51 protein-coding genes and 1 pseudogene (2 of these 52 cut by a window edge) are annotated in these 57,671 nt (G+C 36.9%); 10 read left to right on the top strand and 42 right to left on the bottom strand.

Annotation, left to right across the window (positions count from 1 at the left end; translation table 11 throughout):
* Positions 1 to 21, bottom strand: partial view of a M20/M25/M40 family metallo-hydrolase gene (locus LOK41_RS14605; protein WP_241817171.1) — the 5' portion only. 2,301 nt of this gene lie to the left of the window's left edge; the window shows 21 of its 2,322 coding nt (coding positions 1–21); its start codon is at positions 19 to 21; its stop codon lies off the left edge, out of view.
* Between the two features lie 490 nt (positions 22 to 511).
* On the opposite strand from LOK41_RS14605, the gene LOK41_RS14600 reads away from it, so the two are divergent.
* The gene (locus tag LOK41_RS14600; RefSeq protein ID WP_174103157.1) at positions 512 to 973 is read left to right on the top strand and encodes a GNAT family N-acetyltransferase; all 462 of its coding nucleotides are present in this window, start codon (positions 512 to 514) and stop codon (positions 971 to 973) included.
* 249 nt (positions 974 to 1,222) lie between these two features.
* Entirely contained in the window at positions 1,223 to 2,029 is an 807-nt protein-coding gene (locus tag LOK41_RS14595) for an SDR family oxidoreductase (RefSeq protein ID WP_241817170.1), read from the top strand.
* Between the two features lie 312 nt (positions 2,030 to 2,341).
* Here LOK41_RS14595 and LOK41_RS14590 read toward each other — a convergent pair whose 3' ends face one another.
* The 5 genes from LOK41_RS14590 to LOK41_RS14570 form a co-directional block, all read right to left on the bottom strand.
* On the bottom strand, positions 2,342 to 3,778 hold the full coding sequence (locus LOK41_RS14590; RefSeq protein WP_241817169.1) for a GntP family permease: 1,437 nt from the start codon (positions 3,776 to 3,778) through the stop codon (positions 2,342 to 2,344).
* A 76-nt stretch (positions 3,779 to 3,854) separates the two neighbouring features.
* The gene (locus tag LOK41_RS14585) at positions 3,855 to 4,646 is read right to left on the bottom strand and encodes an enoyl-CoA hydratase (RefSeq protein WP_241817168.1); all 792 of its coding nucleotides are present in this window, start codon (positions 4,644 to 4,646) and stop codon (positions 3,855 to 3,857) included.
* A 35-nt stretch (positions 4,647 to 4,681) separates the two neighbouring features.
* Positions 4,682 to 6,286: an ATP-dependent acyl-CoA ligase gene (locus LOK41_RS14580; RefSeq protein WP_241817167.1), complete on the bottom strand. Its 1,605-nt coding sequence runs from the start codon at positions 6,284 to 6,286 to the stop codon at positions 4,682 to 4,684.
* A gap of 227 nt (positions 6,287 to 6,513) precedes the next feature.
* Positions 6,514 to 8,241, bottom strand: coding sequence for a sigma 54-interacting transcriptional regulator (locus LOK41_RS14575; protein ID WP_241817166.1), 1,728 nt, complete (start codon positions 8,239 to 8,241; stop codon positions 6,514 to 6,516).
* Between the two features lie 119 nt (positions 8,242 to 8,360).
* Positions 8,361 to 8,687, bottom strand: a complete 327-nt coding sequence (locus LOK41_RS14570) for a nucleoside triphosphate pyrophosphohydrolase (protein WP_241817165.1) — start codon at positions 8,685 to 8,687, stop codon at positions 8,361 to 8,363.
* 405 nt (positions 8,688 to 9,092) lie between these two features.
* On the opposite strand from LOK41_RS14570, the gene LOK41_RS14565 reads away from it, so the two are divergent.
* The gene (locus LOK41_RS14565; RefSeq protein ID WP_241817164.1) at positions 9,093 to 9,353 is read left to right on the top strand and encodes a DUF6241 domain-containing protein; all 261 of its coding nucleotides are present in this window, start codon (positions 9,093 to 9,095) and stop codon (positions 9,351 to 9,353) included.
* A gap of 144 nt (positions 9,354 to 9,497) precedes the next feature.
* On the opposite strand, the gene LOK41_RS14560 is transcribed toward LOK41_RS14565, so the two are convergent.
* The 8 genes and pseudogenes from LOK41_RS14560 to LOK41_RS14530 all read right to left on the bottom strand — a co-directional run bounded on the left by LOK41_RS14560 (position 9,498) and on the right by LOK41_RS14530 (position 19,868).
* Positions 9,498 to 10,397 carry a hypothetical protein gene (locus tag LOK41_RS14560; RefSeq protein ID WP_241817163.1) on the bottom strand — a complete coding sequence of 300 codons (900 nt, stop codon included), beginning with the start codon at positions 10,395 to 10,397 and terminating at the stop codon, positions 9,498 to 9,500.
* Positions 10,398 to 10,876: 479 nt separating this feature from the next.
* Positions 10,877 to 11,260 carry a YgjP-like metallopeptidase domain-containing protein gene (locus LOK41_RS14555; protein ID WP_277818634.1) on the bottom strand — a complete coding sequence of 128 codons (384 nt, stop codon included), beginning with the start codon at positions 11,258 to 11,260 and terminating at the stop codon, positions 10,877 to 10,879.
* Positions 11,175 to 11,420: a YgjP-like metallopeptidase domain-containing protein gene (locus tag LOK41_RS28985; protein WP_347269305.1), complete on the bottom strand. Its 246-nt coding sequence runs from the start codon at positions 11,418 to 11,420 to the stop codon at positions 11,175 to 11,177. The genes LOK41_RS14555 and LOK41_RS28985 overlap by 86 nt, the downstream gene beginning before the upstream one ends.
* Positions 11,380 to 13,915: pseudogene (locus LOK41_RS14550) on the bottom strand (DUF2357 domain-containing protein). The gene LOK41_RS28985 and the pseudogene LOK41_RS14550 overlap by 41 nt, the downstream one beginning before the upstream one ends.
* Complete coding sequence (locus LOK41_RS14545; RefSeq protein WP_241817162.1) at positions 13,890 to 16,427, bottom strand: McrB family protein; 2,538 nt, start codon at positions 16,425 to 16,427, stop codon at positions 13,890 to 13,892. The pseudogene LOK41_RS14550 and the gene LOK41_RS14545 overlap by 26 nt, the downstream one beginning before the upstream one ends.
* A gap of 132 nt (positions 16,428 to 16,559) precedes the next feature.
* Complete coding sequence (locus tag LOK41_RS14540; RefSeq protein ID WP_241817161.1) at positions 16,560 to 17,540, bottom strand: tripartite tricarboxylate transporter substrate binding protein; 981 nt, start codon at positions 17,538 to 17,540, stop codon at positions 16,560 to 16,562.
* A 29-nt stretch (positions 17,541 to 17,569) separates the two neighbouring features.
* Positions 17,570 to 18,244 (bottom strand): response regulator, encoded by a 675-nt coding sequence (locus LOK41_RS14535; protein ID WP_241817160.1) that lies wholly within the window; start codon positions 18,242 to 18,244, stop codon positions 17,570 to 17,572.
* Positions 18,245 to 18,263: 19 nt separating this feature from the next.
* Entirely contained in the window at positions 18,264 to 19,868 is a 1,605-nt protein-coding gene (locus LOK41_RS14530) for an ATP-binding protein (protein ID WP_241817159.1), read from the bottom strand.
* Between the two features lie 403 nt (positions 19,869 to 20,271).
* On the opposite strand from LOK41_RS14530, the gene LOK41_RS14525 reads away from it, so the two are divergent.
* On the top strand, positions 20,272 to 21,618 hold the full coding sequence (locus tag LOK41_RS14525) for an MFS transporter (RefSeq protein WP_241817158.1): 1,347 nt from the start codon (positions 20,272 to 20,274) through the stop codon (positions 21,616 to 21,618).
* Between the two features lie 150 nt (positions 21,619 to 21,768).
* Here the strand turns inward: LOK41_RS14525 and LOK41_RS14520 are convergent, their stop codons facing one another.
* From LOK41_RS14520 to LOK41_RS14490, 8 genes are all read right to left on the bottom strand, one after another.
* On the bottom strand, positions 21,769 to 22,530 hold the full coding sequence (locus LOK41_RS14520) for an ATP-binding cassette domain-containing protein (protein WP_241817157.1): 762 nt from the start codon (positions 22,528 to 22,530) through the stop codon (positions 21,769 to 21,771).
* 10 nt (positions 22,531 to 22,540) lie between these two features.
* Positions 22,541 to 23,311 carry an ABC transporter permease subunit gene (locus LOK41_RS14515; protein ID WP_241817156.1) on the bottom strand — a complete coding sequence of 257 codons (771 nt, stop codon included), beginning with the start codon at positions 23,309 to 23,311 and terminating at the stop codon, positions 22,541 to 22,543.
* A 12-nt stretch (positions 23,312 to 23,323) separates the two neighbouring features.
* Positions 23,324 to 24,331, bottom strand: a complete 1,008-nt coding sequence (locus tag LOK41_RS14510; RefSeq protein ID WP_241817155.1) for an aliphatic sulfonate ABC transporter substrate-binding protein — start codon at positions 24,329 to 24,331, stop codon at positions 23,324 to 23,326.
* A 271-nt stretch (positions 24,332 to 24,602) separates the two neighbouring features.
* Complete coding sequence (locus LOK41_RS28980) at positions 24,603 to 24,734, bottom strand: hypothetical protein (RefSeq protein WP_262386279.1); 132 nt, start codon at positions 24,732 to 24,734, stop codon at positions 24,603 to 24,605.
* A gap of 98 nt (positions 24,735 to 24,832) precedes the next feature.
* Entirely contained in the window at positions 24,833 to 25,561 is a 729-nt protein-coding gene (locus LOK41_RS14505; protein WP_241817154.1) for a plasmid pRiA4b ORF-3 family protein, read from the bottom strand.
* A gap of 224 nt (positions 25,562 to 25,785) precedes the next feature.
* Positions 25,786 to 25,914 (bottom strand): hypothetical protein, encoded by a 129-nt coding sequence (locus tag LOK41_RS28975; protein ID WP_262386280.1) that lies wholly within the window; start codon positions 25,912 to 25,914, stop codon positions 25,786 to 25,788.
* Positions 25,915 to 26,094: 180 nt separating this feature from the next.
* Positions 26,095 to 26,586 (bottom strand): hypothetical protein, encoded by a 492-nt coding sequence (locus LOK41_RS14495; RefSeq protein WP_174103172.1) that lies wholly within the window; start codon positions 26,584 to 26,586, stop codon positions 26,095 to 26,097.
* 363 nt (positions 26,587 to 26,949) lie between these two features.
* Positions 26,950 to 27,132, bottom strand: a complete 183-nt coding sequence (locus LOK41_RS14490) for a hypothetical protein (RefSeq protein ID WP_241817153.1) — start codon at positions 27,130 to 27,132, stop codon at positions 26,950 to 26,952.
* Positions 27,133 to 27,311: 179 nt separating this feature from the next.
* Between LOK41_RS14490 and LOK41_RS14485 the strand changes: the two genes are divergently transcribed.
* Positions 27,312 to 28,745 (top strand): alanine/glycine:cation symporter family protein, encoded by a 1,434-nt coding sequence (locus LOK41_RS14485; RefSeq protein WP_241817152.1) that lies wholly within the window; start codon positions 27,312 to 27,314, stop codon positions 28,743 to 28,745.
* Between the two features lie 165 nt (positions 28,746 to 28,910).
* Here LOK41_RS14485 and LOK41_RS14480 read toward each other — a convergent pair whose 3' ends face one another.
* The 9 genes from LOK41_RS14480 to LOK41_RS14440 all read right to left on the bottom strand — a co-directional run bounded on the left by LOK41_RS14480 (position 28,911) and on the right by LOK41_RS14440 (position 38,458).
* Positions 28,911 to 30,362, bottom strand: a complete 1,452-nt coding sequence (locus LOK41_RS14480; RefSeq protein ID WP_347269304.1) for an MFS transporter — start codon at positions 30,360 to 30,362, stop codon at positions 28,911 to 28,913.
* Positions 30,363 to 30,719: 357 nt separating this feature from the next.
* The gene (lhgO, locus tag LOK41_RS14475; RefSeq protein WP_241817150.1) at positions 30,720 to 31,943 is read right to left on the bottom strand and encodes an L-2-hydroxyglutarate oxidase; all 1,224 of its coding nucleotides are present in this window, start codon (positions 31,941 to 31,943) and stop codon (positions 30,720 to 30,722) included.
* A gap of 72 nt (positions 31,944 to 32,015) precedes the next feature.
* Entirely contained in the window at positions 32,016 to 32,954 is a 939-nt protein-coding gene (glaH, locus tag LOK41_RS14470) for a glutarate dioxygenase GlaH (protein WP_241817149.1), read from the bottom strand.
* Between the two features lie 303 nt (positions 32,955 to 33,257).
* Complete coding sequence (locus LOK41_RS14465) at positions 33,258 to 33,515, bottom strand: hypothetical protein (RefSeq protein ID WP_241817148.1); 258 nt, start codon at positions 33,513 to 33,515, stop codon at positions 33,258 to 33,260.
* A 70-nt stretch (positions 33,516 to 33,585) separates the two neighbouring features.
* Complete coding sequence (locus LOK41_RS14460; RefSeq protein ID WP_241817147.1) at positions 33,586 to 33,726, bottom strand: hypothetical protein; 141 nt, start codon at positions 33,724 to 33,726, stop codon at positions 33,586 to 33,588.
* A gap of 131 nt (positions 33,727 to 33,857) precedes the next feature.
* Positions 33,858 to 34,211 (bottom strand): DUF3870 domain-containing protein, encoded by a 354-nt coding sequence (locus LOK41_RS14455; RefSeq protein ID WP_174102005.1) that lies wholly within the window; start codon positions 34,209 to 34,211, stop codon positions 33,858 to 33,860.
* A gap of 20 nt (positions 34,212 to 34,231) precedes the next feature.
* Positions 34,232 to 35,674, bottom strand: coding sequence for an aldehyde dehydrogenase family protein (locus LOK41_RS14450; protein WP_241817146.1), 1,443 nt, complete (start codon positions 35,672 to 35,674; stop codon positions 34,232 to 34,234).
* A 23-nt stretch (positions 35,675 to 35,697) separates the two neighbouring features.
* Entirely contained in the window at positions 35,698 to 37,026 is a 1,329-nt protein-coding gene (gabT, locus tag LOK41_RS14445; RefSeq protein ID WP_241817145.1) for a 4-aminobutyrate--2-oxoglutarate transaminase, read from the bottom strand.
* A gap of 16 nt (positions 37,027 to 37,042) precedes the next feature.
* Positions 37,043 to 38,458, bottom strand: a complete 1,416-nt coding sequence (locus LOK41_RS14440) for an amino acid permease (protein ID WP_277818632.1) — start codon at positions 38,456 to 38,458, stop codon at positions 37,043 to 37,045.
* Between the two features lie 464 nt (positions 38,459 to 38,922).
* On the opposite strand from LOK41_RS14440, the gene LOK41_RS14435 reads away from it, so the two are divergent.
* Positions 38,923 to 39,069, top strand: coding sequence for a YflJ family protein (locus LOK41_RS14435; RefSeq protein WP_174102002.1), 147 nt, complete (start codon positions 38,923 to 38,925; stop codon positions 39,067 to 39,069).
* 185 nt (positions 39,070 to 39,254) lie between these two features.
* On the opposite strand, the gene LOK41_RS14430 is transcribed toward LOK41_RS14435, so the two are convergent.
* From LOK41_RS14430 to LOK41_RS14420, 3 genes are all read right to left on the bottom strand, one after another.
* The gene (locus LOK41_RS14430) at positions 39,255 to 40,832 is read right to left on the bottom strand and encodes an N-acetylmuramoyl-L-alanine amidase (protein ID WP_241817144.1); all 1,578 of its coding nucleotides are present in this window, start codon (positions 40,830 to 40,832) and stop codon (positions 39,255 to 39,257) included.
* A gap of 326 nt (positions 40,833 to 41,158) precedes the next feature.
* Positions 41,159 to 41,890, bottom strand: coding sequence for a hypothetical protein (locus tag LOK41_RS14425; protein WP_241817143.1), 732 nt, complete (start codon positions 41,888 to 41,890; stop codon positions 41,159 to 41,161).
* A 165-nt stretch (positions 41,891 to 42,055) separates the two neighbouring features.
* Positions 42,056 to 43,105, bottom strand: a complete 1,050-nt coding sequence (locus LOK41_RS14420; RefSeq protein WP_241817142.1) for a M42 family metallopeptidase — start codon at positions 43,103 to 43,105, stop codon at positions 42,056 to 42,058.
* Between the two features lie 162 nt (positions 43,106 to 43,267).
* Here LOK41_RS14420 and LOK41_RS14415 point away from each other — a divergent pair, with 162 nt between their 5' ends.
* Positions 43,268 to 43,435, top strand: coding sequence for a hypothetical protein (locus LOK41_RS14415; protein ID WP_241817141.1), 168 nt, complete (start codon positions 43,268 to 43,270; stop codon positions 43,433 to 43,435).
* A gap of 221 nt (positions 43,436 to 43,656) precedes the next feature.
* Here the strand turns inward: LOK41_RS14415 and LOK41_RS14410 are convergent, their stop codons facing one another.
* The 4 genes from LOK41_RS14410 to LOK41_RS14395 all read right to left on the bottom strand — a co-directional run bounded on the left by LOK41_RS14410 (position 43,657) and on the right by LOK41_RS14395 (position 45,410).
* Positions 43,657 to 43,842: a hypothetical protein gene (locus LOK41_RS14410; RefSeq protein ID WP_098359332.1), complete on the bottom strand. Its 186-nt coding sequence runs from the start codon at positions 43,840 to 43,842 to the stop codon at positions 43,657 to 43,659.
* A gap of 40 nt (positions 43,843 to 43,882) precedes the next feature.
* Positions 43,883 to 44,209: a nucleoside triphosphate pyrophosphohydrolase gene (locus LOK41_RS14405; RefSeq protein WP_174101998.1), complete on the bottom strand. Its 327-nt coding sequence runs from the start codon at positions 44,207 to 44,209 to the stop codon at positions 43,883 to 43,885.
* A 26-nt stretch (positions 44,210 to 44,235) separates the two neighbouring features.
* The gene (locus LOK41_RS14400) at positions 44,236 to 44,556 is read right to left on the bottom strand and encodes a hypothetical protein (RefSeq protein WP_241817140.1); all 321 of its coding nucleotides are present in this window, start codon (positions 44,554 to 44,556) and stop codon (positions 44,236 to 44,238) included.
* A 65-nt stretch (positions 44,557 to 44,621) separates the two neighbouring features.
* On the bottom strand, positions 44,622 to 45,410 hold the full coding sequence (locus LOK41_RS14395; RefSeq protein ID WP_241817139.1) for an enoyl-CoA hydratase: 789 nt from the start codon (positions 45,408 to 45,410) through the stop codon (positions 44,622 to 44,624).
* A 254-nt stretch (positions 45,411 to 45,664) separates the two neighbouring features.
* Here LOK41_RS14395 and LOK41_RS14390 point away from each other — a divergent pair, with 254 nt between their 5' ends.
* A complete protein-coding gene (locus LOK41_RS14390) occupies positions 45,665 to 47,065 on the top strand; it encodes an O-antigen ligase family protein (RefSeq protein ID WP_241817138.1) in 1,401 nt (466 codons plus the stop codon).
* A 33-nt stretch (positions 47,066 to 47,098) separates the two neighbouring features.
* Here the strand turns inward: LOK41_RS14390 and LOK41_RS14385 are convergent, their stop codons facing one another.
* Complete coding sequence (locus LOK41_RS14385; RefSeq protein ID WP_241817137.1) at positions 47,099 to 48,133, bottom strand: hypothetical protein; 1,035 nt, start codon at positions 48,131 to 48,133, stop codon at positions 47,099 to 47,101.
* Positions 48,134 to 48,142: 9 nt separating this feature from the next.
* Positions 48,143 to 49,600 carry an MBOAT family O-acyltransferase gene (locus LOK41_RS14380; protein ID WP_241817136.1) on the bottom strand — a complete coding sequence of 486 codons (1,458 nt, stop codon included), beginning with the start codon at positions 49,598 to 49,600 and terminating at the stop codon, positions 48,143 to 48,145.
* A 622-nt stretch (positions 49,601 to 50,222) separates the two neighbouring features.
* Between LOK41_RS14380 and LOK41_RS14375 the strand changes: the two genes are divergently transcribed.
* Positions 50,223 to 51,638 (top strand): MBOAT family O-acyltransferase, encoded by a 1,416-nt coding sequence (locus LOK41_RS14375; RefSeq protein ID WP_241817135.1) that lies wholly within the window; start codon positions 50,223 to 50,225, stop codon positions 51,636 to 51,638.
* Positions 51,639 to 51,662: 24 nt separating this feature from the next.
* Positions 51,663 to 52,853: a secondary cell wall polysaccharide O-acetyltransferase PatB1 gene (patB1, locus tag LOK41_RS14370; protein ID WP_241817134.1), complete on the top strand. Its 1,191-nt coding sequence runs from the start codon at positions 51,663 to 51,665 to the stop codon at positions 52,851 to 52,853.
* Positions 52,854 to 52,961: 108 nt separating this feature from the next.
* On the opposite strand, the gene LOK41_RS14365 is transcribed toward patB1, so the two are convergent.
* Both LOK41_RS14365 and LOK41_RS14360 read right to left on the bottom strand, forming a co-directional pair.
* Entirely contained in the window at positions 52,962 to 55,547 is a 2,586-nt protein-coding gene (locus LOK41_RS14365; RefSeq protein ID WP_241817133.1) for an S-layer homology domain-containing protein, read from the bottom strand.
* A gap of 527 nt (positions 55,548 to 56,074) precedes the next feature.
* Positions 56,075 to 57,671: the 3' portion of an S-layer homology domain-containing protein gene (locus LOK41_RS14360; protein WP_481748813.1), read on the bottom strand. It continues 254 nt past the right edge of the window; only the last 1,597 of its 1,851 coding nucleotides appear in the window; its start codon lies off the right edge, out of view; its stop codon occupies positions 56,075 to 56,077.

Below are 57,671 nucleotides of genomic sequence, written 5' to 3'. Positions count from 1 at the left end.
GGTAGATGGTACTGATTCCAATTAAATTTCCTCCTTAAATTTCTAGCGAAGTATAAAGTGTAAACAATCAACCAGGGACGATTTTAGATAAAGCAAGCAAATTCAAGTTTTGGCAGCTTTCTTTTTTCATGACTGCCGTATTTCCGTTATTATTCTTGGTAGTATAAGATTGAATTTTGTTCTTTTGGAATAAGCGTGGAGGTTTGTTCTGTTCTTTGCCTTGCTCTTGGTTTGTTGATACCTGCAGTATATAGTCTCTATATTTATAATGAGATGATGAAATAAAATATACCTAGTTAAGTATCATATTTAAGTAATCGGGGGCAATTCTCTAATATGAATTGTGCCTTATCTTTTGGTATAGGGTCATTTAATGGAGTAAAGTTTTGAGGGAATCTTTGTGGATTGAAGTAATTTTTATTAAGCTGCTGTTACAGGTTAGTTTAAAAAGATTTACATCATTGGTTTGATATAATTACAGTAGAATTAAAAAAGTTTAGGGGGATTTGAAATGAGAATATGGATCAATAAAGACTTTTCGATTTCTACTAATAAAGAGTATTTGGATGTGGATTTAATACATAATTTTTTGAGTCAAGAAGCTTACTGGTCAAAGGGGATACCCAAGGAAACAGTAAAAAAGTCAATTGAAAATACTCCCTTATGTTTTGGTGTTTATAAAGGTGAAAATGGTAATGAAGTTATTGAACAAGTTGGTTTTGCAAGGGTAATAACAGATTCAGCAACATTTGCGTATCTTTGTGATGTGTTTATATTACCGGACTATCGTAAATTAGGATTATCAAAATGGTTAATGGACATTATCACCAAACATCACGAACTACAAGGAGTTCGTAGGTTTATGTTAGCTACTAATGATGCACATTCATTATATAACCAATATGGTTTTGAACAGATTGATAATCCAGAACTATTTATGCAAAAAATCCGTAAATCCCCTTATCAACAATAATGTTACTTCAATAAATGGGCCATTTTGTGGAATAACAAATCAACATAGAAAGCGACGTTTAAACGTGAGCATTAATTGTTCAATAAAATACTAATACAATTTTTATAATTGAAAAGGATAATTTTTCATCAAAGTTGAAATTTATCCTTACGTCATTTTATATCGTCCATTTACATAACAATTAACAGAAATTCTTTCTTATGCCGATTGAAGGTAACACTTTAAAACTAATGAAAGTTAGGTGCTTATATGCCAAAAGATAAAGGGCGTGTTTCCGGAAAGGTTGCATTAATAACTGGTGCGACCAGTGGTATTGGTCAAGCAGCTTCTCGAATGTTAATTAAAGAAGGTGCAAGAGTAGTTTTAACTGATATGAATGAAGAGAATGGTTTTAAATTGGCTGACGAATTAGGTAAAGATGCATACTTCATACGATTAGATGTTAGATTTGAATCTGAATGGAGAGACGTAATAGAGGAAATCATACACCGTTTTAAACGACTAGATATACTGATTAATAATGCTGGAATTACAGGTTTTCAAGAAAAAAGTGGGGAGCTTCAAGACCCGGAAAATGCCAGTATAGAAAGCTGGCATACTGTCCATGCCGTTAATTTAGATGGAACATTTTTAGGGTGTAAATATGGTATTCGTGCTATGAAGGAAACAGGAGGTTCAATTATAAACATTTCTTCCCATTCTGGAATAGTTGGTGTGGCACATGCGGCTGCCTATGCATCCAGTAAAGCTGCCATTCGTAACCACACCAAAACGGTTGCTCTTTATTGTGCAGAAAAAAATTACAATATTCGATGTAACTCCATCCATCCGGGGGCGATTTTGACTCTAATATGGGAACCGGTTATTGGAGTAGGGGAAATTCGTGAGAAGAACATAAAGACTTTTACCAAAAATGTTCCATTAAAGCGATTTGGAACAGTTGAAGAAGTGGCTTATAGTATTGTTTACCTGGGTTCTGATGAATCTGCATACACTACGGGAATCGAATTGGTTATTGATGGAGGAATGTTGGCTGGGGCATTTAGTGCAGAATAAAATCAATCCAAGCTGAAATTTTTAACGGCATTAAGTTTACAAACAGAATGGAATACATCTAACGGGTGATAATGCTCAATAAATGTCTACCGGTTTTTACAGTCTTTGATCTTCCCCTATACCGGCTAATAAAAGCATATTAGTTATTCAAGAAAAGGGCACGATTATGGAGTAACACAGGGAGAAAATGATCAAACTTTATTCCAAAGCAACACTAAAGGATATCATTGAGAACATACAAACAAGCCATCCATTCATAGAATGATGGCTTGTTTACAATTATACATAACTTGATGGCTATGGTATTCTCGCCTATACAATAGAAAACATCAAATACACACCAACAACGAAGAAAACAGCAGCCGTCTTAATTAAAGTAATACCGAAAATCTCTTTATACGCTTCCCGGTGCGTTAATCCTGTTACTGCAAGTAAAGTGATAACTGCTCCGTTATGAGGAAGGGTATCCATCCCTCCCGCTGCCATTGCGATAACGCGATGCAGTACCTCTAACGGAATCCCAAAATTCGCTGCTGCTTCAATATATTTGTCTGCCATCAACCCTAATGTAATACTCATTCCGCCCGAGCCTGATCCTGTTAGCCCGCACAATATATTCGTCATAACCGCTCCGTTGATTAAAGGATTGGAAAATGTCCCAGTCAAATAATTTTGGATCATAACAAAGCCAGGTAAAGCTGCGATAACAGCACCGAACCCATACTCAGCTGCCGTGTTCATCGCAGCTAAGATTGAGCCACTTACACCCACGCTTGTAATCGATTGAAAATGTTCTTTTACCGCTTGGAAGTTTAATACTATAGCACTCAGTATACCGATAAGAAGTGCGATTTCCACTGACCAAATACCGACAACTTGTGCCATATCAATTGTTCCGTATTCCTTCAAACCGATAGATGCAAAATCAAATCCTTTCGTATACCAAACGGGGATAAATTCTGTAAAAACTTTATTCATCACTCCAACTAGTACAAGCGGTAGAAAAGCCAACCAGTAACGAGCTGGAATCGCATCACTTGAAACAATCGGCGTTGGTGCCACTTGTGCGTTAGCCGTCGCAGCCATTTCAGAAGCCGCATCACCTTTTCCAAAATAACCTTCGCCGTTGGCCGCCGCCTTCTTCCTACACCTTTCCAAATACAGCATGCCGCATGTAAAAATGAATAACGCTCCAATGATTCCTAATGTCGGCGCTGCATAAATATCTGTTTTAAAGAACGTAGTTGGAATAACATTTTGAATTTGAGGCGATCCAGGAAGCGAATCCATCGAAAACGTAAATGCACTGAATGCGATTGTCGCTGGAATGAGACGTTTCGGAATATCTGCTTCGCGAAATAATTGTGCCGCAAATGGATAAATCGCAAACACTGCGACAAATAAACTGACGCCGCTGTATGTAAGAATCGCTCCCATTAACACGATGGAAAGAATGGCTCTTTTCACACCTATGAAACGGATAATAATTTTCGCGATTTTTTCTGCGATTCCAGTGATTTCAACCACTTTACCGAATATCGCCCCAAGCAAAAACACAGAAAAATATAATTTTATAAATCCGACCATCTTCGCCATGAAGACATTAGAGAAGAACGGTAAAACGAGCGCTGGATCAGTCAAAAACACAGCTAACAAAGCACATAATGGAGCGAATAAAATGACTGAGAATCCCCGGTAAGCAACGAATATAAGCAAGCCAAGCGATAACAGTACAATCAATAAATCCATAACCTCTAGTCCCCCTCAATTCTCCCCAATTTTTTTTATATTACGATGCCTACCAAAGGCAGACATCGTATTCTTTTTATTTATGCTGAAAAAGCGGTACTCTCTTTTCTATAAAAGCACCCACTCCTTCTTTTACATCACTCGTTTGAAAGACATGCCCAAAATTTTCAGCCTCTATTTTTAGCCCTTCCTCAAGAGAATAAGATAATCCTTTATTGATAGATTGCTTCATCAACGATAAAGCAGGAAGAGAAAATCGAGCCATCTTCGCAGCCAATTCCTTCGCCTTATTTAGCGCTTCGCCGCGTGGAACAACATGATTCACCAAACCAACTTGCAGGGCCTCTTCAGCACCGAGCGGTTCACCAGTAAACATCATTTCTTTTGCCCTCGCAGTTCCGATTAAGCGAGGCAAACGCTGCGTTCCTCCCGCACCTGGAAACAAACCTAGCGTCACTTCCGGAAGCCCAATTTTGGTATGCTCTTCTATAATCCGTAAATCACATGATAAAGCTAACTCACACCCGCCCCCAAGCGCTAATCCATTAATCGCAGCGATGACCGGCTTCGGCAGGCTTTCTATTTTATTTAATGGGTTCTGGAGCCACAATGCTTTTTCTTCTGCATATTCACTTCCTTTTCCAATCCATTCCGGAAATGACTTAATGTCCCCTCCGGCAACGAAAGCTTTTTCTCCAGCACCAGTTAGAAGCACAACAATGATTTCATCATCCCGTTCAATTTCATCAACAGCCGTCGTCAATTGCTCAATCACCGCATAGCTCAGTACATTCACAGGAGGGTTATCAATGATAATAGTGGCGATTCCTTTTTCTTTGGACCATGAAACAACTCGCTTATTTTCCAATGCAATCCCTTCTTTCTCATATGTAATAAGGCAGCTCAACTCGTTCTTTTAATAACGTATCCCACCTGCTCGCGATCCCAAGCAGCACCGATTCCTTCTTCCTGCAACCTAAACTTCTGAATCCGTTCCGTCGCAGTTTTTGGGAAAGACTCTTTGAACTGAACGTATCGCGGCACCATAAAATAAGCCATTCGTTCTTGACACCAATCGATAATCTCTTCATGGGACAGCATTTCCCCTTGCTTTACAATCACATATAATTTAACATCCTCCTCCCCCACCTCTGACGAGACACCAATAGCTGCTGATTCAAGCACTTTCGGATGATTATTCACGACCTTTTCAATTTCCCAAGAAGAGATATTTTCTCCGCGTCTTCTAATACACTGTTTGATTCGATCGCAAAAATATAAGTAACCTTCCTCGTCCTGATAACCACGATCTCCTGTATGGAACCATCCTCCTTCCATCGCTTCCTCTGTTTTATCAGGCATTTTATAGTAACCTTCCATGAACGTTTGTCCTTGTAAAGCACGAATGAAAATCTCTCCGGTTTCACCAGTCCGTACTTCATTTCCATCCTCATTTACAACCTTTGTCTCGACGTAAGAATACGGTTTTCCAATAGAAGGCGGTTTATTCGCGTTCAATGGATTCGTTACACAAAACCCTGTCGTTTCCGTTAATCCGTAACCTTCTACAATCCGAACGCCAATCCTTTCCTCAAACGGCTTCCAAAATTCCTTAGGCGTAGCGGCACAAGCTGTCACCCTTGCTGGATTTTCATAATCGGTTTCCTTTTCCGGTTGCTTACAGAGAATCGGAATCATAGATCCTAAAGAATTGAAAATCGTTGCGCCATGACTGCGAATTTCATCCCAAAAACGTGAAGCACTAAACCTCTTTCCAAGAGCAACCGTCGCATTAGAAGAAATAGCACCGAGCACTGTATGAGCTTGAGCGTTAATATGAAATAGCGGCAGCGCTGTAAATAAAATATCTTGCGAATTCGCGCCAACCATATAAGTAGCGAATGACTTTGCAGAATTAACATAAGCAGAATGACTTAACATGACCCCTTTCGGTAATCCAGTCGTTCCAGAGGTGTAAAGGATACTGTTGATAGAAGAGGAGGAAACAGATTCATTTGGAAGATATTGATAATTTGTATGCAGTACATCTTTCAATCCGATTACCGGTCGTTCTTTACCATTACCCATGGTGATTACGTTTTCATTATTATCGTGAACGACAATCCCAATTTCCCTTTTTATAAACGGTAAACAAGAAGCAATTTGAGGAACAAATTCTTTATCAACGATCATGAGCTTACAATCAGAGTGGGATACAATATACTGCAAACCTTCTCCCTTTAAATGCACATTAAGAGGCACCGCAATTGCTCCCATAAAAGATAAAGCAAACCATACATCCAGATATTCAGGGTTGTTATGAAGCATAATACAAACCTTGTCACCTTTTTGAATACCAAGTTCACTAAATCCCGCTGCGGCCCTTGTAATTCGGTGATAAAGCTCCTCATACGTAACCCTTTGTTCTTCAAATTGTAAATACACCTTATTAGGTGACTTATCGATACTTTGCATAAGAAAATGTGGCAAACTCTGATTCTCCAGCACTAGATTCCATCCCCTTCCTATTAAAATTCTTTTTATTTACCTAGCAAGAGTTATGCCAAAAATCGACTCATTCCCCATTTCCTTATTCCTTCAAGGACAAGCCTCCAATCACCCTTGCATGCCCACCTTCACATGTCGCATTTATGCTACAAATAATAACAACCATGTCGCATATATAAGAAAACGTCGCAAAAACGCGACAAATAAAAAAAGGGCTCTTTCGCCCTTTAGATTCCGTATCTTTCTATTTTTCGATATAAGCTAGCCCGATGGATCCCCAAAAGCTCAGCTGCCTCTTTTCTATTTCCATCTGTTTTTTCCAAAGCTCTCGCAATCATCCTTTTCTCAGCGGATTCCACTTCCGCCTGCAGGGAATAACTCTGCTCATTCTCCTCTTGATCTCCCTCATGATATAACTCTTCTGCCACATCTTTTTGCCGCAAATAAACAGGAAGGTGATGCACATGAATAACCGTTCCTTCCACAACATTCATCGCTCTCTCCAGCACATTCTCTAGCTCCCGAATATTCCCTGGCCAATCATACTCCATGAATATGTCCCTTACCCTCGCGTCTAATGAAAGAACACGACTACCAAACTCCTCATTCAATTTCCGAATTAAAAATTCCGTTAAATGTACCATATCTTCCTTTCGTTCTCTTAGCGGAGGAATATCAATCGCAAACACATGTAACCTATAATATAAATCCTCTCTAAACTCCCCACTTTGCACCATTTCACGGAGATTTCGATGCGTTGCCGCAATAAAACGGACATCAATCTTTTGCGTTTTTGTCCCGCCGATTCTTTCAATTTCTTTCTCTTGCAGCACCCGAAGCAACTTCACCTGCATGTCCAAAGACATATCGCCAATCTCATCTAAAAACAACGTTCCCTTATGAGCCAGCTCAATCTTTCCAGGTTTACCGCCCTTTTTCGCTCCGGTAAAAGCACCCTCTTCATACCCGAACAATTCAGCCTCTAAAAGATCCCTCGGAATCGCAGCACAATTCAACCGAATAAACGCACCATCAGCACGCGGACTCGCATAATGAACCGCATTAGCAAAAAGCTCCTTCCCCGTTCCGCTCTCTCCTCTTATCAAAACCGTAGACCGACTTTTTGAAACCTTCAAAGCCATCATTTTCACTTCTTCCATTTTCGCACTCTCACCTACAATACTTTGAAACGAAAACCTACCTTCTTGTAGTCGCTTTAACTCAGTTTGATAATATGATAACTTCGATTCCATTTCGCTAATCTGATCCGCCAAAGCTTTAAACTGCTGGATATCATGAAACATGATTTTACCAATCGCACCAATAACCTTCCCTTCCTTCATAACAGGAATACGATTTGCAATAACATTCTGACTATTAACACGCTGAATATGCCCAATTTCCACCTGTCCCGTCTTCACAATAATATGCATCCGCGTATTCTCAACAACCTCCGTACAATGCTTCCCAATCGCTTCCTTCGGATCATCAATCCCTAAAAATTGCGCATAAGCACCACTAAAAAAATTGATGATTCCTTTCTCATTCACCCCTATAATACATTCAGACAGTAAATTCAAAGCATTTTCATACCGGCTAATAGCACTTTCCAAAGACGATATGCTTTTCCCCTTATTTTCTAGAATGACAATCGATCCGTCTTCTTTCCCGCTCTTATATACAGGAGATTCATTCACAGTGAACACTTGGTTACCAATCTTGCACTCGTACTGGTGCAAACTATCATTTTGATTTACTACTAGATTTTTACGATTAGGGATAATCGTCGATATGTGTTTACCTATTATTTCATTCTCTGTTTTGTTGAACATGCTGCAGAATGATGGATTGCTGAATGTGATTGTTCCATCATGGCTTGTAACAGCGATTCCGTTATTCATTATCTGAAGAACCTGGCTGGTTAATTGTAAATTTCCTCCTTTATCCATGTGCATTTGGAAGCCTCCCTATTGAATCTTGCTCTTTCTCGTATGTAATATATCCATTTTACAACACCTTGTGAAATAGTTGGGCGATTTCAAGCCAATATATGCTTTAGAGGTTAAGCTGAGCTTTAGTCATCATGTACCTCAACTAAAAAGATTCGCTCCTGAAAACCACCGCGTTTTTCTGCTTTTTGTTTCCGTACTTTTTCCACATCTTTAAGCGTTACACCTTCATACTGTGCTAGTGCGTTTATGAGTTCTAATAAGTCTGCTAGTTCTTCTACTTTATGCTCCTTACTTTCTGCTTCTAAATACTCCGTTAACTCTTCTCCTATTTTCTTGCCTATTTCTTCTATGTATTCTTTTTCATTTAGTATTCTTGTTATTGGTGTTTTTCCGTTATGTTTGATTATTTCTGGGATGTGGTCGCGGATTAGTTTGTTGTGGGTTGGCATTTGAATTCCTCCGATGTTTTTTGATTTATTATTATCTTACATGAAAATCAGCTATTAAAAGATAAGGAATTCTTAAAATCTACTGAGAAGAGAAATCGAATGTTTGCTATAAAACGCAGATATTCATCTATATTATAAAATGTTATGGATCGGTTTCTGAATGAGGAGGCTTCAAGACATGAAGAAGTGATCAGAGCCCCTCATAATCACAATTTTTCTTATGCTATTGGGTGTATTTGCATGGGCGCATAATGGATAATTTTTTGAAATCTAAAAGTGACAACAAGCTATCACGAAAGGTAGAAAACCTAATGATATAACTAGCGCTGAAGGAGTTATTATCGACCCTATGTACAAAATGACTCACCAAAAGTAATGGCCAACTAGAAAAATGGTTTTATCGCTATGTCTTCTGATAATATAAAAAAGCTTCGCCAACTACTAGTAAATGACAGTGATATGCTAGCAGACAAAGAAAAGTACAGCGGAATTTTAGATCGTTGGGAAAAAGACGATTTCTCACAAGCTGTCGAGGAGCATAGTGATATATGGAAACGAGCAGTTGGAAACACGCATGGGAAGGCGTATCGTTTAGCTACTTCAGAAGAAGAGAAATCGTATCTTGAGGAACAGAGTACAAAAGAGCAAAGGAAAGAAAAGAATTAAAGTAGCTATCTACGCTCTCTCAAATTAAAAAGGCATTCTAACAAATTGAGGATACATTTTTATCCTTATATATTCTTCATTGCCACCTTCAAATATTGCTCTTCTTCCTTTGTTAGCAACGCAGGGAATTCGGCTAATGAGATTTCACTCTATAAAACCATCACTATCAAAATGATTATCAAAACTAGAGGCTATCCTATGGGCATTCCCTTTTGAATTGTGTTCAAGACTTATTTTTTTGCCTACATAGCTAGTTTGAAAATTTCGATCTAATATTTTTATATAATTAATAACAGGATCGCCTTCAACTACAAAATTCTTACATAAAGATTTATATTTATTAATTTCTGAGCAACTTATCATTCCTTCCTCTGGTTCATCAACTACTGTTAGTATTCCCGATGAGCTAAACGTAACACCTGAAACTTCAATATTATCACGTTGTAAAGCTAATAATATAACTTTTTGGACTAACGCTCCTGCTTTTGAATGTCCAGTTAAACTAATTTCAATATTTCGAGAAAATTTTTGGTGCATTAATTGAAAAAATACAGATGCCCAATCGCTTTGCTTTAAGTCTTCCGTAAAAAAATCATTATTAGTTGTTTTGCCGTTCTCTTTCAAATCTTTTAATAATTGATTAACTTTTTTCAAATTAGTACCTCTATATGCTATAACCATATCAGTTTTAAATCCTGTACCAGGTTGGATGCTATTTTTAATGAATGCAAATGCATCTAACTCAGGATTTTTATAATTGGATTTTTTTAGAGCTTTTTCTCCTTCCGAGGATTTCAACAAACTTTGTACTGAATGGAGTACTGACCAATTTTTTAAAATATTTTTATAATCAATTCCTGAACTTATAAGATTAGAGTAAAATTCAATAAGTTCTCTGTCTAACCTTTCCAAAGTTCTAGTGAATTTATGTAATTCAATAGGAAGAATATGTTGATCTCTTAATGAATTCAATTCCTCAGTAATTTCATCAAAATATGCTAGCTGACTTAACAAACGATACTCTAGATCTGTAACTTCAGGCATCTCACGAACCTCTCTTCTTGAATTTTACATTTAATTTTAGATTAATAGAATAGTTCCGATATTGGTAACTATAATATTATTCTATCAAACGCTTTTTCATTGTTATCACAACATAGTATAAAATTTCTTTATACTATTATATACTTTGATAATGTTAAGTTAACATCTTTCCCTTCTAAAATGATAGACTTAGATAGATACGAAAGTAACACGATTTTCAAGAAGTACCCTTGTATCATTAATAATAAAGTTTAAAACAATCGTTCCTTTACTTTCACCATACTTGTTTAGGTAAATTGAAAAACATTCATATCTCTATTTTCATATTCTTTCGCTTTTATTGTGTCATAAAGTGAAGACGATTATTAAAAAACCTCCTCATCCCAAACCAGATGTACAAAAAGGACAGTCCTGCATTAGAAATATACATGTAAGAACTGCCCTTTACTGTGCCTATCTAGTTATAATATCTCTGTTGTTTACAACTCTCTCTCAATTTCCTCGTCCAAAATCGCCTTACGTTTTTCCCAATCAGGCATCATTGCATGAAGCATGTTATAGAATTTATCACTGTGATCATTGTATTTAAAGTGAATCATTTCATGTAAAATAACATATTCAATGCAATATTTCGGCGCTTTAATCAGCTCTGAGTTAAGTAAGCTAGTATTTGCACCAACTAAAGCAGATCCCCAACGTGCTTTCATAACTCGCATCTCAATTCTTGGTTTTTCAATGTCATACTTTTTCATGAGTGGGTACAGCTTGTCCAATAATTCATCGAAAGTCTTTTTCGCTTTGTTTCGATACCATTCTTCCATTAACTTGGCTTTCTGACGATAATCTTGTATATCTCTTGCCAATAAATAAATAAATAAAACCTCGAAAATATTTCACCACTTCTTCATCTTTCGTTTCCTGCACTCGTAAACGATACTGCTTGCCAAGATACTTAAAAGATTCACCACTGACATATTCCCTCTCACTTTGCTTGTAAGGTTGAACAGTTTCCAACTGTTTCACATGTTTGATAATCCAAGCTCCCTATCTCCTCCAAAACCACCTTAAACAACACCGAAGAATTCCTCACAACCAAATCCAAAGGCAACTCTTTAAACTCTTCTCCTTTTCCAACCATCACATTCCCCTGCTCATAATCAATCCTGATTTGAACATCTTGAACAGAATAACTCTTAATAGAAGACGCCTCATCCAAATTAAAGTGATCTAGTTCGACTTTCACTTGTTTCGCAAATCGACGCAGTGTTTTCCAAAGAGCTCGTTCTTCTTTCGACTTCATAAATAATTCTGGAAGCTCTTGTACTTCTTTTAACAGTGACATACTTGTTAGCATATATATCTGAATTCCATACCCCACTGGACGAATGAGATGTTCAAGCTTTTTCCATGGCTCTAGTTCGAAATAAACATACTCATTTTCTTTTTTGCTAGACAGCTCATTCATTTGATTCTCTCTGTTTATATGGATATCTTTAATTTTTGCCACATATTGAATCCCACCGTTTTCTCCATACCATTTTTTTGGTACATATAAGGCTATGTATTTCGTTTCTTGCCAACTAGGTTTTAATTCTGAAACAGGAATTTGATAGAAACCTTCTTTCATATATGCTTCATAATCTTTTTCGTTTTTCACACTACCGACTAATACCTTTTCGTCTAAAGAGGATTGCCATTCTTCTTTTGTTCCTCTTGGAAGGATTCCTTCTCTTATAATCTCTTCTGGGCTTTTTTCGATGAGGTGATTGAGAAATTGTTCTACTAGTGTTGTTGCGTTTGGTAAGAATGGGAATCCACCAATGTTTACTTTTTCAATGCTTTTATAAAAAGGATGGTGCTCATATTCTTCCTCTTGATTCCATGGGAATAATACATAAGCTCCGTAGGCTGTTCGCTCAAACGGTCCACCTTGGTCTACTACTAATGCATCTCGATATCGGTGCATTGTATTAATGTCTTCTTCCATAGGTCCAGGCGTTCCATACTGTCTTTCATAATGGGAATCACTTTTGGCAAAATCAATTCGATATTTAGCATCAAAAATGTATTGATATTGATAGTTCTTCCCCTTCTTCTCAATAGCGAGCATCGTATCCGGCTTTTGCGTGACCGTTGGCAATGCTTTGTTTCTTTTTTGAAAATAAAGTTCAATCACTTCATCTGTTTCTGGGTGCCGAAATACTCTTTTTGCTGTTTTACTTTCATCAAGCGTTACATATAATCCATCTTGCCGAACTTTAATAATATCTTGATCCACTGTTTCATATTTTTTAGATAGAATTTGTCCAAGCTTTAAATACGTCCAATACTCATATAATCTCGCGACGTCTTTGACAGACATTTTAAAGATTTGTCCTCTTAGTGTTAAGCCTCTCGATAACATTAGAAAAATTTGATACGCATCTCTATAACCAGATGCCATTTGAATAACAAGAGAAAAGACGGAGCGATCTAATTTTCCGATCCTATTCCAAAATGGATCATTCAATTCATTTTTCATTCGAGATTTCATTTTTCTTACGTTTTGATTCAACTCATCGTCAATTGGTAAACTCTTAAATCCATTATCCTTTTCCAACGATTTCAGTAGATCATCGATTTTATGTACGACTCTCTGAACCATCCACTTAACAAACCTATTTTCCAATGTATCGTACGTTACTTCCTTATAAGCTGTAATGCCTTTTGATGGAACCATGTTTTTCCCTACTTCTTGAAACAAGTGAGGTCTTTTTCGTAAGTAATTCATTCCAACAGAATCTAGCCTACGAATCTTCTCTCCTTGTACGAGCTGATGTCGAGTAGTAAGTGTATGGTGCGGTTGCCTTTTAATATGAGAAATTGCCTTCATAAATCTATGAAACGAGTCGTTTAAAATTCGATAAAACTCACTTTTAGATGGATTCGTCGCATAGATTGTTGATGCTCCTAAGTAAGTTCTTTTCAATAAATGAAATGCCAAATTATAAAATCTCATCGTTCACTTCTTCCAATAGCGCTCGATAGTCATCTTTGTAATCGAGCTTTGATGGAAAAATCTCTAATGTAACTGTTAGTAGAGTTTTTTTATCATCCCGGACTTCAAATGTTGTATATCCTACTTCATTTGGAAATGAGAGATTCCCCATTAATAGTTTCAATGAACCCATTTGATTAGAGCTGATTGCCTTTCGAAGAGATGGATGCTCATGATAAAAAGATAACTCCCTATCATTTTTAGGGACGATAACGAGTTGATAACTCCTATTCTCGAAAAAGATAGGAGGGTGCTCGCCTAGTTCGCTAAGTTTTTGCAACCGAGCATTATATACCAAAGTTGATTCTACTTCTTCAGACACATGAAAATGCATCATTTCATCTGAAGCAATTGATTGGTGTTTTTTTAAGCTCTCATATTTTTCATGATAGGGATTCCCTTTGATAGTCAATGACAAATCCGCTGTTTCAATCTTAACTAGTTCTATATCACTATTAGATCCAGAAAGAGGTGAAGCCATCGTACTCGAACCTCCTTAACATATGAGACAGCTTTTTAGCAGAACGAGGATACTTCGCATAAGACATCACATCTTCATTATCAAACTCTTGATTTGTACATAGCGTATACAATTTCTTTAATGCCTCTTCTGTTCTCCCATCACTTCCTGCAATACGTGGTAAGATCTTTTGATATATTTGATAGTCTAACGCCTCATCAAACGATAATAGTTCACTTTTTTCATTGTAAGCCATGTAAAAACAAATTTCGTCACGTATCCGGTACCCAACTTGTGTTCCAATCAATTCAAGAATCTCATTCATTTCAATTAAAATATGAGATACTTTCTTCACGAGATCTTTATTAAGCTGAAAACATTCTTTTAAATGAAGAAACTTGGCTGCCAAGGAACTATTAGAAACACACATTTCCTGTACTTCTTCTACATCCATTAAAAACTCAAAAGAATCTAACTTCACTTGATTAAATTCAATTGTATTTGCACGATCCAACACCTTTTTACTTAATGGATATGTCGTTTCATCCATATTGATCGTTCCAACGACGTACACATTTGATGGAATCGTAATTCGTTCCCCAACAATTGATTCTGGAAGAACAGCCGATGTAACACATACTCCCTTCTCCCATCTACGACTTTCAATGACACTTAGAAAATCACTAAAATAGTACTCTATGCGAGCTAAATTCATCTCATCGAGTACAACAAAATAAGGCTTGTCCGGATTCTCTGTTGCTTTTTTCAGAACTTGAATTAACGGCCTTTCCTGAAATTCACCTTGAATATTCACGTAACCAAGTAAGTCAGAACTATCGCTCCAGTCAGGGCGCACGGGAATAAGCGTGAACTGTCCATTTTCCTCAGTTGCACCTAAACTTTCAGCAAACCACTGGACAATTTTGGTTTTCCCTGTCCCTGAAATACCAGATAAAATAACAAAGGGTTTCGTCTTTAAGGAAAAGACAAAGTTAATAATATCTTGTCTATCGTAATAGAAACCTTTGCTTTTCATATAAGAAGAGACATGATCTACCATTTCTTTCTCGTTCAAATCTATTTCTTTTCTCTCGGAAACCATCGCAGGCTCAGCCCCTTTCTCTCTAAAAGCAATATATCGCTCATAATAGCTAAGCATCTCTTTTAAATCTTCTACTAGTTCTGCCTCACTTGGCATTTCGTCAACATCATATGGAATGTATGCCGCTGTAGAATGTGCATAGCCCTTCGCTTTTGGACTTGTACCAAGGAAAATATCATCATCTTTTTTTATTTTTTTAGACATATGTATATATTGACGGATCCCAGACTTAATCTTTTCCATTTCCTTTTTAGCAGTTTTAGTTACTCCTTGGGCTATCGTTAAATACAACTGCTTCATATTTTCACTAAATAAATAAACGATATAATACCCATTCTGCGTCGATGTCGTAATATCTTTATTCATAATAGCGATCCATGGAACAGCTGCCCAAAGTCCTTTTCCAACAGAACCTGTTACACTGTACTGGTTATCATCTATAAAAGATAAACGAGTAAATTCTTTGGGCATGTCATCTCTGACAAATGAAGCTAGTTTATTCCCTCCTGAACTCTCTCTTTTAGCACCTAAATACTCTTGCATTATTTTTAAAAAGCCTTCACGTAAATTACTACTCATACTACCGCCCTTTTCACTATTCTCTGTTAAATATTGTTCAACCAGAATCCACTCATCATTAATTAATCCTACTTTTTCAAGCCACATTAACAAATTATGAGTGCGTTCCTTGGCTACTGATTCAACCATTAAATTATCTCCTCGTGAATTTCGGACGATCGTCATTCCTAAATTCACTAAAGCCTCTTTCTTCTCAGGATTTGAATAACTACGTAAGAGATCAAGTATAAATAGGGCAATTTGAAAATATTCCTGTTTTAAAATCAAATTGCGAATAAAGGCATCCTTATTTTTCGATTCAATATATTCATTTAATAGCGGGGTATGAATCTCATGATCATCATTCAAAAAACCTAACAATCTCAAATCTTGACGTCCTTTAGACTTAATCCTATATAAATTCCCTGTAGTTTGGTGACTTAAATTTTTCGGATCATATGTATTATCTATTACCTCTTCTAAAAAAGTGATCACTTTATGATATTGCTCACATGGCAGATCATCTGTTTGAAATTCTGTAAGTGTACTAGATTTTGAGTTAGTCACATTCACAAAAGGAAGTTGTGAAAAGAAAACCATCAAAAAGGCATTGTGCTTACTTGTTTGTCCTAAATCTTCACTCGTTACCGCACGTATATTTATGAACTTTTGCCAAGCTTGCTGAAGAGTCTCAATAGTTACCATAAAATATGGCTGTGATTCTTCTCCTCTTTCGTACTTCTCACGTAAAAGTTCTGTTTCAACGTATAGTCCTTCATCATCTGTCTTTATAATCAAATAAGATTTACTATTGTTTATATCATTAACATGATTGATTACTTTAGCAAATTCAATTATGAGTTGATCTAACATTTTTACCCCCATAGTTACAATTAATTACAATTACTACTATTTTAACAAACAACTATCTACAAAAGAAAAATCATACGCTACCCCGTATGATTGAATAACTTCTTGCACCTCATTATTTAAAGTACCCGTTCATCATTCCCCGACTCCCGAACCATACACTACCCCCTCATACACCTCACTCTTCTGCTCCAAAAAACGTTTCGTCTCCCCACTATTCTTATAAAAAGAACTCCAACCCTTCTCTTTCAAAATACTTTTCCATGTATCCGTTTTAACCATTTTGCTGATGGCTTCATCCCAATAAGCAACCTCCTCTTCCGCCATATCAGGAGGCCCCATAACCCCTTTCCAGTGTTGAAACACGACATCAATGCCTTGTTCTTTCCAAGTTGGAACGTCTGGCAGTTCTTTCAACCTTTCGGGAGAGGATACAGCTAAAATCTTCACTTTTCCTGCTTTATATTGTTTTTCTGCTTCTGATAAGGTCAAAGTCGCCACATCAATTTGCTTATCAATTACAGCGTTTATCACGTTCTCTTTATCTTCATAGACGAAAAAATTAAGCTCTGCTGGGTTGATTCCAGATGCTTTACTTACTTGTACAAATGATAAGTGATCGTCATTACCTAAGCCGGGGGCAACGCCGATTTTCATCCTATTTTTGTCTTTCTTCAGTCTTTCCATTAACTCTTTTGCGTTGTTTATACTAGTCTCTTTTGATACAACAACGACTTCCCATTCAGCCGCTAAAGTAGCAATCGGTGTGAAATCTTTATATGTTAGCTTACTGTGACCTAATAGATGATTCGTTATGAGTAAGCTCGAATTGATCGCAAGTACATGACCGCCTTTTTTCTTTGTATATTTCCATCCTACGTCACCGCTGCCGCCTACTTTGTTCGTTACAGCAATTGGTTTTGTGAAAATGTTCTCCTCTTGCAACGTTTTTTGCATCGCCCGGGCAGTTAAGTCCCACCCTGCACCTGCAACATTAGGCGCAATGAATTCCACTTGATCTATGTCTATTTTGTTAGTAGCTTGGGGCTTTTCTAAAGAACATCCCGCTGTTGCCCCGGCAAGTAGCCATATGAATGCTAACAATCTTTTTTTCATGATTCCTATCCCCCGTTGCTTATACCTTTTCATACAAGGCGATACTTTCGTTCTGGACGCCCGATAATGCCATATGTATACTCTACTGTGCATTCATTCGTCGCAACTAAATACTCCAAATATCTTCTTGCGGTTGTTCTTGAGGCTCCCATCTGTTCCCCCATTTCTTCTATTGTAATGCCATCTTCTAAATCCCGTATGATCGTTTTTACCTTTTGTAACGTTAGCGGATCAACACCTGTAGGTAAGTTTTTCTGAGTAGTATCGTTTGTTTGTGCAGTGCCAAAAAACATGTCAACTAACGGCTGATTGACTTCACTCTGGCTATTTAATAGTTGCTTCTTTTTCTTATAATCTTCAATAGTACGAACAAATTTTTCGAGCGTAACAGGTTTAATCAAATAATTACATACTCCGTTTCGAATCGCCTTTTCTAACATACTTTTTTCATTAGCTGCGGTAACCATAATCACATCAACGTATGGAAACTTTACGTGAATCTTCGGCAACAAGTCTGTACCATTTCCATCTGGTAAATAAATATCTAATAAAAGCAAATCAACTTCTTCTTTTTCTAACAGTTCCATTGCTTCTTTTGTATTTAACGCTTTCCCGACAACTCTTATATCTTTTATTGTTGATAAAAAGCCTTCCTGAATTTGTGCTACTCGGAAGTCGTCTTCTACAATTGCAACCTTCAACATATGTACATCCCCTTCTATTCTATCTATTCTCATCTAATTTTTTAGGAAGATAGATTGTAAAAATAGCTCCCCCGTTTTTTGAGTTAGTGATTTCAATCGTTCCTTGCAGAGAATCCACCATTTCCTTCACATTCGCTAATCCGTAACCGCGATTGTTTCCTTTCGTGGAAAAACCTTTTTCAAAGATCGTATCTATTTTTTCGCTTGGCACTCCTATCCCATTGTCTATCACTTCAAAGACAACATCATTACCAATATCAGTAACAAAAAAAGAGACATACTTTTCAGGTTGGTTGCTTACCGCATCAAATGCATTGTCAATAATGTTTCCAATGATGGTGATAAGATGTGAGATTTCAATATGATCTGGCAATGGATTAAGCGTGCTATCGCTTTCAATATTGAACTGAATTTTCTTCTCAGACGCTGTCCCCAGTTTCCCGAGTAGAATAGCCTGCATCTTCGTATCAAGAATTTGATGAAATAAAATATGATTCTGACTTTGGTGAATACTGGATTCTTGTTGGATAAATTCAAATGCTTCCGCATAATGGCCTAATTGAAGTAAACCAGATAACACAAAAAGCTTATTTGTGAATTCATGCGTTTGAGCACGTAAATCTTCTGAGTATTTCCTCACCTCAGAGATTGTATCAATTAATTTTTGTAACTCTGTTTTATCTCGGAAGCTGCATACAACGCCAACAGTTTGGATATTTTCCACTATAGGTGTCATATTTAAGATAAACACTTTATCTTTAAACCGGATTTCTTGATTGTTTTCCATAATACCCATCTCAAGAACCCTTATCATATGAGAATCCGGAAAAACTTCCGTAATATGTCGGTGCAGATAATCATTATCTACATCCAACATATCCTTCGCAGAAGTATTCATCATCGTAATGAGCCCTTTTTGGTCGATGGCAATGATCCCTTCTTTTATAGATAACAGTATCGCATTACGCTCTCGGTACAACGAAGCAATTTCATTCGGCTCAAGACCTAGCGTATCTTTCCGAATGCTTCGTGCTAAAAGCACCCCTCCAACTATTCCAACTAGCAAAACAGCTAACGAGAAGAGAATAATCTCTTTCGTTCGGTTCAATATATTGGACTGGATCCCTTTTTTCAGAAACTCTACTGTAACGACTCCTACTACTTGATCATAGTCCCCATAATCCACAATGATTGGTGCTTTTGCCATTAATGCAGGACCAGTTGTTCCGGTTCCTTCTAGCGTATAGTATCCTCCAAAACTGAGTGCTTGATCGTTATATAGATTGGATCTTTTTCTACCTATCCAATTGGGGTCGGAGTGTGAATAAATAACTCCATGACGATCTTCTACGATTACATTATCTGCGCCCGCTTGTTCACGAACTTGTTCAGCAATTGGCTGGATGTGAATGTTAGAATTTCCAGTGCGAAATACTTCTTTTATCTCCGGCATAAAAGAAATAGATTTTGCTGTCTGCAGGGCTAGCTGTTCAACTTGGCGTTTCGTATCAACAGACTGGATGTAAACAAATATTCCTGACAAAAGAAAAACAACAAATAAAATGAGCGTAATAATTAAAGTGAGTATCTTCGTTTGCAATGAAACTTTAAGCGATTTATTCATGTTTGCACCCTTTAACCAAAAATGATCTACACAATTGGACATTTAAAAGAATATTCTAAAATATTAATCTCCTGTTTAATTATTATGATAAAATCCACCATTAATCAACCTTTTTATAACACGAATCTTATTTGGATATAATTGGATTTATTTTTAATCAAAGGAACGTGAATAACGGTATCTAACACAAACTAGATACCTAGAAAAGCAAAGATTCCTCATCTTTTCGAAAATAGAAACGTTCGTGTACACAAAGTACAAAAAGAACAAAATTTTCATTATATTGCGATTAATTTGACAGAATATTATAATTCTTTTTATATTGAATCCGCTTTCATTTTTATTTCATGATGATGTTTTTCAAATGTAGAAAAAGAAATTTGTTCAACGGGAGGTTTTAATCATGTCTCAATCTATTGAGCGCGCAAATACAAGGCGCATCACAGGAAATATCTTTAAAGGTTCAATTGGAAACCTGATTGAATGGTACGACTGGTATGTCTATTCTGCTTTCGCCGTGTATTTCTCAGCAGAGTTCTTCCCTAAGGGAGATCCGACTAGTCAACTGCTTAACACCGCAGCTATCTTTGCCGTCGGCTTCTTGATGCGCCCACTAGGAAGCTTATTGATGGGGCGTTATGCTGATCGTTATGGTCGGCGTGCTGCATTGACACTTTCTATCACTATTATGGCTGGTGGTTCTCTCATTATTGCCTGTACGCCAGGTTATAGCACGATTGGTATAATGGCCCCTATTATTCTCGTTCTTGCACGTCTACTTCAAGGATTATCATTAGGTGGAGAGTACGGAACCTCCGCTACATATCTATCCGAAATGGCTAGTAGCGGTCGCCGTGGTTTCTACTCGAGCTTTCAATACGTAACACTTGTTGCAGGACAGCTGGTCGCACTTGGTGTTCAGATCGTTCTCCAGCAAATACTAAGCGAGCCGGATATGACATCTTGGGGCTGGCGTATTCCCTTCATTATCGGAGCAATGGGAGCAGTAGCTGTATTGTGGCTGCGCCGTACGATGGATGAGTCAGAGCAGTTCTCAAAAATGGATTCTGAAAGTCGCGCGAGCGCTGGAACCATTCGGGCTCTGATGAAACACCCTAAGGCAGTATTGACAGTAGTCGGGCTAACGCTCGGTGGAACTGTTGCCTTCTATACTTACACGACGTATTTACAGAAATTCATGGTGAATACTGTAGGCCTTCCTAAGGAAGTTGTCAGCTGGATTAACTTTATCGCCCTATTGGTATTCGTCGTACTTCAACCACTCGCTGGTATGTTATCCGATCGAGTTGGACGACGCCCGCTACTAATTGGTTTCGGCATCCTCGGGACTTTACTGACGGTGCCATTGTTCCTAATTATGGAGCAAACGACATATCCTATTGTCGCTTTCTTGCTTATGATGGTCGGTCTTATTATTGTTACTGGTTATACTTCCATCAATGCAATCGTGAAAGCCGAACTCTTCCCAACTGAAATCCGTGCCCTTGGCGTGGGATTCCCTTACGCAATTACTGTCGCGGTATTCGGCGGAACGGCGGAGTTCATCGCGTTATGGCTGAAGAGCATTGGACACGAATCGCTTTTCTACTTCTATGTAGCTGGTTGTATTGCAATAAGCTTCATCACCTATTGGCGTATGGGCGAGTCTTCGAAAACCTCTCACATCGAGGCTGAACTGGATGATGAAAATACATTAGCTGCTCGCAAGTCTGGTTCTAGGCACTCTTAAATAGCATAAATGTCTAAAACAAAGATTCACTCTAAAAAGCCCCTTGATAAATAAACTGCCCCTGATTGTTAATTATGTGTGACAATCAGGGGCAATTAGAATGAGGGCTCTTTTGCTATATCAATCAAAAATCCGAACCATTTTTTCTTTCTAAGCTTCCCCAACAATTTTCTCAAGCACTTTATTTTCTAATGTACCAAGCAAAGTATCTGATAGTTTTCTAGGACATGGTGCATGATTTACAATATTCATAGAGATATAACCATCTTCAATTAATATAATTCGATCTGCTAATCGTACTGCTTCTCTCACATCATGTGTCACCAAAATGGTTGTAAATTTATTCTTTAGCCATATTGTTTCAATTAAATTTTGCATTTCAAGTCTCGTCAGTGCATCTAAAGCACTAAGCGGTTCATCTAATAGTAATAGAGTTGGTTCATGAACAAGTGCTCTCGCTAATGCAACACGTTGTTTTTGACCACCTGATAACGTGGCAGGCCATTCTTTTTTTAAAGAAAGTAGGCCAACAGCTTCTAATGCTTCCTCTGCCTTTCGTTCCCAATCATCTTTTATTCCTAACGCAACGTTATTTATAACTTTCTCCCAAGGTAACAACCTAGAATCTTGATACATCATTGTCACTTTTACTTTTGAATCTTTTACTGAAACATTATTAAATAATAATTCTCCCGAAGTTTGCGTTTCTACTCCTGCAATTAGTCGTAGTAGTGTACTTTTTCCACTTCCACTTTTCCCGACTACTGCAACAAATTCTCCTGAATGAATGTTTAAATTGATTCCTTTTAATACCTCTGTTTGTTCAAATCTTTTCTCTACATGTTTTAAACTAATTTGAACACCACTTTCTATTCCTTCCGAAACTTCAAGTTCAGTCGCTGCCTTTGACATATACTCCCTCCTATTGTTTCCTGTAATTCGGATGCCATCTAAGCGCTTTTCTTTCCCCCCAGTACGCTAATAAATCTGCCGTTTTTCCAAATAGGGCATATAGTACAATACTAATAATGATAATATCCGCCTGCATGAATTCCCTTGCATTTGTAGCTAAATAACCGATTCCTCTTTGCGTAGCTAATGTTTCTGCAACGATAAGAGTTAACCACATCACACCAAGCGCATAGCGCACTCCTAAAAAAATAGATGGTAACGCTCCTGGTAATAATATTTTTGTAAACTGCTGCCATCTATTTAATCCATACATTTTCCCCATCTCAATAAACCCTGGGTCAACTGTACGAATGCCATGATACGTATTAATATAAACTGGAAACATAACACCAAGTGCAACTAAAAAGATTTTCGCGCCTTCATCTACTCCCATCCATATAATTACTAACGGTACTAGAGCAAGATGCGGCACATTTCGAATCATTTGAATTGTCGTATCTGAAATACGGTGCGAAACCTTAGATACCCCATTTGACACACCAAGCAAAAATCCGATCGTCCCGCCAATAATTGTCCCGATTAACGCCCGGCCTAAGCTCGCTTCCAAATGGTACAATAATTGTCCACTCGTTATTAATGCCCAAGCAGACTGCACTACCGTGAGTGGCGATGGAAATAAATTTGTCGATACAACTTCAAATGTAGAGATCAGCTGCCAAAGAATAAGCAAAATAACAGGGAGAATCCAAGGTAATACGTTATAAATAAATTTATTTCTCATTATACTCTCCCCCTATTTATCATTTAAGTTTGGCGCCCAAGCATTTTGAATTGGCATCACATCTTTTACAGAAATTTTGTTAGGTATTAATCCGATGCGGCAAAAAACATCCGCCTGCTTTTGCTGTGGTTGAATGATATCTTCTGAAATATTATCTACACCATATTGTCTTCTCTCAATTGCTCTCTTCAAAATTTCTTCTTTCAAACCAAGCGTTTTCGCAAGAAGTTGGACTACCTCTTTTTTATGTTTGTTCGCCCATAAATCCGATTTGTTTGTTTCTTCTAAAATAATCTTAATTAACTCAGGGTGTTTCTTTGAAAAATCATGATTAGAAAAATAAAAAGTCCGGTTTGGATACTCATTACCACCATCTATAAGAGTGATTGGTTTTAAGTCATTTTCAAGTCCCACAAAAAACGGATCCCACGAAGCAATCGCATCTACTTGTTTTGTTTCAAATAATGCTCTTCCTTCAGAAGCACCTTTCGTGTAAACAAATTGAACTTCCTCTAACTTTATCCCCTCTTTTTCTAATGCTAATACCGTTAAATAGTGGTGATTGCCTCCTTTTACTACTGCAATCTTTTTCCCCTTCAATTCTCCTATTTTTGTAATGCCAGAATCTTTCGCTACCATTAATCCCACACCCTCAGGATTCGGTTTATCAGCACCTACATAGACAATTGGTTTATTTGTAGCTTGAGCAACAATACCAGGCCCATCCGCTCCAGGCCCATAATCAATATTTCCAGTAGCTAAAGCTTCCATAAGTAATCCACCTGTCGTGAAAAGCTTCCATTCTACCTTATATCCCTCTTTTTTCAACCTATCTTCTAAATAACCATTCTCTTTTAAAATGTTAAGCGTATTCCCTTTTTGATAGCCAATCCTAATTGTTTTATCTCCTTTTTCTTTTCCGGCTGTTTCTTTATTTCCTAAACTACATCCAGTTAAAATGGTTAATACACTCAATATTGTTACGACATAAATATAAAAAATACTTTTCTTTTTCTTCATTTTCCCCACCTCGTTCATATTAAAATTACTGTGTCGAAACTGTTGTATATCATGTATCTCCCCCTTTAAATGCAAAAAGAGACTTATTCCAAAAAGCGAAATAAAGTCTCTAGTGGTCTAGTCAACTCCTAAATTTAATTAACAATAATTGTAAGAATATTATTCCGATTAGTCAAGTATGATTTAATTGAAATATAACTTAAAAAAGAGCTATTTCAAACCGAAATAGCTCCTTCACTTATTCAATTACTCGCAATGCATTTATCAATGCTTACTTCGTTTTTAGTGCTTCTAAACGTTTTTCCCACACATCTTGTTCTTGTAACTTCTTTTCATAAATACTTTTTACCTTTTTAAAATGTTTAACAGCTTTTGGATAACGGCTGTGATTTCCATTTTGCAAGAGAAAACAGCCTTTCTTCCAATAATATTCAATAATTTCTCATGGATGCTTGTCTGTGAGTTTATCTACCAACTTATCAAAGCTTTTATGCCTCATCATCATATAATACTTTCCCCAGCAGCATACATCTCCAAAACCCTGTTCACAAACATCAAATCAAATTCCTCTGGATCAAATTCTCCGAGCCATTCTTCCATTCCTTCGTCTAGTTCACCTTCACCTTTTAATGCGGTTTGAATTTCGTTATACATATAAACTCCTCCGCAATCTTCAGGTGGGCATGCACGTTTTCCTTTTTGACATATAGGAACAGTAATCTCCTCATCAATCGGTAATATTTTCTCGAGTACGAGCTGGTGATCCCAATCATCACCAAAGTCATATGTATAACTACATTTTTGTTTTTCTTCTGTTATTAATTCTCCTACCTGCGTTTCTTGTGCATCGTATTTTTCAACAGAGGATGGGAAGAAATCAAATGAATCGTCTCGAAATTCAACATGTGTATCTCCAGTATCAAAACTGTATAAATGAGAATTTTGCCACCCCATTACAATTTGAATCACATCATGTAACTCTACAAATGTTATTTGATTAGCAATTAGAAATCTTCTCCAAATTGGTGGGCGAATTCCCTTTAATGTAACTTTAAATTGATAGATAGCAGGTTTCACAGGCTTTTTTTCTCTTACCTCTTCTACATCTTGTCCACCAACAAATTTTATAATTTCGGCCAAACGTTCCTTTTCTTGAGGAGGCATGACGTTCCAAAGATCCGTTTTTTTAATTTCCCCAATCAGATCTAATACGATTTTATTTATTAACATATTGAACACCTTTTTTCTTTTAATTTATAGGAATCCTTATAAAGTGAAACTTTAATCAGCAGTTCCAACTCTCTTAATCGGTATCAGCTTACTAACCGGCACACTCGCATCATGCGTGACAGCAATTGATTTTGAAAAATGATTTAAATACTTTTTTCGATTATCATCAAGTGCGCTATCATACTCATCAAGAATAATATAACCTGGAGATGCTTCAATTGTTTTCAGTAATGCGAGAGCAAAAAGTAGTGAAGATAATCATTCGTTACATTGTGCTCTTTACGTACATATAAACGATCAATCTTTTCAGCACTTTTCATTATGTATGATTGCACAAATTGTAATACATCCATACTTCCACTTCCTTATTTATATTCTTTCTTTCTTTATTGTAGCATAGGTTTAAAATAGATATTTTTCTCTATTGAATTGATTTATCTAAGGCAAACAAAAAAAGACCACTTTAACAAGTAGTCCCCTCTCTACATCTGTATCCTTTGTAAAATTCGAATCTATTTTTGAAAAACTATTAATCACTCTATTTTTTTCAATAACTTAGCTACATATATTTCATGAGAAGTATTACGAAAAAAAGAAAAAAACAAACCATCTAGCTCTTCTGCTAACTCCTCGTTTATCTCTTCACCGTCCTCATCATATAATTCAAAGTTCTCATACTTCCATTCATTATACTTTTCTTCAACTAGATCCTTAAAGCTGATCCAATGTTTTCCGAGGTTTGATGTGTAAGTAGCAGTCCAACTATTAATATGAATTGTATCTAACAGCTCATCCAATTTAGATTCAAAAAGCATGGAAGCATCATTTTCCCCCAATGTCTTTTCAATCTCTTTTAGATTCTCTTTTGTCATTTTCTTGACCTCTCCAGAATAATCATAACTTACTCTACCATTGTATGGGTTAATAAATGGTTCTTTCGTAGCTTCCCATTTAAACGCAACATGCTCGTCTATAATATCCATAATCATATGAGAAAGGAGCAAATCTATTTCTTTTTCTTCCATTCCAATCATCCTCTTTCATTTTTCGGAATTTTGAACATCAGACTTCTGTTTCTTACTTATGATCGGGATTCAATCTACATGAGGAAGTTTTGTTAAGGTGGCTGTAATAGTTTATTTCTGCGGAGTAAGCGTACAATTTATGACCATGCTGATCCAATTTTAATAAAGTGAAACTTTAATCAGTGGGTTTTTTCTTCCCCCCACTGATTATCAGCCTTCACCAATCGGGCTTTTACGGGCAGTTTATCTCCGACCTACCTTCTTTGCTTGCGCCGAATTTTGAGGTGGAAGTATTACTGCTCGTTAATGCGGGATAAACTGTATATTTTTTCTTGCGGCAAGATTTCCTTCTTTATCTTCTTTCTAAATTGTACTACAAAACAGCCGGAAAAGAACGTACATTCGTATAATCATCATAATCAATAAAACGATATCAACCGTTCCTTCAAATATATCAGCGATTTTCCAAATATATCGACCGTTTCTCACCATATATCGGCGATTCAGCACAACATATCGATCAACCGACAAATTTCGCCATCTCATTCCAACAAAAAAGAGTTTCCCCTCACACTTAAATTATTCACAAAAAATAAAATAATAAGAATAATTAATATAATGTTACTTAAAACCCAATATTAAATAGCATGTTCTCCTACTGAATTTGATTCTGCGATATTTTTTGCATATACTTTTCTTATAAATAAAAAAAGGAAGTGCATTACATGATCGATACTTTTAGTAAATTTCTTGAAATAACGAATAACATTTTATGGTCATATATTCTTATTGTAATGTTAATCGGTCTCGGACTTTATTTTTCTTTTAAGTTAAAATTTGTACAAATTAGCCATTTTGGTGACATGATACGATTAATCAGTAATGGGTTTAACAAAAAGACAAAGAAAAAGGATAGTATATCCCCGTTTCAAGCATTTTGTTTGAGTGCAGCAGCTCGTATTGGTATCGGAAACTTAGCTGGTGTAGCGCTAGCTATTTCAATGGGCGGACCTGGTGCAGTATTTTGGATGTGGTTCATCGCGATTATTGGAGCCGCTACAAGCTTTGTAGAGTGTACACTTGCACAAATTTATAAGGTCAAAGACGGACGTGGATTCCGCGGGGGTCCTGCTTATTATATGGAAAAGGGCTTAAATAAACGCTGGATGGGCGTTTGGTTCTCACTCCTCATTACCGTTACTTACGGATTAATTTTCAACTCTGTACAAGCAAATACAGTAACATTAGCATTTGAAAATGCTTTTGGTTTGGAACGTTACATCGTAGGAATTGTAATGGCTACACTCGTTGCGATTATTATTTTTGGTGGTATTAAAAGCATTGCACGTATTACAGAAACGATTGTTCCGCCAATGGCTATTGTTTATATCGCCGTAGCTGTTTTTGTTGTGATTAAAAACTTCTATATATTACCGGATGTTTTTCTAGAAATCTTTAGAGGTGCATTTGGTTTAGATCAAGCAGTTGCGGGTGGCATTGGGGCAGCAATGAAGTTCGGTATTCAGCGCGGTTTATTCGCAACGGAAGCTGGTATGGGTAGTTCACCAAACGCTGCCGCTACATCGGATGTCTCGCACCCTGTAAAGCAAGGACTTGTTCAAGCGCTCGGCGTTTTCGTTGATACATTTTTAGTATGTACTTCAACAGCATTTATAGTCCTATGTTCCGGAGTATATAAGCAAGCAAATTTAGAAGGAATTGAGTTAACACAAAATGCATTAAGTTCTCAAATTGGCCCATGGGCAAGCAGTTTCTTAGCGATTATTATTTTCTTATTTGCGTTCAGTTCATTACTAGGAAACTACTATTATGGTGAAACAAATATTGCATTCATTAAAGAAAGTAAAGGCTGGTTAATGATTTATCGTGTTGCGGTAGTTGCGATGGTTGTATTCGGATCCGTTGCGACACTTCAAACAGTTTGGAATATGGCCGATTTATTTATGGGTCTGATGGTATTTACAAATTTAATTGCCATTACCCTTCTTGGTAAGTTTGCATACGCCGCTTTAGCAGACTATATAAAACAAAAGAAAGCTGGAAAAACCCCAGTTTTCCAAGCTGATTCTATTCCTGGCTTACAGAACACAGAGTGTTGGGAAAAAGATAATTCAGAAAAAGAAAAACAAGCCGTATAAGAAAACAAATTCAATTTCTTACTATGAAAAATCCCCCTTATTACAATTCCATTTGTAATAAGGGGGATTTTTTTGCTCTCGTTTGAATTAGAGAAAAGTGTGCTGCGTTACTTATTCAATCAAATAATTTTAAAAATTGCAAAAATACATATCATTTTTCATACATTATGAGTTTTTCACTGCTTCAATTTTTAAAGATTCTTCGTGCCACCAAAGTGCTTCTTCTGGGTCTTGCTTCGCTATTTCGTGTGCTTCTTTTTTTGTTTCTACAGTCGGGTACGAACCTTTTAGTGCACGACCTGACGTTGTTATAAATAGTAGGCTAAATACAAGTAAGCCGATGACGCTGACACCAGTTAAATAAAATGCGGGTGCTAGTGCATTTCCAGTAGCATGAACTAAATATGAGCATACGAGTGGTGTTGTTCCACCAAATATGGATACGGAGATATTAAATGATATCGAGAGTGCACGATAACGTACATCTGTGAAAAAGAGAGATGGTAATAAAGAAGGCAGTGTTCCTTCATAAACACTAAGGAAGAAACCTAAAATAATGATACCTATAAAAATTGCTGCAATATGTCCATTACCGATTAGTAAAAATGCAGGAATTGAACATAATGTCAAACCGAGTAATCCGAATTGTACTACACGTTTATTACCAACTTTATCGCTTAATTTCCCGAAATAAAGCGCCAGTGGAATCATGAGTGCCATCGTAATTGAAATAATAATTAAACCAGTCGTTTCTTTGACTTTTAATACTTGTGTTAGATAAGAAGGAATATAAGAAAGGATCATATAGTTTGTAATATTAAAGAAGGCTACAATGACTGTGCTTAAAAGAAAATCTTTTTTATGATATTTCAAAATATCAATGAACGAAAATTGTTCATCTTCTTCAGAATCTTCCTGTGCCTTTTCCATCTCTTGGAATATAGGGGATTCATCTAAATGGCGGCGTAAATATAAACCGACCAAACCAATTGGTGCAGCAATTAAGAACGGGATACGCCATCCCCAGCTAAGCATTTGTTCATCTGTTAACACGACTGTCAAAACAGTAACGATGACTGAAGCTGCGATGTAACCAGATAGCGTCCCAATTTCAAGGCCACTGCCGAGTATACCACGCTTCTTATCAGGTGAAGATTCAGCGATATACACCATCGCTCCTGAATATTCGCCTCCTGTGGAAAATCCTTGAACCATACGAGCAACTAATAATAAAATTGGTGCCCAAATTCCAATTTGTTCGTATGTGGGTAGTAGCGCGATAAATAACGTAGAAAGTGCCATTAAAATAATCGTTGTGCTCAGCACAATCTTTCGGCCATATTTATCACCAATTCTACCGAAGAAAATACCACCAACCGGCCTAACTAGAAAGGCGGCAGCGAATGTACCAAATGTGAGTACAAGCTGTAAACCACTATTGTGAACACCAGAGAAGAATAATTGACTTAAAATAACGGCTAAATACGCGTATAATCCAAAGTCAAACCACTCCATCGCATTCCCGATACCAGTAGCAACAACGGCTTTCCTGGCCTGTTTTGGGTTCACTACATTTACATCTTGCGGGCTAAAATCTAAATCATTTTTTGGTTGCATATAATAAAAACAGCTCCTTATTTCATTTAAAATCATTAAGCACACTTTCTCTTAGAGAATAAATTCAATACGAAGCACTTAAGGAAAAGCACCCTCTCCTTACCTGTTACTATTGTTTCATAAAATCAATTCCCTGTCTAACGATGTGGAATACAAGTCAACATATAAAGCGCTTTCATTTTAAAAACTACACCTTGTCAATATTTCAATACCATCCGGATACCCCCCTATTTCATATAGAAATATCGAGTATTCTTATCCCATATTCGTTATTTTTCAAAGATATCGCTTATTTCTCAAGATATATCCGTAATTCAACAAATTTCATAATTCACCAAAAAAAATTAAAAAGCTACCTCAAAAAGTAGCTTTTGACAAAGAAATTCGGTCCAAAATTACATCTGGCACCTGTGCCACAATTTCCTCTCCAATTTTCAAGCTCGCTGTTGCCGCTGGAGACGGTGCATTACAAATATGCATAGAATTTATACCAGGAATAATGCAAAAATCATCTACCATATTTCCATTGGATAAAATCGCCTGCGCTCTTACACCGGCATGAGTCGGAACGATGTCTTTTTCTGTGAGCTCTGGTATTAAGCGCTGCAAGCTTTTAAGAAACGATTTTTTACTGAAAGAACGAATCATTTCCTTCATGCCTTCTTTCATATTCGGCATTGCCATTTTCCAAAAGCCGGCGTATGTCATTGTTTCCATGAAGTCTTTTATATCAAAGTCTTTTTTCGTGTAACCTTCACGCTTGAAACTTAATACGGCGTTTGGCCCAGCATGTACGTCCCCGTTGATCATTCTTGTGAAGTGAACACCAAGGAACGGGAAGTCTGGGTTTGGGACAGGATAAATTAAGTGTTTGACAAGGTGACGTTTTTCTGGGACGAGTTCGTAATATTCACCTCGGAACGGTACGATTTTCATATCTGTTAGTATTCCTGTTTTTTTAGCGATTCGGTCACTATGTAATCCAGCGCAATTAATGAGAAATTTTGTTTCGAAGACACCTTTGTTTGTTTCGATTGTAACGAAATCTTTGTGTTCAAAAATTTGTTCTGCTTTTGTGCCTAAGTGTACTTCTCCTCCGCTTTCTTCTATAAAACGGGCAAATGCATGACTGACTCCTTTATAATCGGCAATGCCGCAAGACGGAACGCGAATGGCTCCTAACCCTTTTACATGGGGCTCGATTTCTGCTAGTTCCTCTTGATCGATTTTCGAAATATGTAACCCATTTTGTAAGCCTCTTTCATACAAGTTATGTAAAAGAGGGAGTTCTTCTTGTTCTGTCGCGACGATCACCTTGCCGCACATGTCATAGGCAATGCCATTTTCTTTGCAGAACTCAACCATCGCTGCATTTCCTTCTTTTGCGAATCTCGCTTTATAGCTGCCTGGTTTATAGTAAATACCGGAATGAATGACACCGCTATTATGTCCTGTTTGGTGATGTGCAAGTTCATCCTCTTTTTCGATGACTGCGATTTTAGCATGTGGAAATTTTTTCGTTAAGGCCCTTCCAGTTGAAAGACCGACAATTCCGCCGCCGATAATTAGAAAATCATACATGTAACTTCCCCCTTATGTCTGTATCCCCTATATTAGGAAAGGCAGGCCTTGTGAAAAGACCCGCCAAATCTATTATTTAGAAAAGCAACCGCGCTGACGCATAAGCTCGCGATATAAATCTTTATTTTTCTCAAAAGCCGCGCGCCCGTGCATCCAAAATAGATTATTTAAAAGAACTAAATCTCCAACTGGTAATTTTAATGCGTGCGTTGCTGGAGAATTCTCCACAGAGTGTGATAATTCCTTCAAATATGTTGCCTGTTCAATGTTATCAGGATAAGCGAATTGATCGATAAAGCAAATGCATGGTGCATTGTTTACATCAAAAAACGTTTCACGGTATACGATTTCCTGCGCATTTTTACTTGGCGGTGCTTTGTACGTAACCTTTACTGATGCGAGTGGATGGTTGCGGAACTTATCAAGCTCTTCCCAATCATCTAAATGAAGTAGACGTGATTCACCACCTACTGCATTTTGTTCCTCAATTTTCATCATAAGAAGCCAATCTGTCGGTTCATCGACAAAAGTCCCGTCCGTATGGAGCGTAAATAATCGATATGCTTGGCGAAGATACGAATCGCTACTGTCTGTATCCTTTACGTTAAATCTTGCATAGTACGTTCCTGTCATCGCATCAAAGTTCGACGTACCAATTAAATGCGTTAATGCCGTTGCGAATTTCACATAATCTCCTGCATCTGTCGTTTCGCCTTGTACCCCAATTGTAAATCCGCCTGTTTCACGGTCATGAATAATACCGCGAATATTTTCCATAAATAAATCACCAAAGAGTTTTTTCATTTGATCTGCGATAATAAAGCGGGAATACGGAATGTATTGCAGTGATTGCTCAGAATGGTCTTTTACCTCCTCAAAAAACTGCCCAAGCAACTGTGCATCTAACACAATATGATACAACCGTTTATGTTCTGGATGAGGAACAATTTCATACCCCTCATATTTCTTTGCGAACTTCATCTTCACTTCTTGCTTCGTAATCACTGACATGTTATTTCCTCCTTTAGTTTAAGTAAACAAAAAAACCAGTCATACGCATCTACAATACAAATTGTAGAAAACGTACAACTGGCTTTAAATTACGAGTGTTCTTTAATCTCTTAAAGTACAGTAATAATAGACAGTTTGTTATTTTAATATGGGCAGACAGAAAATGAAGATCGGATATAGAGAAGGCTAATTTCTCATATGGATCTTATCACTTTACAATTAAATGATAATTCAAAATATTCACACTGTCAATATGTTTTTTATTATTGTTGTGTACAAAGAAACATCATCATTCACGTTTTATTATCCGTAATACTTCATTTCAGCATTTTCTTTTTTCGCTCGAATCGTGATCCTTCCAGTGAATTGTGGCGGATTCTCATAATTTTTTTCCACTTCATCGCACATAGCTTGCAATATCGATTCTAATTCACCTAATGTCGTTTCTTTTGATAAGCTGTGTACTCTTGCAATTTCAATACTTTTAAACGCACCATTAACATGTGATAGTTCTTCTTCGCCGAACCCTTTCACTTCAAACTCTACTTTCATTTTCTCCATGCCATTTCCTCCCGCTCTTTACTCTCACTTTTATTATAGTATGAAATGGCATATTCTTCATCTCTATAAGTTAGAGCGTTTTCGATTTCTTTAACATGTGCTTTTCATTTTCTTTCTCTCGCCCACACGCTTTACACATCTTACAAGTTTTCACCACACCATTTTCCGTACATCTTCTTTTCTGTTTTCCACCTTGATTTAACTTTGACATTTTTTTAGCCTCCTCATTCATTTAAAAATAAAAAGCCAGTTATATTCCGCTCACCAAATAAGCTGAAATATAACTGGCTCTCGTTTATGAATGTACTTTAGGAAATAAAGTACGATAAACTGGGCAGTTTGTTATAGATTTGTTTCTTCATATTCTTCTTGTGGTTTTTCGCCGTTTACATAGCTTGTATATTGTCGGTACAAGTCTTTTAACGCACTAATAATCGCATTTTGTGCTTTTCCTTGATAATGGTGCGAGATTTCTTGCGTGATTTCTTCAATGCCATCTCGTAAACTATGTCCTCTTAACATTTGAGCAATAAAGTCTCTCCCATGTTCTGTAGCAAGGGTACATGACGCTTCAATAATAACGTGATATTTATGATCTGCTTCTATTGTAATTGTTAATGTTTCATAGACACTGCGCACAGCCATCCCTTTCGGAAGTCTTGAGTGTCCTGCCATGAAAAAAGTTCCTTTACGCATGTTCATCCCCCATTTATAACTTATAATTGATCGATATATACTGTTTTTACTCTTGTATAAAATTCTGCAGCTGTTTTTCCTTGTTCACGAGGTCCAGCGCTAGAATTTTTCATACCACCAAATGGAACTTGCGGCTCTGCTCCTGCCGTTTCTGAATTAACATGAACCATCCCAACTTCCATATCATCAATAAATTGCTGGGCTAGACTGAGATTATTTGTACAAACAGATGCGCTCAGTCCGTATTCTGTATCATTCGCTACATGAATCGCTTCTTTATAATTGTTCACCTTAAACAAACAGATAACAGGACCGAAGATTTCTTCTTTCGCAATTCGTGCATCGTGTGGTACGTCTTCAAAAATCGTCGGCAACACATAATATCCTTGTTGTAACTCATCTTCTTCTGGTACACTGCCTCCGCAAAGTAAAGAAGCCTCTTTCTTTCCTACTTCAATCATCGATAAAACAGAGTGCTGTTGGCTTTCAGATACGCATGGCCCCATAAATGTATCTTGCTCAAATGGATTGCCAACCTTTAGTGCCTTTGTGCGTAATAAGAGCTCATTTCGAAACTCTTCATAAATAGCTTCTTCAACAATGACACGACTTGTCGCTGTACATTTTTGCCCTGTTGACACGAATGCACCTTTGATTGTAATATCAATTGCTTTCCCGATATCAGCATCCTTTAATACGACTAATGGGTTTTTCCCTCCCATTTCTAACTGCACTTTCTTTCCGCTTGCAACCGCTGTTTGCTGAATCGTTTTTCCAACGCCATTTGAACCTGTAAAAGAAATCGCTTTTATATCCGGGTTTTCTGTTAATTCCGTTCCAACGACGGAACCTTTCCCAAATACACAATTGATCACTCCTGGTGGAATTCCTGCCTCATGAAAAGCATTCACAAGATGATAGACTGATTTTGGCGTAATTTCAGCCGGTTTTATGACAACCGTATTCCCGTAAATAAGCGCCGGTGCCATTTTCCAAGCTGGAATCGCAATTGGGAAATTCCACGGTGTAATGAGTCCGACCGGCCCAACTGCGACGCGTTTACTGTAAAGCATCGTATTCGCATTCACCGAAGGAATCATTTCTCCCATCGGCTGATTTGCTTCTCCTGCATAATATTCCAAAATGCTGATCGCTCGCTTCGTCTCGCCGATTCCTTCGGCAAGTGTCTTCCCTTCTTCACTCGTTAAATCTTGGCCAATCTCCGTCACTCGTTCTTTTAAAATCTGAGCTGCTTTCCATAAGTAACTAGCGCGCTCATGAAACGATAACCGTTGCCAACTTTGAAACGCTTCTTTCGCTGATGCAATCGCAGATTGTGTATCTTCCTTTGAGCTTAACGGAAATTCACCTAATACTTCTCCGTTATGCGGATTGTAGTTTTTCGAATATTGATCGGTAGATGGCTCTTTCCACTGGCCGTTTATATAATTTAAAAACTTCATTGCTCTGCCTCCATCATCGTTTCCTATTTTGATAGTTTTGCAATTGCCGTTTCAAGAATATGAAGTCCTTCCTCCAGCTGTTCATCTGTTATAACAAGCGGCGGTAAGAAGCGTAGGACATTTCCATAAATACCAGCGCTTATTGTGATTACACCTTTGCTATGCGTTTCTTGCATAATCGCTTTTATTTCTTCTGTTGCCGGTTCTTTCGTATTTCGATCCTTTACAAGCTCGATTGCTACCATAGCCCCAAGGCCTCTGACATCTCCAATACATTCATATTTTTCCTTCCAGCTATTGAACACTTCCATCATACGACTGCCGATTACTCTAGCGCGTTTTACTAACTGCTCTTCTTCAATTACATCTAAAACAGCGAGTGCAGCTGCGCAAGCAACTGGACTTCCTGAGAACGTACCACCAAGTTGTCCCGGGCCAGGTGCATCCATCAATTCCGCTCTTCCTGTCACTGCGCTAAGCGGCATACCTGCAGCAATCGATTTTGAAAATGTCATTAAATCAGGAGCAACGCCAAAATGATCCATTGCAAACAATCTTCCTGTACGAGCAAAGCCCGTTTGAATTTCGTCTGCGATCATAATAATTCCATATTTATCACAAAGGTTTCTGACGCCCCTCATAAACGTAGTGCTTGGAACGATAAATCCACCTTCCCCTTGAAGCGGTTCTAAAATGATGGCAGCGATATTGTCACTTGCTACTTCTTCTAACATAAAGCGTTCGAAATACGCTAAAATTTGCTCATCTACTTCTTCTTGCGTTAAACCATTTTCCGCGCGGTAATAATATGGATAAGGAAGCTTGTACACATCTGACGCAAATGGACCAAATCCATGTTTATAAGGCTTTACTTTACTCGTAAGCGACATTGTCATCAGTGTACGGCCATGATACGCGCGCTCAAACGAAACAACAGCACTCCGTCCAGTCGCTTTTCTCGCGATTTTGATCGCATTTTCTACCGCTTCTGCCCCGCTATTAGCGAACATCGTTTTTTTCTTGAAATCTCCTGGCGTTAATTCATTCATTCTCTCAGCTAGCTCAATATAGCTTTCATACGGTGCTACGTGAAAACAACTATGAATAGAAGATGCCACTTGGCTTTGAATAGCTTGTACAACTTTCGGATGACAGTGCCCGACATTTTGCATACCAATCCCGCCGGCAAAATCGATTAATTCATTGCCATCTACATCTGTAATAATCGCTCCCTTTGCCGACCCGACATACAACGGTGTAATATTATAGGGACCTTGAGGGACCGCATTGTTTCTTCTTTCATGTAAACTATTAGATTTTGTCGTTACAATATTTTGCTTTTCTTTTAACATGGAATATACCCCTTTCTTACTCCTTCTCTAAGCTAACTTCTGAATCTTTTATTATTGTAAAATCTTTGTTTATCGGTACGCGCTTATTTCTATCTCTTATAAAATAGATTGCGATTACGATAGCAGTCGCTAAAATTGTCATATAAAATTGCATACGCATATCCGCGATAAATGCTTGTGCAACAAATATCGTAATAATCATCGCAAGCGTTACATATGTGAGATACGGGAACAACCACATTTTCACCTTTAATTTTCCAGGGTCTTCCCGTTCTGCCTTTCTTCTTAACCGAATATGAGATACGGCAACGAACATATACATCAGCATCGTAACCCCGCCTGAGCTATTCGCTAAAAAAGCAAATAGTTTATCAGGAGAGATAAACTTCAGCATGGCGCAAATGAATGCAAATACGATACTTGCATAGATCGCCCAAACCGGTGTCCCGCGACTATTTAACTTAGAAAATACACCTGGTGCGTCCCCTTTTTTCGCAAGTGAAAATAACATACGAGAACTCGTGTATATTCCAGAATTCATAACCGAAAGGAGCGACAGAAATACAACTCCATTCATGATTTCCGCAGCCGCAGGAATCCCTGCCATCTGAAATAAACTTGCATAAGGCAGTTTCAATAATTCTGCATTGTTCCACGGCATAAAAAGAACCAAAATCGATACAGAACCTACGAAGAAAATCATAAGGCGCCATACAACGCTATTAATTGCTCGTATTACATTCTTCTCTGGATTGTCAGATTCCCCAGCCGCAATCGCAGCGACCTCACTCCCCGATAAAGAGAAAGAAATAAACACAACACTAAGTAATATTGGCATAATCCCTTTTGGGAAAAAGCCTCCGTTTTCAGTAATAATCGAAAGACTTGGCCTGTCTACACCAGGAACAATTCCAAAAATCATCGCAATTCCTAACGCTAAAAATGCTAGAATCGCAACAACTTTAATAAACGCTAACCAATATTCAAACTCGCCGTATAACTTTACCGAATAAATATTTGTCATTGTCATAATGATCAAAACAAACAAACTCGCAATCCATGTTGGTATGGACGGGAACCAATTGTTAATCATCACCCCTAATAGCACTGCTTCAATTGCGATAATGATGAGCCAATTGAACCAATATAACCAACCAATTGTATACCCTGCCCAAGGCCCAATCGCTTTATGAGCGTATGTCGAAAAAGAACCACTATCAGGATTTACCGCAGCCATCTCCCCAAGCATCCGCATCACAAGTACAACCATTAAAGCTCCGATAATATAGGACAATATAGCAGCTGGACCTGTTGATTGAATAATTGCCCCACTTCCTACAAACAATCCGCCCCCGATTACCCCGCCAATTGAAATCATCGTGATATGTCTGGTTTTTAAGTCTTTTTGCAATTCCTGTTTTTCTTTCGTCAAAAAGATCACCAACCTATAATTATTTATTTGCCTAAACCCTTCGAGTGAGCATATATAAGGTTGAAATATCACTATGATTGATAACGCTTTCCTTGAATTCTTCTACAAATGAGTCACCTGCTCAGCACACCCACACTCAGCTTTTTTCCTATTTATAGGAAAAATAAAAAGAGCCAGAAAAACAATGTAAAAGTTACATTGGATTTTACTGTCTCTATCCCTATGGCTCGTCTTCCTGCTAAGGAAGTTCAAGTGGAAAGAAGCCCATCATCTTCTATGAAATTAAACGAAATTGTATCCGGGCATGCAGAGAGGCTAATCACTGTCATCGGATAATAAGATAATATTAATACAAATAGACTGAATATTCAACATTTATTTTAAATTCAGTTATATGTCATAAAAAGCGAAATTTATCAATTCTAAAACATATACTGTTCAAAAGCAAAAAGGAAGTGATCTCCATGTATTTCGGATCAAAAGGATGGTACGTAGCGGAGCTTAAAAAATTAGGCGTCCGTTATTTGGAAGGAAGAAAATTAGAAAGCTATCGAGGCCATGTTTTACGTAACTTATTAGCTGCAAAACAAGAAGAACTTAAAGAAAAGTAATCTATGTATACATCAATAAGACGATATCGATCGTTCTTTCGAATATATCGGCGATTTTTTTAATATATCGACCGTTTCTCATCATATATCGGCGATTCGACATAGGATATCGACCGCTCGACAAAGTTCACGCCGCTACGCACACAAGAAGAGGCTATCCTATAAAAGGATAGCCTCTCTATCTATTATAAACGGTAAGCCGAAACGTCATTACCTTTCCACTCATAGTAATCTAAAATTCCAGAGTAAATCGCTTCTGCAGCACGTTGTCTCCATTCTGGGGAGGATAGTTTTTCACCATCGATCTGGTTGTCAACGAATCCTAATTCTGTTAATACAGCAGGCATCGTGTTTTCTCTAACAACGTAGAAGTCGCCTTCTTTTACGCCTCTGTCACGTGTTCCAAGTGCGTCCACAAGACGATCTTGAATTTTTTCTGCGAGCATGCGGCTTTCGTCTACATATGGGTTTGTTTGGCTTGTTGCTGATCTATAGTAGTATGTTTCTGTGCCACTAGCGCTTCCATCAAAGCCATTGCCGTGAATACTTACAAAGACATCACCATGATTTTCTTGTGCAAATTCCACACGTTCTTGTAAAGAGTCTTTTGCATCCGTTCCTGGTCTTACGTCAGTTTCACGTGTTAACAATACAGTGAATGGTGTTTTTTGTTCAAATAATTTTTGTACTCGTAAAGATGTGTCCAGTACAATTTGACTTTCATCCACGTTTACGCCTTCATGGCCTGGATCTACACCACCATGACCTGGATCAATAATAATTGCTTTTCCTTCTAAGAAGTTGACTTGGTTTAATTGATTTTTATCAAGCCATTGGAAACCAGCGTTTGTACGAATACGAATCCAGCTTCCTTTTTCTTCAATAACTGTTACAGTTTGCGGTCCATATTTTCCTAATACTGTAGAAGAATGAGATGCTTCTTGATATGTAGTAAATGCTTTATCGATATGCTCTGTTTTTTCTTTTAACGGCGTCCATTTGTCACCGTTATCCGTTACGATCTTTAACCAACCATCTGCACGTTGTTCTTTCACTATAATAATTTGCGGATTATGTTGATTAGATGTAATACCTGATGATAGTGATGGCTCATGATATGTAATAAAGTTTCTATTCATGTACATTCTTTTCGATGTATCTGCTTTTCCCATATCTGTTTGTGCGATAAATTGAGCTGCTTCGGCACGCGTTACAATCCCATCAGGTTTCCAGCCATGATCAGTTCCGTTAGAAATTTCTAGACCAACTAAAATATTAGCTAGTTTTTCACCCCAATGACCTTTTAAATCATTAAACTGTGTCGGTAATTCCCCAATGATTTTGTTTTCTAATCCATAAGCATTCACAAGCATAGATGCCATAGAAGCACGATCGATATTGCCGGACGGATTAAAATTCCCTTTATCATCACCTTGAATGACACCTGCTTTTTCTACAGCTGCGATGTATGGCGCTGCCCAGTGAGTTTGTGAATCTTTGAAAGTTGGTTTTGCGCTTTGATTAATCTCTAATCCTAGTACCATCGCCATTAGTTTTGCAGCTGAACCTCGATCAATCGTTTCAGTTGGCCCAAAAGTGCCGTCGGGCTTTCCATGAAGCGCTCCTTTATCAACTAAATAGTTCACCGAGTTTTCGGCCCAGTTTGGAACGTCCGGAAATGTTTGACTTGCGGCTGAACTACTTAATGGGGCAGATAGTAAATTTACTGCTAGAATTCCTGCTGCGATTACTCCGTATTTCATTAAAACTTTTCTCCTCTCAAATCTTTTCAACAATTTTTTCTATTAAACAATAAAAAAAGTACAGGCAATATTCTCCCTCTACTAATCTACCATTCAATAGCAACTAAATTAGTGTATGCCATTATTATCCTAGAGTAAACACGTATATCGATAACAAATATTAAGTATTTATTACAGGGAATTTACGGTAATATATTAGAAGATGTTGATGTTATAGCAATCTCGTTAGGAGGTTAATGTAAGAATATACATTAAGTGGTTTTTGCTGATATAGAAAAAAGTGATTGGCTTATACCAATCACTTTTCATATATATGTTAAAAATAATTATTCAAAGTTCTCTTGCACGTACATGCTACCTTCTTCAAAAGGAAGCTTTTTTGTGTCAATTTTTTTTGCATGACCTGTTTCTAAATCTGTTTGGTATGTTGAAAAATCCCAGATTGCCTCTCCATTGTCATAATTAGCTATCATAAACTTACCTTTGTCTAGCGCTTTGAAATGATTCCCAGCAATCCCAATTTCAGAATTAGAATCATTAATTGTTACTGCTATTACTTTTCCCTTATTAATATAAAAAACCTTTCCAATAGATAAATTCGAATTTTCAGTCTGAACTGCTACAAAAAAATCTGGTGATCCCTTACTCACAAATCCACTTTTTCGAGAGGTATTAAATGTGAATTCACCAATTTGTGCTTCTTGTAAATACAATACGGAACTCGTCGATTGAAGTGCAAGTTGATATGTCCCTTTGTATATCTCATCCCCAGCTGCAGCCCCTGCCCATATATCCACCTGCGTTTCATGTTTTTCATTGTTCGCAAACACATGCAATGTATAAGTATCCCCTTCAACAGAATTCATAGCAACGGTGTAACGGCTCTGCACTTGCAGATTCACTTGTGATCCTTGTATTTTCTGGCTCACTTTTTCTTCTTTCTTATTGTCTTTACTAGGATTAACAGCCTTATTTTCTTCCTGTACAGTATTTGTCTTGTCCTCGCATCCTGCTAGTAAAAAACTAACAGCTATTCCTCCCGCCAATACTTTTTTCATACTATTCCCCCTAAAAATAATTAAACCGTAACATACAATATTATATTATCTCGAATTTAAAATAACTAGTATTATCCCCTCTTAATCGTCTAAAACAAAAAGCTGATTGAAAATGCCTTTACATCAGCACTTTCAATCAGCTAGCTCTTCCTAATTTCTATTCTATTATTCTTCGATTAACTCAGACATCACATAAGCAAACACAAGCGCCTCTGTATGCGCAATCGAGCTTTCATGCGTACGTTCAAATGCATGAGAAGAATCAATTCCCGCACCGATTAGGGCGTGTTTTACATCAAAACCTGCGCGGATTGCGACAGATGCATCTGATCCATAGTATGGATAAATATCTACTTTATATTCGATATTATTTGCTTTCGTAAGCTCTACTAAATGTTTACGTAAAGCGTAGTGGTATGGACCGCTAGAGTCTTTCGCGCAAATAGATACTGTGTATTCATCTGATGCTTGCCCATCTCCCAGTGCTCCCATATCAACAGCTAAGTATTCTACTGTTTCTTCTGGAATATTTGAGTTACCACCATAGCCGATTTCTTCATTATTAGAGATCAAGAAATGAGTTGTATATGGCAATTTGATATTTTCGTCTTGTAATCTTTTAATTAATTTTAATAGGATTGCTACGCTTACTTTGTCGTCTAAGTGACGTGATTTTATGTAGCCGCTCTCTGTAATTTGGACGCGTGGGTCGAATGAGACAAAGTCCCCTACTTCAATTCCGAGTTCACGAACTTCATCTGCTGAAGATACGCGCTCATCAATGCGAACTTCAATATTTTTTTCATCGCGTTTTGCTTCACCTGCGTCTTTGTAAACGTGGACAGATGTTTGGTGCATTAAGATTGTACCTGTATATGTTTTTCCGCTTGCTGTTTCAATTTCGCAATATTCCCCTTCAACAGAGTTCCAGCGAAATCCGCCGATCATCGATAAGCGAAGGCGACCATCAGATTTAATTTCTTTTACCATTGCGCCTAATGTATCAACGTGAGCAGTTAGTAAGCGGTGCTGCTCGTCGTTTTGCCCTTTTAACGTTAAGATAAGCGCACCTTTATTGTTACGCTTCGTTTCTACATTCCATTCTTTTACGTAGTTTTCAATAAAGTTAATGATTTTCCCTGTGTTTCCAGATGGACTTGGAATAGAAACAAGCTGTTTAATAAGTTCCATTGTTTCTTTTGCATGATGTGCCAATGTTGGTCCCTCCACTTCATTTTTCTAATATTCAGTATAACGGAATTGTCACGAAACCACTACTAATAACGTTAGGGATTTTTAAATATTTCACCTTTACAATTACATAATTATGGTAAAATATTTTATAGTACATTTGAATAACAAAGGGGATTTCTTGTAATGAAATTAACGAAAAAACATGTAGAAATTGCATTCATTTGGTTTTTAGCATCTTTGTTTTGTTTACAAGTTTCTTATGCTCTTCATACCTCTACTGCGATTATAATTGGATGGGTGCTAACAGGAGTGTTTTTTATCATGAGTCTTTTTGTAATTAAAATAAAGTGAAACTTTAATCAGTGGGGGTTTTCTTCATCCCCCACTGATTATTAGTTGAACCAATCGGGCTTTTACAGGCAGTTTATCTCCCACCTAACTTCTTTGCTCTCACCGAATTTTGAGGTGGGAGTATTACTGCCCGTTAATGCGGGATAAAACTAGCAAAAGCCAAATAACAAAAAGCTCAACCTTTCTAGAAATGGGTGAGCTTTTCATCTATATATACTTAATTACTTATTTTCCTGCTCTACTGGCTTGCTGAAAAAGTCATTTAATAGCCGCTCGTACAATTTCGTATTCTTCGGTATGTTGTACAATTCTCTATTCCCGTCAAGTTTCATTTGCAAGGCTCCTGTTTCAGTGTTTAGCCATAGACGATAGTCCCCAACCTGATACAAGTGTTTGCTGTTTTCCATATCATTCTCTCCCTATCTAAAATAGATCCCATCTATCAAACTACTCCTCCGAAACATCCAGCAAATAGATTCCTCTTTCAAACCCACCGCGCTCTTCTTCTTTTTGCTTACGAAGACGTTCAATATCTTCCAATGTTGCACCTTCTGCACGCGCTAGCGAAATAATGATTTCTAGTGCATCCGCAAGTGAGTCTAATGCGTGTTCTCGCTCTTTCATTGAAGCGAATTCACGGATTTCTTCTGTTCCGATTTTCGCTAATGCTTCTATGTATGCTTGACCTGTTAATTTTTTCGACGTATATGTTTTTCCAGACATTAAAATCTTTTCTGGAACACGATCTCTAACTAGCTTGTTATAAGTTGACATAGTCTCTCTGTCGCTCCTCTCATTCCTTACAATTTACCTAATTCTGCATTGTACATAAACCATACTTTCTTTACGTACGCGCTTCCCAAGTCTCGCCCTTTTTCCTTCGCATATGGACTAGGGAAATAATATACATCATAATCCTCTTGCTTCTCTCCATATATCACCCGCAGTGATTCTGGTATCGCTTCTTGATATGGATTCGGTCTCTTTTGAATTTCTCCCTGAAAAGCAATAGTAGGATGTCCCGAAAGAAAAATCGCCGTTCGGACTGCCAAATACGGAGTGCTATGCAACGTAATGTACATAACAAATAAAAGTATAATCACAATAACCCTTTTTCTCATCTATATCTCCCAATAAAAAAGTGCTAACACAATTATACTAAAATGTGTTAACACTTTCTTCCCTTTTATTCTCCTTTAAACGCTGGCGGACGCTTTTCTAAAAATGCAGCAATTCCCTCTCTATGATCCACCGTTTTTCTCATTGCGTATTGTCCACGTTTTTCTAGTTGCAGTGTTTGTTCTAGGTTTGAGCGATTGACTTCACATAAAATTTGTTTCGTTTGAATCATTGCTTTAATTGGTTTTTGAAGCCATTCATTAATTTTTTGTTTCACAGCACCTTGGAAGTTTTCCCCGATTACTTCGTCAATTAATCCAAGTTCTAACGCTTCTGTTGAAGATAACTTTTTCCCTTCCCAAATGATTTGTTTTGCCATATTTTCACCGAGGCGTTTTTGTAAGAAGAAATGCCCTCCGCCGTCTGGTATTAAAGCGATTCCAATAAAGTTCATCGCAATGATCGATGAAATGTCTGCCAATACATAATCAGCTGTTAGAGCGATACTTAAGCCAAGTCCCGCAGTTGGGCCATGAATTGCGCTGATTACAAGCTTCGGCATCGTATATAATGTAACAACTATTTCAGAAATGGTATTCATGATGCTTTCAAACTTGCTTTCATCATTACTAGAAAGCATAGATTTAATATCTCCACCCGCAGAAAAGCCACGTCCATTTCCGCATAGTACGACAATATGAACGGAGCTCTCAGCTACTTCTTTCAGTTTTGCTAATAATTCTTTGAGCGTGGGTTCATCTAATGCATTTAATACTTCTGGGCGATTCATCATAATCGTTGCTACTCGTCCTTCATATTTCATAACTACTGACTCTGCTTTACTTTTTACTTCCATTATATATCCCTCTTTCTTCCCTAAAGATTATACTTATATAATTAAAGAAAAGAGGTAGAAAACCCTTCTTTTTTCGTAATTTTCTGTCTAATATAGCCGAAAATTTAGGAATCTTACCATTATCATGTAAAAAAGAAACTGAATTAAAACATATTTTTCGCATATCTGCTTCTATTTACCGTTATAATAAAATGGTGTATTCTTATTTTGATGTATGAACCTTATCATGTAAAAATGAAGAAATGGAGGAAACCATGGTTAACAAGTTGAACCAGACGAATAACTACTTCCCACATTTCCTGTTACTATTCATTGTGTTGCAACCAATTTTAGATTTATTAACATCTTTTTCTATTTACAAATTACACATGAGTGCGACAGTCGGAATTGTAGTAAGATTTGCCTTTATGACTCTCGCTCTAGCATATCTACTTTTCAATTGGAAACAACCTGGTAATAAGAAATACGTTATATACATATTCTTACTAGGCGTAACGATAGCAGCTGGTTTCATAAACAATATGTTCGTGAAGTCTCCTTTTTATATAGGAGAAGAAATTAAATTTATCGCAAAAAGTATATACCCAATCTGTTTATTATTCGGATATATACTCGCATTCAAAGCTTTGAAAGATTTACAATACTCTTACCATAAGTTAATGACATATTTCTTATATACAACATTAATTTTAAGTATGGTTATGTTTGTCTCGATTGTATCTGGTACGGATTTCCAAAGCTATCCGCATTCAAAACTCGGTTCTAGAGGATGGTTCTTTGCTGGAAATGAATTAAGTTCCATTTTCGCAATTACGTTCCCGGTGGTTGTACTTTACTCTATCCATAAAACGACGTCGTTTTCAAAAGTATACTACTGGATTCCAACAATTTTTGCGATGTACGCGAGCATTATGGTTGGAACGAAGGTTGGTTACGGGGCAATTGTGATTACACTAGGCGTTGCGCTTCTGTTCTCTTTTATTGAATATATAATGAATCGTAAAAAAGAAGGGAAGGGTTTCGCGAAACTTGTAAATACAGTCGTTGCTCTCGTTGTACTAGGGGGGTTAATTGTCGTAACACCACTTACCCCTATTGCGAAAAATATGGGCATTCACTTACAGATGTATGAGTATAAGAAATCAGTAAGAGACGATGAAGCAAGAAAACAAGGAAAAGTCGTTAAAGAAGATCCTGAAGACGCAAAAAGAGAAGCGGAAGGAAAGCTAACCGCTGGAGAAATGAACAGTTTAATTTATAGTGACCGTGATCGATTTTTAAAAGTATATAAAAAATCTTATAAAGAAGCTCCAATGTCGCAAAAGTTACTCGGTATGGGCTATGCAGGAAACTATAAAGATAAAGATAAAATTAAACTAGTTGAAATGGACTTCCATGACTTATTCTTCTCCTTTGGAATAATTGGTTTTCTGGTGTATTTGTTACCATTTCTCTACTTTGGAATTCGATTACTCATTCGTGTCATTACAAATTTCAAATCAATTCTAACTGTAAAATATATGCTGCTTGCTAGCGCATTAGCGCTATCACTCAGCATCGGCTTTACAGCTGGACATGTATTAACTGCACCGGCTGTTAGTATTTTCTTTGTTGTCATATTAGCTTATCTCATTGTTGATTTGAAAGCAGACTAAAAAGCAACATCCGGGAATCCGGATGTTGCTTGTTTAATGTTGAACAGATGCATAAATATTTTGCAATACATCATCTATATTCTCTTTCGTTATAACGATACCAAAGTCTTTCGGAATTGCATGATCTTCTTGTTTTACAACTTTATGTGCAATCATTTTTCCAATCTCCGGCCTAAAATGATGCCCATCCATATAGTTGTCCAAATTCGTTGTAACAGAATTCACATACATGAAATGATGTACTTCTCCAAATACATCTACCGCATCATGAAGCCACCTTTTGTAATCATTCCATCTTCCTTCTTTTATCATCGTTTGGAACAACGGCTCTGAAACTGGTGTTGTAAAAATATAAAATTTTGTATTCGGATTATGAGCCTTTACATTCTCTAATATTTCTTTCATATTTTGATATTCATAATTCCCGCCGTATATTTCCTTGCTAAACTTATCAACTTGCGCTTTAACTTGCGCATCTCTTTCTTCTTTCGTATACTCACGCATTTTCTTTATATTGTCTCGATTATAACGATCTACATCTGTACCACCATGAGTAGACCTCTCAATTGTATTCCGGGAATACGTAATCTCATCCATGCTCACATATGATTTTATCGGATATAACCAGCTTCGTGCATTATTAATATACACTTCCGGTTTATCGAAAGCTATCTCACGGTTTTTGTTTGTCCCAAGAAAATCTAAGCCCAGCACAATAGATGACAAACTACCTCCCTTTTTTTCTTTTGCATACTCAATATACGCATCATATTCACGAGGATCCATACTACTTACTGCATAGTTAAATGCGTGTAAGCCGGCGAAATCATTTTCATTTATAAATGTCGTTCGACTACTCCCTAATATGACACCATCGTAATGAAAAGGCCGATGCGATATATAATTTGTTTTCTGCTGTCTTTCATTAAAACCAAACTGAACATCATTCCACTTATTTTTATGAGGAAATATCCAAAGGGAATCTATATAACTATTAAATAGTCCTACACCTGTAAGCGGAATAAACACACATACGAAAACGATGATAAGCCAATGTTTGTTTTTCATATTCTCCACCTAGAAATTAAAATATAAAAACTCACTAATACTTGTTAAATGTAGCACACTGTATACGAGTAATGCTGCTGTAAATAAGGCCGTCCATACATTCGGACGGAATGTATCCTTTAATTGAATGGAGTTTTTGAAGAAGAAACTAATACATAGTGCTCCTAAAATGTAAGCAACCATTTTGGAATCTAATAATGCCATATGATAATTTTCAGTAAATGAAACACCGTATGGGATTAAAAATTGTAGTTTCTGTAATAGAACCGCTGGAAATACACTGTTCGCAAATTCAAATCCGTTCAATCCAAGCATTCCTTTTAACACTTTAATCGCATCATGCCAAGATGTCGCACGGAAAAATACCCATGCTGTATTAATAAATAAAAATGTGATGAGCCAGCCAGCCCATGCCGGCATACGTCCCCCCGCTTTACGCCATAAGCGATGAATAACTGAAGCAACGCCGTGCAAGAATCCCCAAAATATAAATGTCCAACCAGCCCCATGCCAAAGTCCACTTATTAAAAATACAATCATGATATTTACATATACGCGAATCGTCCCTTTTCGATTTCCACCGAGTGAAATATACACATATTTCGTTAAAAACTGACTAAGTGTCATATGCCAACGATGCCAAAACTCTTGGATATTCACTGCTTTATATGGCGAATTAAAGTTTTGTGGTAATGTAATGTTGAACATTAAAGCAATCCCAATTGCCATATCAGAGTATCCGGAAAAATCAAAATACAACTGGAATGTATATGCCAAAGATGAAATCCACGCCTCCACAAATGTTAACGATGGTTGTACATCAAATCCTTCATGTACAAGTGGAGATAACACATCCGCAATTCCTACTTTCTTGAAAATCCCCATTCCAAAGACAAATATTCCAAGAACAATATACTTTGATTGCCAGCGTTTGTTACTATTATCCGCAAACTGCGGCATAATTTGAGCATGATGAACAATTGGCCCTGCGATAAGCTGTGGGAAAAATGTTACAAACAATGCATAATCAAGAAAATGACATGCCTCCGTCTCCCCGCGATATGTATCTACTAAAAAAGCGATCTTTTGAAACGTATAAAAACTAATTGCAAGCGGTAACATTAATGATAATAACGTAAAATGTGTTCCAAATAACTCATTCACATTTTGCACAAAAAAGTCGAAATACTTAAAATAGCTAAGCATTCCAATATTAAATACTAATCCAATTGTTAATAGGAATTTACTCTTATGACGGACGAGCCGCATACCAATATAGTAATTCACAACTAAAGACACTAACATAAGAGGTAAATATTTCACATTCCAATAACTATAAAAAAACAACGAAGCAGCAACAAGCCATGCTTTTGCACCTGTTACATACCCTAGTTTATTTAATAGAAAATATACGAAAAATGCTATCGGTAAAAATAAAAAAATAAACTCAAATGAGTTAAATAACACTCCATCTCTTCCCTTCTAAACAGATCGCACTTCATCATCTTATCGTATCCAAATAGTGGGTGTCAAAGGTATTCCGTTTCCCTCCATTATATTCTACCAATGCGGATTTTCTATTCTCTCAGTTACCTTCAGCTTCTAAAAATAAAGATTTTAAACCTTCTAAACTATCAAGAATATTTACGGGTCATGGGACTAAAAAAGGTTTAACCTCTTCTATGCATGAGCGGATCCTCTCTCCCATCTAAAAATTTTATATGTATATACTTTCCTTCCAATAAAGTGAAACTTTAATCAGTGGGGGTTTTCTTCATCCCCCACTGATTATTAGCCCTCACCAATCGGGCTTTTACGGGCAGTTGATCCCCCACCTATCTTCCTCGTTTCTCTCTGAATCTTGAGGTGGGGGTCTTACTGCCCGTTAATGCGGGATAAAAATTTTGCGTTCCTATTATAGAATTTTTTCATCTATAAATACACGATTCAGAAAAAGACTATATAATAGATATATTGTGTCACGAGAGAATATAAACAATTTGAAAGACGAATATACCATCTAGCAACGGGGGGATCATTACAGTTATTTGTATAGGGATACATTTTCGCAAAAAGTGAGGAGAGTCTTTTGGTATTTAGTAGTTCCGTTTTTTTATTTATCTTTTTACCTATTGTATTACTTTTCTATTTTATCGTACCAACAAAGTTACGTAACTTTGTACTACTAGCATCTAGTTTAATTTTCTACGCATGGGGAGAACCACGCTTTGTATTGTTAATGCTCTTTTCCATCGTATTAAACTATGTATTTGGTTTACTTGTACATCACTATGATACACGTAAAAATATGAAAGTTACATTTTTAATTATAGCTATTATCGGCAATATTTTATTGCTTTCATACTTTAAATACATTACGTTTTTCATTGATATTTTAAATCAAACATTGCACCTATCGCTTCATGTAGAGCCGATTCCGTTACCAATCGGAATTTCATTCTATACATTCCAAGCAATGTCTTATGTTATTGATATTTATCGTAAAGATGGCGACGTACAAAAGAATCCGCTGAACTTAGCACTCTATATTTCGATTTTCCCGCAGCTGATTGCTGGACCAATCGTCCGCTATAATATCGTTGCGGAACAAATTAAGAAGCGTGTTCATTCTTTTGAACGTTTTGCAGAAGGAATTCAAATTTTTATTATCGGACTTGCTAAAAAAATATTAATTGCGAACCAAGTTGGGTTTGTGGCAGACAAAATTTTCGCTATGCCTCCTTCTGAACTTAGCGTCGGTACAGCTTGGATTGGAATTATTGCCTATACGCTTCAAATTTACTTTGATTTCTCAGGTTACTCGGACATGGCGATTGGTTTAGGAAAAATATTTGGATTTGATTTTCCGCGTAACTTCCATTATCCATACATCGCAAAATCGGTTTCTGAATTTTGGAGAAGATGGCATATTACACTTGGATCATGGTTTCGCGATTATGTCTATATCCCGCTCGGTGGAAATCGCGTCTCAAAACTAGCTAACTACCGAAATTTATTTATCGTTTGGGGACTCACAGGTTTATGGCACGGAGCAAGCTGGACCTTTATTGCCTGGGGGTTGTACTACGGACTATTGATTTCACTAGAAAAAGCAGGCTTAGAAAAAGTATTACGTAAATTATGGTGGCCACTGCAACATATGTATGTACTCGTCATCGTTATGATTGGCTGGGTCTTTTTCCGTGCCGATAACTTTGCGTACTCTTTTAACTACTTACAAGCAATGTTCGGCCTGCAGCACCAACCGCTCACAGACGCAAATACAGCGCTTTATATACACGAATACGGCGCTATATTTATCATCGCCTTTTTAGTAGCAACACCAATTATAAATTGGATGAAACACGTGATAGAACTTTCACAGAAAGTACATGTCGTTACCGTTCAATTTGTACGTCCATTATTGTTACTGACGTTATTTATGCTTTCAATTATGTACCTTGTTAATTCAACGTATAATCCATTTATTTATTTCAGATTCTAACCGGATAAGGAAGGAAAAGCATTTATGAAAAAAATAGGAAATATACTTCTATGCATCGGTTTTCTCTCCATTATCTTTTCGTTTGGTATACTTTCTTACCTAAAAGCAGATCGGACGGTTTCAGCTGTTGAAAATCGTCCTCTTGCTCAAAAACCTGATTTAACAATGCAAGCCGTTAAATCAGGCAGCTTTTTCAAAGATTTCGAAACATATACAAACGATCAATTAATCGGAAGAGATGAGCTCATTAAAGACTATACACTTGCTCAAATTTCTATGAACAAGTCGCTCATTAACGATATTATCTTAACAAATGATCAATGGTTATTAAAAAACCCAGCATGGTCACCAAAATATACTGAAATTGATCAATCCATGCCTGCGGTAGAAGAATTATCACAATTTCTAAAAGAGCAAAACATTGAATTTTACTTTGCTTTACCACCATCAAAAACAAATGCATTATCATTTAAGTTACCTTCTCATATCCAAACATATGCGAAGGAAAATTTAGATTATTTTCTCAAAAAACTCCCATCAAGCGTAACACCAATTAAAATGATGGAATATTTCGAGCAAAACTATACGCAAAAAGAAATACAAAACATGTACTTTAAAACCGACCATCACTGGAATATGGACAGTGCATTTCAAGGTTATCAATATATTATGGATACAATTAACCAAGAATCTTCTATATATAAAGGAAAAGAAATAAAAGCGGAAGATTATACACGAACATGTGCAAAAAACAAACATCTCATTGGTAGCTTTAACAATCAATTGTATCAACTCATTGACGCAACTGGAGAAAAACTTTGTCATTACACACCGAAAGACGGATTTCATTTTACAAGCGTAACTGCTAAAGATTCAACTGGTGTAGCCTATCGTACACTAGACGAAATATACGGTGTAGATAAACAAAAAGATACAACATCCTATGCAGGATATTACACAGGTGATTACCCAGAAATTATTTTTGAAAATAATAAGGCACCTAACGATGTACATGCGTTAATTTTAAAAGATTCCTTTGCAAATGCAATTGCACCGCACCTTGCTCAAAATTTCAAACGAACATCAATCCTTGACTTGCGTCACTATCATGAAAAAGATATATACCAATATATTAAAGACAATCATATCAACATGGTATTGTTTGTCTATAGCGACTCTAATTTAAGTGGTGAAATGTATAAATTTAAAAAGTAAGAATGCAAGAAACCCTTTCGAAATATTCGAAAGGGTTTTTCTCACCTCAGAAAGAAGCCCCGTGTAAATGACTTACACGAGGCTTCTTTTTATAAAACAATTATGCAATTATTGTTTTTGGTTGTTAAGAACGTTAACTGTTACAGCTTTTGAACCGTACTCAGTTGTTGGTTGGTTTTTATCTTTTAATACTTTGAAGACAATTGTACCTTTATCAGTGTATTGAGTCGTTAAAGTATTATAGATATCACTGCTGAAGTTATTAAACTTAGAATCGCTTGTTGCAGAAGCAGTTACATAACCAAGTGATACATCACCTTGATCGAATCCAGCGTTTGCGTTTCTATCAAGGTAAACTTTACCTTGTTCTGCTCCAGCTTTCACAACGCGTACTTTATGTTGTGATTCTTTCGTTAAGTTGATGCCATTAACAATATCATCAGCATCACTTGCTGTTAAATCTAATACAGTGTTGATGTTAATTTTCTTATTAACGAAGTTTTCTACTTCTACAGGCTTGAAGTTAACAGAATCGATAGCAATTGTTTCTTGAACAACTTCGATTGTTGCTTTTCCAGCTGTTGCACCATTCTTAGTTAAGTGTACATCCACTTTACCTGGTTTTTTAGCTGTTACGATAAATGATTTTTTATCTTGGCTAAATGCAACTGTTGCTACATCTTCATTTTTAGATTCTACTTCATAACCAGTTAAATCTTCTGCATCAGAGTATACGCGCTCTGAAGTGTATTTAGATAATTGGTATGCAACTGTATTTGAAACATTTAGGTCAACTGTAGTGTTTGGTGATGCACCGTAGTTACCATAGTTTGAAACAAGTTCTAAGTTTTTGAAGCCAACGTTACCTTCTTTAACATTTACGTATAGTGATCCTAATGTGTCACCATTCGCATTTTGGAAGTGAATTGTGCCTTCGCCGACTTTGTTACCTGTAATAGATACAGTTTTCTTACCAATTGAACCTTCATCAGTTGTTACAACATCTAATTGGCTAACAACATCTGTTTTTGGAAGAACTTCTTTAATTACACTAGAGTTTGCACCAAATGGATCGCCGTATTGGTCAGTTGTTACAAATGTTACAGGTAATGCTTTATCTTGAACAACTTGTAATTTATCTGGATTTGCTTTTACGTTTGCAAGTTTACGAGAATCAGTTGTTACAGTGAAGTCGAATGTTTTTGTTACATCGCCCACTTTCACTGTAATTGTTGCTTTACCAGCTGCTTCTGCTGTAATGTAGTTGTTTACAACAGAGATAATTCCAGGATTTGAAGATTTCACCTGAACTGAAAGTGGATCAACCACTTTGTCTTCACCAGCAATTGTCGCAACAACGCTTTGAAGTGATGCTTTTTCACCAGCAACTAATGTTTTGCTGTTTAGTGCAAAGTCTTTTCCTGTAAGTCCATTACCGTATACGACACCATTTTTATCAGCATCTACTGCAAATACAACATTTTTAATTGCAGTAGCTTGTGCATCAAGGTTTTTCACTGTAATGGTACCAGTGTTAGAAACTGTTAAGCCGCCCTTTTTCGTAACTTGTACTTCTACTTTGTAACTACCGTGTGGGATATTCACTCCAAGTTTACCAGTAGTTGATTCTGCTGATCCACCTTCAAAGATGTGTGCTGGTGTACCGTCTGATTTGTTTGCAACAAATTTGACGTCATGACCTGCTAAGTTTAAATACTCAACATCAGCGTTACCTTTTTCGTCATTTAATTTGAAGACAACTGCTTGATCAGCGCGATCGTCATCAAATGTAAGTTCTTCTACAGCTAATTTCTTAACTTCGTATACGAATTTCACTTTAAATGATTGATCTTTTACTTTTACAGTAAGATCTTTGTTTGGAGCTACTTTACCGCCAAGTGTTACAACTGCAGATGTACCGTCTGTAGTTGCTTCAATTCCAGTCGCTTTGTCTCCTTCAAGAGTTACATCGCTAGCTGAAAGGTTATTTAAACCAGTACCTGTTAATGTTAATTTTGTAGGTTCAGAAACAGTCACGCTTTGTACGTTTGCCTTGCTGTTATCTGGTTTTGCATATTTGCTATCAGTTAGTGCAAGGAATTGAGCAGCTTCTGCACGAGTTACAGATTTATTTGGCTCCCAACCATTAGGAGTACCTTTAGAGATACCTAGGTTGATTAAGATATTAGCTTTTTCTTCTCCCCAATGTCCTCTAATGTCATCGAAAGTTGTAACTAATGGGCCGTTTACTTTCTCTTTTAAGCTATAAGCATTTACAAGCATTGATGCGAAAGAAGCACGGTCAATTTTTCCTCCTGGGTAGAAGTTTTCTTTACCGTCACCTTTAATAATGCCAGCTTTTTCTACAGCTGCAATATATTTTGAAGCCCAATGATTTTTAGAATCCTTGAAAGATGGTTGGGCATTTTCGTCAACTGGTAAATCTAAAAGTAACGCAAAAACTGTTGCTGCAGATGCACGATCAATTGTTTGAGTAGGACCAAATGTACCATCTGGTAAACCAGTAATAGCGCCTTTACCTACTAAATAATCAATAGATTCAGCAGCCCAGTGATTTGATGGTACGTCTGGGAACGATTTTCCTGCTGCTGCAACCGGAGATACAACTCCTGCTACCATTGCTGCTGTCATTGTACCTGCGATTAATTTTTTGTAAGAATTATTCTTTGCCATCCTGTTATTTCCCCCTTTAGGAATATACACTAGTTTCATAATATGTAATTTGAAAACTAATTACTCACAAACTATCAAGCCGTAAATCCAAGAAAATTAATATGAATACTGATATTAATAAACAAATACAATGTGGAATAAAATAACTATTATAGTAATAATAGTATTTTTTACCATATTGTTGAAACATGTTCATAATACTACATGCATTTGTTTTGTTACAAGCGTTTTATCAAAAGAAAATTCGACAGATTCTTATGATTCTGTTAATTGAATGCATTTTTTTACTTTAATTTAGGAATATATTAACATTTTATCTTCACAATGGAAATTGTAGCATAAAAAACCTTTATGAATTCCAACTGGTTTTCTACAATACATGTAATTTTCAGACTAGTTTTGACATTGTTTCTTTACTTTCGACATAATTTACCATTTTTCATGATTTACAGCGAAAAACATTTTAAGTTTACACAAAATTTACATTGTAACCAAAATGAAAAACAGGTAGTTACAACTACCTGTTTTTAGTGGTTTACATATTCAACATTCTCTTTGGCAATATACGCAGCTGCTACGGAAGGGTCATCTGAAATGACTTTTATCCATGCTTGTCCATTTCTAATTTCTTCACCAATAACCGTTATAGCTGCACCTTGGCGAACTTGATAAAGTTTGCTACCATCAGTACTTGGCAGTCGTTTTACTTCTGCATTTTTTACGATGCGTGCAAGTTTATATTTATTATAATCTTTCTCACCTAAAGAAGAATCAAAGCGGGACATATGCCCAGCTACTTTCGCTCCCCAATATTGATCTGAGGCATACTTCGAGTTAATACCAAATGCTTTATTCCCTGTATATGCCGCATCATAACGCCAGTGCGACGGATTTAAATATCCTTCATTCATATACACTTTCGCTACGTATTCGATACAATCTTCTTTACTATTAAACTGTAACCCGTTACCAAACGGATTATCATCTGTTGCTCGTAATCCAAATAAGTTATTCTTTTCCCTTGCTAATTCACTCATTCCATAATTACTCTCATGTACTGCTAAAGCATATAAGAATAGAGCATTTACATGATATTTACTTTCAACTTCTTTAAATTTCGCTCCTAAACCAATCAATGGAGAATCGGGTTTTATTGATTTTACATATTGATCAAGTTCTTCTGCTGTATAGCTTGTTTTACTTCTTAACGATAGATAATTGAAATATTGGTAGAATGTTTCATTCCCAAAAGTCTTACCGTCTACACTATACATTTGCTGTCCAGGTTTTATAAATGATGGTGCTTTTCCATATCTATAATCTATGTAACTAGGGGTAGCAGAATAGTAGGAATAATATTTATGATATAAGTAACCATCTGATTTCACATAATAATAAGATGGCTTCATCGTTCCAGTAGGATATAATGTAACTTCATTTTTCTTTACATAATAGCCATTATAATCAGAGGTTTGCACTTTTATCCAATCCCCCTCAACTTGCAATACTTTAAATTCAGTACCGTACTGGAAATAATTAACATAAGCTTTACTACTATTATATAAACTAATCGTATTTCCCTCTATCTTCTTCGCTACTGCAAATCCATCTTTGATCCAGACAAACTCGCCTTTATGCTTTACAGCCGTTACACCTGTATTTTGTGCCTGCTTTACTGCTTCAGCATAAGATTGATAACGCCCAGCTTCACGCTCTTCACCATTTTGATTTACATTTGTAAGTATGAATGCTTCATTTGTATCTGTCACTTTCCCATTTTCAATCACTTGCATCATGCGGTTAATAAATGCCGCCGCTGTTCCTCTTGTCGCAGGAAGACTTGGGCGGAATGTGTGATCCTCATATCCTGCAATGATTCCTGCACCTACGACAAATTGAACAAATTCTGGATACATAATTTGTTCTTTATCTACAAATGTTAACGGTGCTAATGGCACTTTAATATTTTTGTAGACTAATGCGTTTTTTACCATAATTGCCATTTCTTCACGAGTTACATTCGCATCTGGATCAAATGTATTATCTCCGCGACCATGAATAATTTTTGCACCAGCCGCTTTGCTTACTCCATCATATAAAATGTATGTTGCTGGTACGTCATCG

Origin of the sequence: Bacillus sp. TL12 (assembly GCF_022625245.1) — a bacterium.
In the GTDB taxonomy this organism is placed as follows: Bacteria; Bacillota; Bacilli; order Bacillales; family Bacillaceae_G; genus Bacillus_A.
This window is presented reverse-complemented; position numbering and strand designations above follow the sequence as displayed.

Excerpts from the sequence above, each read along its gene's own strand:
- LOK41_RS14600 (WP_174103157.1), top strand. The coding sequence starts at position 512 with ATGAGAATATGGATCAATAAAGACTTTTCGATTTCTACTAATAAAGAG.
- LOK41_RS14595 (WP_241817170.1), top strand. The coding sequence starts at position 1,223 with ATGCCAAAAGATAAAGGGCGTGTTTCCGGAAAGGTTGCATTAATAACT.
- LOK41_RS14590 (WP_241817169.1), bottom strand. The coding sequence starts at position 3,778 with ATGGATTTATTGATTGTACTGTTATCGCTTGGCTTGCTTATATTCGTT.
- LOK41_RS14575 (WP_241817166.1), bottom strand. The coding sequence starts at position 8,241 with ATGCACATGGATAAAGGAGGAAATTTACAATTAACCAGCCAGGTTCTT.
- LOK41_RS14570 (WP_241817165.1), bottom strand. The coding sequence starts at position 8,687 with ATGCCAACCCACAACAAACTAATCCGCGACCACATCCCAGAAATAATC.
- LOK41_RS14565 (WP_241817164.1), top strand. The coding sequence starts at position 9,093 with ATGTCTTCTGATAATATAAAAAAGCTTCGCCAACTACTAGTAAATGAC.
- LOK41_RS14560 (WP_241817163.1), bottom strand. The coding sequence starts at position 10,397 with ATGCCTGAAGTTACAGATCTAGAGTATCGTTTGTTAAGTCAGCTAGCA.
- LOK41_RS14545 (WP_241817162.1), bottom strand. The coding sequence starts at position 16,427 with ATGTTAGATCAACTCATAATTGAATTTGCTAAAGTAATCAATCATGTT.
- LOK41_RS14540 (WP_241817161.1), bottom strand. The coding sequence starts at position 17,540 with ATGAAAAAAAGATTGTTAGCATTCATATGGCTACTTGCCGGGGCAACA.
- LOK41_RS14535 (WP_241817160.1), bottom strand. The coding sequence starts at position 18,244 with ATGTTGAAGGTTGCAATTGTAGAAGACGACTTCCGAGTAGCACAAATT.
- LOK41_RS14530 (WP_241817159.1), bottom strand. The coding sequence starts at position 19,868 with ATGAATAAATCGCTTAAAGTTTCATTGCAAACGAAGATACTCACTTTA.
- LOK41_RS14525 (WP_241817158.1), top strand. The coding sequence starts at position 20,272 with ATGTCTCAATCTATTGAGCGCGCAAATACAAGGCGCATCACAGGAAAT.
- LOK41_RS14520 (WP_241817157.1), bottom strand. The coding sequence starts at position 22,530 with ATGTCAAAGGCAGCGACTGAACTTGAAGTTTCGGAAGGAATAGAAAGT.
- LOK41_RS14515 (WP_241817156.1), bottom strand. The coding sequence starts at position 23,311 with ATGAGAAATAAATTTATTTATAACGTATTACCTTGGATTCTCCCTGTT.
- LOK41_RS14510 (WP_241817155.1), bottom strand. The coding sequence starts at position 24,331 with ATGAAGAAAAAGAAAAGTATTTTTTATATTTATGTCGTAACAATATTG.
- LOK41_RS14505 (WP_241817154.1), bottom strand. The coding sequence starts at position 25,561 with ATGTTAATAAATAAAATCGTATTAGATCTGATTGGGGAAATTAAAAAA.
- LOK41_RS28975 (WP_262386280.1), bottom strand. The coding sequence starts at position 25,914 with ATGGATGTATTACAATTTGTGCAATCATACATAATGAAAAGTGCTGAA.
- LOK41_RS14495 (WP_174103172.1), bottom strand. The coding sequence starts at position 26,586 with ATGGAAGAAAAAGAAATAGATTTGCTCCTTTCTCATATGATTATGGAT.
- LOK41_RS14490 (WP_241817153.1), bottom strand. The coding sequence starts at position 27,132 with ATGAGATGGCGAAATTTGTCGGTTGATCGATATGTTGTGCTGAATCGC.
- LOK41_RS14485 (WP_241817152.1), top strand. The coding sequence starts at position 27,312 with ATGATCGATACTTTTAGTAAATTTCTTGAAATAACGAATAACATTTTA.
- LOK41_RS14480 (WP_347269304.1), bottom strand. The coding sequence starts at position 30,362 with ATGCAACCAAAAAATGATTTAGATTTTAGCCCGCAAGATGTAAATGTA.
- lhgO (WP_241817150.1), bottom strand. The coding sequence starts at position 31,943 with ATGTATGATTTTCTAATTATCGGCGGCGGAATTGTCGGTCTTTCAACT.
- glaH (WP_241817149.1), bottom strand. The coding sequence starts at position 32,954 with ATGTCAGTGATTACGAAGCAAGAAGTGAAGATGAAGTTCGCAAAGAAA.
- LOK41_RS14465 (WP_241817148.1), bottom strand. The coding sequence starts at position 33,515 with ATGGAGAAAATGAAAGTAGAGTTTGAAGTGAAAGGGTTCGGCGAAGAA.
- LOK41_RS14460 (WP_241817147.1), bottom strand. The coding sequence starts at position 33,726 with ATGTCAAAGTTAAATCAAGGTGGAAAACAGAAAAGAAGATGTACGGAA.
- LOK41_RS14455 (WP_174102005.1), bottom strand. The coding sequence starts at position 34,211 with ATGCGTAAAGGAACTTTTTTCATGGCAGGACACTCAAGACTTCCGAAA.
- LOK41_RS14450 (WP_241817146.1), bottom strand. The coding sequence starts at position 35,674 with ATGAAGTTTTTAAATTATATAAACGGCCAGTGGAAAGAGCCATCTACC.
- gabT (WP_241817145.1), bottom strand. The coding sequence starts at position 37,026 with ATGTTAAAAGAAAAGCAAAATATTGTAACGACAAAATCTAATAGTTTA.
- LOK41_RS14435 (WP_174102002.1), top strand. The coding sequence starts at position 38,923 with ATGTATTTCGGATCAAAAGGATGGTACGTAGCGGAGCTTAAAAAATTA.
- LOK41_RS14430 (WP_241817144.1), bottom strand. The coding sequence starts at position 40,832 with ATGAAATACGGAGTAATCGCAGCAGGAATTCTAGCAGTAAATTTACTA.
- LOK41_RS14425 (WP_241817143.1), bottom strand. The coding sequence starts at position 41,890 with ATGAAAAAAGTATTGGCGGGAGGAATAGCTGTTAGTTTTTTACTAGCA.
- LOK41_RS14415 (WP_241817141.1), top strand. The coding sequence starts at position 43,268 with ATGAAATTAACGAAAAAACATGTAGAAATTGCATTCATTTGGTTTTTA.
- LOK41_RS14410 (WP_098359332.1), bottom strand. The coding sequence starts at position 43,842 with ATGGAAAACAGCAAACACTTGTATCAGGTTGGGGACTATCGTCTATGG.
- LOK41_RS14405 (WP_174101998.1), bottom strand. The coding sequence starts at position 44,209 with ATGTCAACTTATAACAAGCTAGTTAGAGATCGTGTTCCAGAAAAGATT.
- LOK41_RS14400 (WP_241817140.1), bottom strand. The coding sequence starts at position 44,556 with ATGAGAAAAAGGGTTATTGTGATTATACTTTTATTTGTTATGTACATT.
- LOK41_RS14395 (WP_241817139.1), bottom strand. The coding sequence starts at position 45,410 with ATGGAAGTAAAAAGTAAAGCAGAGTCAGTAGTTATGAAATATGAAGGA.
- LOK41_RS14390 (WP_241817138.1), top strand. The coding sequence starts at position 45,665 with ATGGTTAACAAGTTGAACCAGACGAATAACTACTTCCCACATTTCCTG.
- LOK41_RS14385 (WP_241817137.1), bottom strand. The coding sequence starts at position 48,133 with ATGAAAAACAAACATTGGCTTATCATCGTTTTCGTATGTGTGTTTATT.
- patB1 (WP_241817134.1), top strand. The coding sequence starts at position 51,663 with ATGAAAAAAATAGGAAATATACTTCTATGCATCGGTTTTCTCTCCATT.
- LOK41_RS14365 (WP_241817133.1), bottom strand. The coding sequence starts at position 55,547 with ATGGCAAAGAATAATTCTTACAAAAAATTAATCGCAGGTACAATGACA.